The following is a 57,671-nucleotide window of genomic DNA, read 5'->3' as shown; positions in this document are numbered from 1 at the left end:
ACCGAAGGGTTTGAGTTTTTTGAGGTATTGGATTGCCCAGGTGGCGAAATGGTAGACGCGCTAGTTTCAGGTACTAGTGTCAGTGATGATGTGAAGGTTCGAGTCCTTTCCTGGGCACCGTTTGAACTCCTAAGTTTTCGGACTTAGGAGTTTTTTATTTCCGATCGTTCGCCGGATTCGGGCGCAGGCCGATGGCGTTTTGCCCGTTTTTGAGACTCGGGTGAAGTTTATTTCCGAAAAGTGATTCCGAAACCGGGAAAAGATATATTTTTGTAGGTCATAGCGGGATTGCGGAGCGTCGTGCGTGTCGTCGTCCCATAAATTTATTCGAACGAATATGGGTTTACTGTGTATTTTCTTGCAGGCCGTCGCAAACCTTCCGGCAGAGCCGGCCGCCGCGGTTCATAGCGAGAGTTATTTCAGCCTGTTGATGAAGGGGGGGCTGATTCTGATCCCGATTTTCCTGCTGGCGGGTTTGGCGATTTTCATTATTTCCGATAAATGGTACATGCTACGCAAGCTCGGAAAGCACGACAGCCGGGCGTTCGGCTACCTGCTGAAACTGATCTATGCCGGCGATTCCGATAAAGCCGGCCAATTTGCCGCGAGCCGGACTTTCCCGTCGTTCAAGGTGGTCGCAGCGGGATTGAAAAACGACAACCGGACTTTGCAGGACGTCGAAGAGTCGATGCAGATTCAGGCGCGTTTGCAGATTTCCAAAATGGAAAAAGGGATGAATTACCTCGCCATTACCGCGTCGGTCGCGCCGATGCTGGGTTTTTTGGGAACGATTTTCGGGGTGATCCGGATCTTCTACGACATTTCGAAGTCCGGCGTGCTGGATATTTCCACGATTTCGAACGGTCTGTACGAAAAAATGATCTGCTCCGGTACCGGGCTGCTGGTCGGGATCATTGCCTATTCGGGGTATTCGCTGCTCAATAACCGGATCGACAAGATCGTGTTGCAGATGGACGTTGTCGCCAACGAAGCGCTGAAGGCGATCCGCGCCGACCGGGATCACGCCGTTAAACCGTAACCGATGAAAATCGAACGCAGAAAAACAAGGCTCGCCGAGGTGTACACGGCATCGTTGAACGACATCATGTTCTTCCTGCTGCTGTTTTTCCTGATTATCTCCACGATGGTCACGCCGGTGGCGCTGAAGGTGATGCTGCCGCATTCGAGCACGGCCGAGAAGGTGATTACCAAAAAGAATATCATGCTGGCGGTCACGGCCGACCGTCAGTATTTCATCGACGACCGGAAAGTGGAGTTCAAGGAGATCGAGCCGGCGCTGGCCTCGATGGTCAAGAACAAGAAAGAGGGGAATGCGGAGATCGAGTATGTCGTCTTGCTGCAGGCCGACATGTCGCTGAACCTACAGCCGGTCGTAGATCTGATCGATATAGCGAACAGGCTTCAGTTGAAGATGTTGCTGTTTGTTGAGAAAAAATAGCCGGATGATCGATGCCGGAATGAAACTCTCCGGGCGTTCTTGCAACGCCCGGAGGGTTTTTGTGTTCAGCGATCCGTCTCTTACGGAACATGCGATGCGGCGGCCGCGGCGATTCTGTGTCGCATAACTGCCGGCGGTCGTGCCGACCCGCCGGTCGTTACCGGCTGAATCCGACGGCCCGGATATTTTTTCGCGAAGCGGTTTCGCTTTCCGTCTCGATGATGCCGGTCAGCACGTCCGGCGCGTCGTCGCGCCGGTTTGCGCGGAACAGCCGCCGGAAGGTGACCAGGTCGCCGTACAGGACGTGCCAGCGGATCTGCCATCCGGCCGGCATCGCAATGCGGTTCAGTACGGCCGGGGCGTTCGACAGGATACGGGCTTCCTTGTTGTGACTCTGGTGAAACCACTCGACCCGTACTTCGCGGCATCGTTTCGCTACTTCGCGGGCGAATCCGCGGCCGCCGTTGTTGCTTTCGATGCGGGCTGCGACGGTGCCGTTGCGTAGCAGCATGTCGGCTACCAGGATCTCCGTCTCCTCCATGCCGAGCGGCGAATAGACCGCGTCGGTAATGTAGACGATACCGTCGCGCCCCACCTCGTAACAGACCGAGCACAGGTAGTCCTCGCCGGTATCGGCCGTGTCGGTGTAGTTGGCCCGGCGGACGGTATCTTCCGGCAGGCGGTCGTAGGTCTTGAAATTGTCGCCGTATAGCAGTCCTTCGCGTACGGCGGGATGTCCCTGGTACATTGTCTCGAACAGCAGCGGGTCGAGTCTGCGTTTTTGTTCCAGTAACCGTATGCCGTGGCGTTCCGGCCACAGCGCTTCGCCGGGCTTTCGCGGGTCGGAAGGGGTGGGGGGACTTTGTTTGACGGCTTCGAAGTTCAGGTGCAGCCATTGTTCCGCCTGCGTTTTTCCGTTATAAGATTCCGAGGAGGCGGTCAGTTCGAGTACCGGTTCGTGGGCGGCGATCCGTCCGATCAGATCGTCTTCGTGCCAGCGCGTGAAGACGATCAGTTCGCGCGAATCGTTGTGCAACCGGGTTTTGACGACCGCATTGTACCATTCCCACGCATGGTCGCGGATCAGCGGCGAATTGGCTTCGGCCGCGTCTTTATATAGGTCGTCGAGGATGAAAACGTCGACCGGGTTGCCGGTCAGCGCTCCTTCGCGCCCGACGCTGAGCAGACCGCCCGGAGCGCCGATCAGTTCGAATTCGTCGCTCGTGCGGATCACGTTCGGTTGTTTTGCGGAGGACGTCTTGAGCCGTGTCGCGGGGAAAACGTCCCGGTAGGCGGGTTCGCTCATCAAACGTTGTACCCGGCGGTTGAAGCGGGACGCGAGCCGCAGGTTGTACGAGGCCAGCGCGATTCGGGTCTGCGGTGCGATTCCCAGCAGGTAAGCCGGCAGCAGCACCGACGACCCGAGCGATTTGCCGTGTTGCGGCGGCACCGAAACGATCAGCCTGCGGATTTGTCCGTGCGCGAAGCGGTCGAGCGTATTGTAGTAAGTGCGATGGAACGGGGTCAGGCGGATCGCCGGCTGGCAGACCCGCGCGAAATCGCATAGCGAGCGGCGGGCGAGTTCCGCCGCTGCCTGTCGTTTTGAAAGCAGCATAGATCGGTATGGTTAAGACGAAAAGTTACGGGGGCGGTTTCCATTTTACCGGAGTCGGATTCGGTCGTACTCCGGAGTAAATTTCGGACGGGTACGACCGGTTCGTCAGAGTTCCGACAATCCCGAAATTTCACGGAGCGCCTGTTCGGACAGTCCCGACAGGTCGGGACGGTCGTCGTCCGCAGTGTCGTTGTCCGGAGGACTGCCCGTGTCGGCAGCGGATTTTGCGCACCATCGTTGCGGATCGAGGTTCGACAGCGCGAATGTGATCGCCGCCAGGTCGGGGGCGACCTGCTTGCGGGTGATCGTTTCGTTTTTGATTCGTTTGTTGCCGTCTCCGTCGTATTCGTAGGTCGTCTTGACCTCTTTCAGCAGGTAGCCCCGGATTCGTTTTTCGAGGCTTTTCAGGGCTTTGGGGTATAACGTGGAGGATGCCTTCTCCTGCCGGGCCGGGGCGGGAGCCCCTGCGGAAACGGACGAAACGGAAGCTTTTTCGGAATCGGTCATGGTTTTTCGGTTTGTGCCGGGAAGCGCGTCGGGCGCCGATGCGCTTCCCGTACTTGTTTCCGGGTCGGAGCGCCGGGGCGGTCGCGCGACCGGGATGCGTTTCCCGCCGGACCTGTACGCCGGACCTGTCATGTTCATAAGGCAGGATCTCCGATGTTTAGAACCGGCTTTCGAGGAATCGGTTCAGGGTGTTCCAACTGAAATCGCTTTGCTGCTCCCCATCGATCAGGGCGATGTCGTAGTTCCACCACACCGGGAGTACCGAGAGGATGATTCCGGTTTCCGGGGCGCGGCAAATGATCAGCGTACAGGTCAGCGAGGAATAGAATTCGTCGGTGTCGTATTCGACGGTGCCGTTAAAAAAATCTTTTTCCCGAATTTTTTCCAATAGAAGTTCCGCAATTTCTTCGTAAATTTGTTTGGTGATCGTGATCATAATTCTTGCAGTTTTGAATACAAAGATTAAATAAGAACGGTTCGAAATGGATTATACAATTTTTGAATCTAAGATTTGAATTTGGAAGGCTTGTAATAGTCTTTATATCAATTTCTATTTGAATTTCGTGTAAAACTGTTTAACTTTGCAGTACAAATATAAGTTCAATATTTTAATAAAACACATTTTTGCCTGAAAAAATGCAAAAAAATAACGATATCCGTATTTTGTGCGACCGGCTGCGTATGATTCGCTCTGAATTGTCGATGACTCAAGAAGATATGGCCCGTATCATAGGGATCGGTAAAAGCGCGTTGTCGATGATCGAAACCGGAAGGGCGTCGTTGTCGGAACGAAACCGCAATATTTTGATTCAAACATTGAATGTCAATCCGGAATGGCTTGAATCCGGAACGGGAGCCATGTTCAACGAGCAGTTCCCCGAGCGGACTTTCCTGAAGGGGAGCGACCGCCCGGTCGGATCGCAGAGCGTGCCGCTGTACAACGTGGAGGGGACGGCGGGCCTCGTTCCGCTATTTCTGGACAAGGCGTCCCGGCAGCCGGTGGATTACATCCACATTCCGAATCTGCCGAAGTGCGACGGGGCGATTTATGTCGTAGGCGACAGCATGTATCCGTTGCTCAAAAGCGGCGATATCGTGCTGTACAAGCAGTTGAACGACATCAACGACATTTTCTGGGGCGATATGTACCTGCTTTCGATCGACATCGACGGCGAGGAGTACATTACGGTCAAATATATCCAGAAGTCCGACAAGGAGGGGTGCGTCAGACTGGTGAGCCAGAATGTCCATCATGCCGACAAGGACGTCGAAATATCCAGAATCCGTGCGCTGGCTTTCGTGAAAGCCAGCATACGGATGAACTCGATCCGGTAACTAACCTAAATTTATAGCGATATGAACGTAAAGATAGCTCCGCGGTGGAAAGATCTGATCGGAGCGGAGTTTGAGAAACCCTATTTCGAGCAGCTTGCCGCGTTCGTCAAACAGGAATATGCCACGAGGCAGGTTTTTCCCGCCGGGAAAAATATTTTCCGGGCGTTCGATAAGTGCGATCCGGACGATCTGAAGGTCGTGATTATCGGGCAGGACCCTTATCACGGCGTCGGGCAGGCCAACGGCCTGTGTTTCTCTGTAAACGACGGGGTGCAGTTTCCGCCGTCGCTGGTCAATATTTTCCAGGAGGTGAACGCCGATACGGGGACGCCGGTTCCGCAGAGCGGCAACCTCGACCGTTGGGCCGAACAGGGTGTGTTGCTGTTGAACGCCGTGTTGACGGTGCGCGCCCACGAGGCGACTTCGCATGCCGGAAAAGGGTGGGAGCAGTTTACCGATGCCGTCGTACAGGCTATCGCGCGGCAAAAACAGGGGATTGTCTACATGCTGTGGGGGTCTTACGCCCAGCGTAAGGCGTCGATGGTCGATCCGCAGCGGAATTGTATCCTGAAGACCGTGCATCCGTCCCCGCTGTCGGCTTACCGGGGCTTTTTCGGGTGCCGTCATTTCAGTCAGGCGAATCAATACCTGCAAAGTATCGGAAGGACACCGATCCGCTGGTAGCGGGTACGAACGAATTAATTCATAAAGCGGCTTACGGGACCGGAGGCTCCTGCATGGTCGTTAAGGACGGACCGATTTATCTGTACTACACTTATTGCGGCGACGGCATCGTTTACGACATTCGTTTGGCTACGGCCGATGCGAACGATCCGAATTGGCCTGCCGCGCTGACCGAATGAAAAGCGCCCGGATCGTTCCTGTATGAACGTCCGGGCGTTTGATTCGGTGAATCGTCCTATTCCCACTCGATCGTTGCGGGCGGTTTCGAACTGATGTCGTAAACGACGCGATTGATTCCTTTTACGCGGTTGATGATGTCGTTCGAGACTTTAGCGAGAAAATCGTAGGGCAGGTGTACCCAGTCGGCGGTCATGCCGTCCGTCGAGGTGACCGCGCGCAGCGCTACGCAGTTTTCATAAGTGCGTTCGTCGCCCATCACGCCGACCGACTGAACCGGCAGCAGCATCACGCCCGCCTGCCAGACCTGATCGTACAGTCCCGACTCTTTCAGTCCGTCGATAAAGATTTTATCGGCTTCTTGCAGGATACGGACTTTCTCGGCCGTCACTTCGCCGAGGATACGGATGCCGAGTCCCGGCCCCGGGAACGGATGGCGCCCGAGGATATCCGCCGGAACGTTCAACTGGCGTCCCACGCGGCGTACTTCGTCCTTGAACAGCAGTCGCAGCGGTTCGACGATTTTGAGGTTCATCTTTTCGGGCAGCCCCCCTACGTTGTGGTGCGATTTGATCGTCGCCGACGGGCCGTTGACCGAGATCGATTCGATCACGTCGGGATAGATCGTTCCCTGGGCGAGCCACTTCACGTCGGTCAGTTTCTGCGCCTCGGCGTCGAATACTTCGATGAAATCGCGGCCGATAATCTTCCGTTTCTTTTCCGGGTCGGTCACGCCGGCCAGGTCGGCGAGGAATTTATCGCCGGCCCGTACGCCGATTACGTTCAGTCCCATCGACTCGTAGGATTTCAGCACCGATTCGAATTCGTCTTTGCGAAGCAGGCCCATATCGACGAAGATGCAGACCAACTGATCGCCTACCGCTTTGTGCAGCAGTTCGGCCGCCACCGACGAATCGACGCCGCCGGAGAGTCCCAGCAATACCTTGTCGCCTTTGATCTTGTCGCGCAGTTCGCGGACGGTCGATTCGATGAACGAGTCGGGCGTCCACTGTTGGCGGCAGCCGCAGATATCCACGACGAAATGTTTCAGCAGTTGTTTGCCTTCGGTCGAATGGTACACTTCCGGGTGAAACTGGATGCCCCAGGTCTGTTCGCCTTCGATCTGGAAGGCGGCGACCGGAACGGTGTCCGTGCTGGCGATGATGCGGTAGTTTTCCGGAATCTTCACGATCGTATCTCCGTGCGACATCCATACTTGCGTCCTGTCCGAAAGGCCTGCGATCAGCGGGTTGTTCGCAACGACTTTCGATAGTATCGCGCGTCCGTATTCCCTTGTGGCCGATGGTCTTACCTCGCCGCCGAATTGTTGCGACAGGTACTGGGCCCCGTAGCAGACGCCCAGCATCGGAAGGCGTCCCTTGATCGCCGACAGGTCTGCCTGAGGCGCCTGGGCGTCCCGTACCGAATAAGGACTTCCGGAGAGGATCACTCCTCTGACCGATTCGTCCGGCTGAGGGAAGTGGTTGTACGGATGGATTTCGCAATAGACGTTCAGCTCGCGCACGCGGCGTGCGATCAGCTGCGTGTACTGTGAACCGAAATCGAGAATCAAGATTTTTTCCTGCATATTCTGTTAGATGTGTTTTTCGTGCGTTTAGCGGATCTGCGCTCCGGCCTGCCGTTCGAATTCGCGGATCAGATTGCCCATCGTCCGGTCGATCACTTGGTCGGTCAGCGTTTTTTCACGGTCTTCGAGGACGAAACTCAGCGCGTACGATTTTTTGCCTTCCGGCAGCTTGTCGCCCTCGTATACGTCGAACAGCGATACGCTCTTCAATAGTTTTTTCTCGGTCGCGAAAGCAATCCTGCGCAGTTGCGCGAAGTTGACGCTCTTGTCCACGAGCAGTGCCAGGTCGCGTTTCACTTCCGGGTATTTTGGCAGTTCGCTGACCGTGACCGTATGGTTTCGGGTCAGTTTGACCAGCGCGTCGAAATTCAGTTCGAGGTAATAAACGTCCGCTTTAACGTCGAACAGGTTGCGGATCTTCCGCGACACGACGCCCATTTCGAGCAGCGGTTGTCTGCCGTTGAATTTGCAGCGGACCGCTTCGGCATACAGGTCGCTGTCGAGCGGTTCGGTGGTCGCGTCGTTCAGGTCGACACCGAATTTTTTCAGCACTTTTTCAGCCGCGCTCCGTAGCGTGTAAAAAGTGCTCGGCTGCGATTGAACGTTCCACGAAGCCGCGTGGTCTGCGCCGGTTATGGCCATCGAAACCATTGCCCGCTGGCTGTACGGCGCGAGCCCTCCCTCTTCGGCTTTTGCCGGATCGTAAGAGTAGCAGTTGCCGAATTCGTAGATTTTCAGGTCTCCGTTGCGGCGGTTGACGTTCAGTTGGATCGCCTCCATTGCGTTGAACAACAGTGTTTGACGCATTACGCTCAGGTCGTTGCTGAGCGGGTTGAGAATCTGCACGCAATTTTCGGCTTTGTAGGCCGATAAGTTTTCGTAATAGGCCGCTTTAGTCAGCGAATTACTCATAATCTCTAAAAATCCGTTGGCGCTCAGCGTATCGGAGAGCATGTTGATCAGCTTGTCGCGGTTCGGCTTCGGAGCGTAGGAGAGCGTCGAGTTGACGTGCATCGGGATCTCTACGTTGTCGTAGCCGTAAATCCGCAGGATGTCTTCCACGAGGTCGGCCTCGCGCCGCACGTCGACGCGGTAAGGCGGTACGCAGACCTGCCATGCGCCGTCGCGTTCCGATTCGATCGTCACGCCGAGCGCGTCGATGATTTTCCGGACGGTCGTCTCCGGGATCGCTTTGCCGATCAGCCGGACGATCCGGTCGTACGACACCTCGAACCGGAACGGCTCGATCCGCACCGGGTAGATGTCGGTTACGGCCGAAGTAACGACGCCTCCGGCCAGTTCGCGGATCAGCAGCGCGGCGCGCCTGAGCGCGTAAGGCGTCATGTCCGGGTCGATTCCGCGTTCGTAGCGGAACGACGCGTCGGTACTCAGTCCGTGGCGTTTGGCCGTTTTGCGGATCCAGACAGGGTTGAAATAGGCGCTCTCGATAAATACTTCGGTCGTCGAGTCCGATACGCCCGAGTCGAGTCCGCCGAACACGCCGGCGATACACATCGGCCCTTCGGCGTTGCAGATCATCAGGTCTTCGGCCGACAGTTTGCGTTCCACACCGTCCAGCGTAACGAACGGCGTCCCTTCCGGGCAGGTTCTCACGACGATTTTGTCTCCTTTGATTTTCGCCGCGTCGAATGCGTGCAACGGTTGTCCGGTTTCGTGTAAAATGAAGTTCGTGATGTCGACCACGTTGTTTTTCGGGTTAATGCCGATAGCTCGCAGGCGTTGTTGCAACCAGTCCGGCGAAGGCGCGATTTTGATTCCGGTCATCGTTACGCCCATGTAACGCGGCGCGGCTTCGGAATCGGCTACCTCCACGGCGATGGTTTTCGAATCGTTGTCCCGGCCGAACGCGTCGACCGCAGGCAGGATCAGTTCGTGCGGGATGTCGTTGGCCTTCAGGTAGACGGCCAGGTCGCGCGCTACGCCGTAGTGCGACATCGCGTCGGCCCGGTTCGGCGTCAGGCCGATTTCGAGCAGGTAATCGTCTTCCAATTGGAAATATTCTTTCGCCGGAGTTCCCGCTTTCACGTCGGCCGGCAGTACGATGATTCCTTCGTGGCTCGTTCCCACGCCGATCTCGTCTTCGGCGCACAGCATACCGAATGATTCGACGCCGCGGATTTTACTTTTTTTGATCTTGAAGCCGTTCTCTTCGCCGGTCGGATACAGCATGGCGTTGATCGTCGCTACGACCACTTTCTGTCCGGCCGCTACGTTCGGCGCGCCGCATACGATCTGGGTCGGCTGCCCGTCGCCGAGGTCGACCGTCGTTACGTGCAGTTTGTCGGCGTCCGGGTGTTTGTCGCAGGTCAGCACTTCGCCGACGACCAGTCCGGCGAGTCCCCCGCGGATCGATTCCGCTTTTTCGAATCCCTCGACTTCGAGTCCGATCTGGGTCAGTGTCCGGGAGATCTGTTCGGCGTTCAGGTTGGTTTTGATATAGGCTTTCAGCCAGTTCAATGAAATTTTCATCGTTCTATCTTGTTTTCCTTTTAATTTGTCGTCGATTGTTTCGGGCAGTCGGGCTTTCCTCCGGAAATCGGCCGGTGTTCCGGTCGCCTGAAATAGGTGCGAAAGTTACGAAAAGTTTTACAAAGTATCTAATTTCAGCGGGTACGCCCGGCGATAAATGCGGATAATTCGTATCGGACGGCGGCGGCTCATTCCTTATCTTCACAAGCTCCGGCAGCGATACCGGGTTCCGTCGTCACCGAGGTGCTTCCGAACGGAGAATCGCACATCAAAAAATAAAGCGCTATGAATGAGCGCTTTATTAGGTAGTTTATAAAAATATGTTTTTATAGTTTATCGCTGTATACGGCTCCGGGCAGATCCTGCAGATTGTAGCGCGATGCCATCGCCATGCCGTAAGCCCCTGCCGAACGCAGCGTCAGCAGGTCTCCGCGCGAGGTGACCGGCAGTTCGACGTCGCGGCCGAAAATATCCGACGATTCGCAGATCGGGCCGCCGATCGTATATTTTTCGCTCCCGGTCGCGGAAGTCAGGTTTTCGATCTTGTGTTTCGCGCCGTACAGGGCCGGCCGGATCAGGTCGGTCATTCCTGCGTCGACGATCACGATCTTCGTACCGGCCGACGTTTCTTTGTTGTAAAGCGCGCGCGTAATCAATTCGCCGCACTGCGCGACCAGCGAGCGGCCCAGTTCGAAATGCACGGTCTGGCCTTCGTCGATTTTCAGGTTGCGGTGGAAGATGTCGAAATAGGTTTCGAAGTCGGGCATCGGTTCCCGGTCGGGGTCGTCGTAGTCGATGCCGAGTCCGCCGCCCATGTTGAGGTGTTTCAAAACGATGCCCTTTTCGCGGAACCACTCCTTGATGTCGAATACCCGTTTGCTGAACGTTTCGAACACCTGCATATCGCGGATCTGCGAGCCGATGTGGAAGTGCAGCCCGACGATTTCGAGGTTTGCGAGTTTTTCGAGCGAAGCGATCGCCGCGTCGATTTCGTCGTACGAGATGCCGAATTTGTTATCCGCTTTGCCGGTGGTGATGTAGCGGTGCGTTTTCGGATCGACGTCGGGGTTGATCCGAAGCGCGATTCGCGCCTTTTTGCCCATTCGTCCGGCGATTTCGTTGATGACTTGCAATTCGTGCAACGATTCGCAGTTGAACGAGAAGATTTCCTGGCCGAGCGCGTATTCGATCTCCCGGTCGGTTTTGCCGACGCCGGCGAATACGATCTCCGATGCCGCAAACCCGTTTTCGACGGCCATCCGCACCTCGTTGCCGCTGACGCAGTCCATGCCCATGCCGGCGCGGCGCACGGCTTCGACGATGCGCGGGTCGAAGTTCGATTTCAGCGCATAATGTATTTTATAGCCGTAACGCGATGACGCTTCGGTCGCCTTGTTCAGTGTGCGGTTTAGCAGTTCCATGTCGTAAAAATAGAACGGCGTGGGCAGTTCCGCTAACTGTTTGATGTAATTTCGTGCGCTCATAATTATTCGAAAAGTCCGTCGTTAAGGGATTGCAAGGTTTGTTTCTTGTATTCGGTGCTGATCAGCATCGCCAGGCTGCGGTGGCTTGCCCCGTACGAGATCATTTTGATCGGAATCGACTGGACGCTTTTGAAAACGCTGGCGGCCAGTCCCGCGTCGCCGTGTTCCATTCGTCCGACGACGCACACGATCGAATTGTTGCGTTCGATCTCGATCGTGCCGAGCTTTTCGAGTTCGGCGACGATTTCGTCGATGTGCTTGTCGTTGTCGACCGTCAGCGATACGGCCACTTCGGACGTGGTAATCATGTCGATCGGCGTGCGGTACTGTTCGAAAATCTCGAATACCTTACGCAGGAAGCCGTAGGCCATCAGCATACGCGCCGAGTGGATACGGATCACGGTGATTCCGTCTTTGGCGGCCACCGCGTGGAACGATTTCGAATCGTCGTCGCGGTCGGAAATCGTCGTGCCCGGGGCTTTCGGGTCCATCGTATTTTTCAGCAGCACGGCGATCCCTTTGTCTTTGCAGGGCTGTATGGTCGCCGGGTGCAGGATCTTCGCCCCGAAGTAAGCCAGTTCGGCCGCCTCGTCGAAGCTCATGTTTCGGATCGGGTGGGTGTGGTCAACGATGCGCGGATCGTTGTTGTGCATTCCGTCGATGTCGGTCCATATCTGCACTTCGTTCGCGTCGATCGCCGCGCCCATCAGCGCCGCGCTGTAATCGCTGCCGCCGCGTCCGAGGTTGTCGATTTCGCTTCGGTTGTTCGTACAGATGAAACCCTGCGCCACGTAGAAAGTATCCTGGTCGGCCGCTACCGGAGCCAGCGCTTCCCTCAGACGGCAAGTATCTACTTTCCCGTCTTCGTCGGTCACCATGAAGTCGGGCGAGTTTAGGCATACGGCCTTCATGCCGGTTTCGTTCAGGTACAGCGTGAAAATCGCCGAGGTCAGTAGTTCGCCCTGCGCGATGATCGTGCGTTCGGAAGTGTATTCGCGGAATGCGCCGACTTCGCTGCGAATCAGTTCAAAGGCGGCTTTCATCCGTCCGAGGGCCTCGTCTCGGTGCGCGCCGAGCACCCCGTCGATGCAGGTCGTATATTTATCGGTCAACATCGCGAGCTGGCTTTCCACCGTGTCCCGGTCTCCGGCTGCGGCTGCCGCCACGATCTTCACCAGAGCGTCGGTCGTGCCCGACATCGCCGACAGCACCGTGATCCTCGCTCCTTCGTGACGGACTACTTCGGCTACTTTCTTCATATTCGCGGCCGAACCCACCGACGTGCCTCCGAATTTCAACACTTTAATCATAAAAACAATCAATAAGTTGTAAAATCAAACAAGAATTTATTTTTCGCACAAAAATAGAATGAATTGTTTGTTTTTATCGGGTAATTTTATTTTTTTTGCAACAAAGCGGGTCGGAGTGAAAAATTAGACACGGCCCGGGCAGGGAAGCGTCCTGTGCGGCGACGGATCCGGTTGGTATTGTCACATAAAAAATAACGATATGCTCACGATTCCGAATGCGGTCGAAGAGGTGATCAAAAAGAAGCCTTTTCTGGAAGGCGCGCTCGTCGAAGGATTGGTCAATCTTTCGGCGTTGGCCCGGCAACTGAAGCCCGAAATAGAGAAAAAAGTAGGAAAGGAGGTAAACGACAGCGCCGTCATCATGGCGCTGAACAGGCTGGTTCCGCGTCTGGAGTTGATGTCGGCGATGAAGTTCAAAAAGGTGGTCGAAAACATCGGGGACATCATCGTGCGCTCGAACCTGGCCGATTACGCTTTCGTCAACTCCCCGACCCTTTACGAACGGCAGGCCAAGCTGCTCGACCGCGTGCGGGCGATGAAGGACGTGTTTTGCACTTTTTCGCAGGGGATCTACGAGACGACCCTCGTCGTGAGCAGTTCGATCGTCAAGTTGGTGGACGAAATTTTCGCCGAAGAGACCGAGATCGCCAAAACCGAGAACCTTTCGTCGATTACGGTGAAGCTGCCGGCCGAAAACACCATCTGTCCGGGCGTCTATTACTATATTTTCAAGGAGCTGGCGTGGGACAATATCAATATTGCGGAGGTAATCAGTACGACCAACGAGTTTACCGTCGTGATCGGCGACGAGGACATTCACCGGGCATTTACGATCCTGATGGAGGCCAAACGTCAGGTCGGCGTCTGAATGATTCCGTTTTCGGCGAATAAGGCGAATAATATAAAAAGGTCTGGACGGTAAGCGAACGAGCCGATTGTTCCGAAGTTTTCGGGCCGGGAATGCGCCGGTGGCGACGTTTTGCGTTATTTTAGGATGTAAATATGTATCTGCAAGAGGATTGCGGGACTATAAAAAAGTGAACTTTTTCACGAATTTCCGATGATTCTCATTACGAAGTTGTATATTTGTAAAATTAGTTATAGCAGATTAATTTATTCACACGGACAAGGATGGTCAGGGAAGAGCAATTGCTGAAAAGAATTCAGGAACTGGAAACGGAAAACGAGAAGCTTCGCACACAACTGAATCGTCGTACTTCCGGCGCCGTCGACGGCGCCGCCGAACAAACCCGGGCCAAATACGCGGATCGGATATTGGATACCTTGCCCGATATGATGACGGTGTGGACCAATTCGGGGGTTATTACGGAGCTGATTTCGTCCGAAGAGACCAATCATGTGGGCGTTCCGTCCGAACGGTTCATCGGGATGAATATCCGGGAGCTGTTGCCGGAGGAGGCTTATCGAAACGTGCGGGCCAATCTGGATCACGTGCTCGAAACGAAAAGAGGTTCTACCGGGCGGCACGACCTGACCGTGGACGGCGAACTCCGGCATTACGAAAACCGGATCTGGCCGCTCGACCGGGACAAAGTGTTGTGTATGTGCCGGGATATCACCGAGGCGGTGCGTACCCAAAAGGCGATGAACGACGCCAACAAGCGGATGAAGCTGATCGAGCAGGTGGTTTCGCTCGGGTATTGGTTCTATTATTCGGAAACCAACGAATTTTATGCCCCGGATATCCTGCCGGTACTGCTGGAACGGGAGAGCGGAGCCGATTCTGTGAATGCCGACTACTATTTCGAGCATTTCGTCCATCCGGACGACCGTGAAAAAGCGCGCCAGTTGCTGCATTATAATCCGGAGCTGGGAGAAAAAGATTACATCGAGTTTCGGATCGTTACCGACGACAAAGTCAAATACCTGCGTCACCGGGTTCTTCGGGAGTCCGTCGAAAAAGGACATCGCGTCGTCGAAGGGTACGTGCAAGACGTAACGCCGATTATCGAGCGTTACCATGAACTGGAAATCCTGAAATATGCGGTGAATAATGCCAGCGAAGAGATTTTCTGCTGTTCGCTGGACGGCATGTTCCGTTTTGCCAACCGGACGTTCCTGTCGCACCATCGGATTACGGACGACGTCGCGAAATATAGTCTGAACGATCTCAAAGAGGGACAGTATGCTCCGGACGGTTTCGAGGCCCTGGTCGATAGGTTGCGGCGGAACGGCGGGGTGTTGCAGAATACGTGCTCCTACGAATTGCCCGACGGCGAGTCGATCACGATGGAGTCGATGGTTTACCTGTTGGACGATTCGTTTTCGGATCAGAAGGTCGTCTGGTTTTTCTGTCGGGACGTTACCGAGCGAGTCAGACAAGGGAACGAGTTGAAAGAACTGAACCGGCTGATGGAAGCGATTCTCGATAATATCCCGGTATACCTGTTCGTGAAAGACCCGAACGACGAGTTCCGCTATCTGTACTGGAACCAGTCGTTCGTCAAGCATTCGGGAATCCCGGCTTCGCAGGTGATCGGGAAGACCGATTTCGAAATTTTTCCGAATCCGGCCGATGCGGCTCATTTCCAGCGCGACGATCTCGAATTGTTGAAGCGGGGCGAGTTGCCGCCTTTCGAAGAGGAGTATTCCGTCGTAACCGGCCAGAAGCGGATCGTCAATACGGTGAAGATGCTGGTTCCGGTCGAGGAACGCAGGTTACCGTTGCTGATGGGGATTTCGTGGGATATTACCGAACGCAAGGTGATCGAGACCGAGTTGCTCGAAGCCAAAGTGAAGGCCGAACAGTCCGACCAGTTGAAAACCGCTTTCCTGGCCAACATGAGCCACGAAATCCGGACGCCGCTGAATGCCATCGTCGGCTTTGCCAAGATACTGCCCGAAATTACCGACAAGATGGAGCGCGCTTCGATCATCAATATCATCGACACCAATTCCGATCAACTGCTGATGTTGATCAACGACATCCTCGACCTGTCGAAGATCGAGGCGGGAACCATTGAGTTCGTGGACATCCCGGCGAACCTGACCGATCTGTGCCAGAATATTTACTGCACGCTGATCGAGAAGACGGCTCCGGGCGTGCAACTGGTATTCGAGGGCGCTTTCGACAATCTGGTGACGCTTTGCGATCCGGGCCGGTTGTCGCAGGTGATCGTCAACCTGATTACCAACGCGATCAAATTTACCAAAGAAGGGTTTATCCGTTACGGATATCAGCTCAAGGAGGATCGGATCGAGTTTTACGTGGCGGATACCGGTCTGGGAATCCCCGAGGACAAATTGAGCACGATTTTCACCCGCTTCACGAAGTTGAATTCATTCATTGCGGGGACGGGGCTCGGGTTGGCCATCTGCCGGATGATCGTCGAACGTCAGCATGGGAAAATATGGGCCGAATCGAAACTGGGCGAAGGTTCGATATTCCGGTTTAATTTTCCTTACCGGAAGTGCTGATTCTTTTTGGTCCGATGTTTGTCTCGGCTGTAAGCGGCTGGTTTGTAAAATATTGATTTTGGGTTGTGACAGAAAAGGCGGGAGATTTATCCCGCCTTTTCTGTTTGGTACGGCCGGTTACGGCCGGATATTGAACGTGTACTTCTGACCGTTCTGCAACCGGTCGACGGTAATCCATGCCCATCGCGCGTCTCCGGCCGGTTCGGTGCGGACGACCGTGCCGTTCACGGTAACCCGGTCGCACGTGAACGGTCCGGCCCTGAATTTCAGCGTATCCAGGTTTCCTTTGTTTTCGATCGAGAACGACGCGGTTTGCACGTTATTTTTCGGACAGGTCGCCCGGTAGTTGATTTTCGCTTCGCTGCCGGGAACGGTCAGGCCGTTTACTTCGACGTTCCATGTTTTCGGCAGCCGGGGCATGATCTTGACCACGTTGCCTTGCGCCTTCGAGGTGCCGGCCGCCATCAGGATCGTCCGGACGGTTTCGTTCTGCTGCACGAAATTGCCGAGATCGCCCTGCCGGCGGTACATCCCTTGCTCACGGCTGTACGATGCGCCTTCCGGTACGATGAACGGCTTCGGCAGCCGCGGGCTGTAACAGAGTTTCGACAGGTTTGTAAGAAATTTGCCGTAATCATCGCTCCGGTCGAGCAGCATCGAGGTCTGGGTAATGATATTGTGGTCGTAGCCGAGTCCGCGCGGACCGAGGAACGTATCGCCTATGTAGCGGTCGAGGTCGGTGCGGTAGGTGTTTTCGCAGAGTTCGTACCACCCGGCCGGAGCGTCGCGTTGTACGTCATAGCCTGCGTAATCGGCGTATAGCGACATCGACGGGTCGTGGAAAAAACCGAATTTCTCCGGATTCCATTGCCTGCCGTCGGAGAATCCGGCGAGGATCGCCTGTTCCATCCGGTCGGCCAGTCCGGTCCATGCCGCCGCTTCGCGGGTTTTGCCGGCCGCCTGCGCCATTTCGGCGTACATCCGCACGCCGAGGCAGCACGGGATGTTGGCGAACATCGTATAGTCCATCATGGCGGCTTCCGTTTCGCCGTACATCAGCCCGTCCTTGTTGAACGAGACGTCGGGATTTTTCATCGCCCAGTCGATGTAGTGCACCGCTTCGTTGATGTATGTCCAGTTGTCGAGCACCCACTGCGGGTCGGCTCCGCTGTTGAGCCATACGTTGGCGATGCTCATCATCGTCAGTCCGTGCCCGTCCGGCTCGCTGTTGCCGAAGTTCTGGTAGTCGTCGCCGAAAAGTTCTTTCGTGTACTGCGTCGGCCAGTTGGCCACCACGACGAGCACTTTCGAGTATTCCATCGGTTTGTTCGGGATGACGCTCCAGTGTCCCGGAATCCGCTTGCCGAGCATCGTCAGCCCGTTGTCCGGGTAATACATCAGGCATTTGTGCAGGAAATCGACCGATTTCAGCGTTTTCGGGAGCAGATCCATGTAGGAGAGGATTCCCAGCGCCCGGTTCCGCGAATACATCGCTCCGCAGTAGCTGTTCGCCTGCGGAACCCAGGTTCCGAAACCGTCGTACCGCCACGACGGAGCGCCCGGCGAACTCTCGTCGATCATGCCGTCGTCGCGCATTTTGGTCAGGATATCCTCGACATTATAATAATAGACCTGCGTCAGAATATCGGCGAACCGGTCGCCGGTAAACGTGATCCGGACGCGGTCGTAGGTCTCGGGATACTTGAAGGCGGGCACCTTTTTAAAATCGCTTTCGAAAGTGTAAAGGCGTCGGCGCATCCGTTCGATTTCGCGGCTCATCGTGTCCGGGCGGCGGCTGTCGATCGTATGCGTATCGAAAAACGGATCGGCTGCGTCGACCGGTTTGCCGCCGGAGAGCGTTTTCCGTTCGTCCGAACGGAGCAGGTATCCGCCGTCGAACACCGGTTCCCCCGTCTTGCCGGGATTGTCGGCGAGCCGGATTTCGCGGATCGGTTTGTTTTGTATTTTCACCTTGAAGGCGATCTGGTCGTTCCCTTCGAAACCGCCCTGCAGATGAAGCGCTTTTTGCAGGCAGGCCGTCATTCCCGGTTCGGCTTCCTCCGTTTTGAACGGGGCTCCTCCGTCGCGCCAGTTGGCCTTGAACCACATGGTGTATCCGAAGATCAGCGGAATGACGTCGGCGGTTCCGTCCGTGTAGGCGATCACGATCTCTCCAGCCCGGTCGCCGATAAACAGATTTTCCGATTCCACGAGACTGCCCCAGGGCGGGGTGCCGCGGTCTTCCGAGTTGTATCCTCCGACGAAATAGATGTATTCGCCTTGCGGATTCTCCGGCGAGGGTCGGAACGGCATTTCGAACCATCCGTCTCCGCAGAGACGCGTCCGGGCGTTTTCCGCCGTTGCGCCGCCGGGCGCCAGCAGCAACGATAGAGCGATAATCCTGTAAATAGTTTTTTTCATGCGGATTAAGTTTTAGGTTTGTCAAATGTAATAAATAAATAGGACAGATTTCCGAAAAAAAATATCCATTTTGTTCCGTTTTTTTGCGATTTAATTTGTTATTTTGAGAAAAAGAAGTAATTTAGTGCGGATTTAACCGATTAAGTGATTTAAAAGCCGATTCGGGATCGCATATCCCGTTTTTCCGATCGTATGAAAACTTCGCTGAAAGATATTGCCGAAGAGCTTCGCCTGTCGAAAACGACCGTTTCGTGGGTGCTTTCGGGCCGTGGGAATGAGCGTGGAATCAGCCCGGCGACTCAGGAGAGGGTCAAGCAGTGCGCCCGGCGGATGAACTATCAGCCCAATCTACTGGCCCGCAGCCTGAATACCGGGGTATCCAGCACGATCGGCCTGATCCTTCCTTCCATTTCCGACTCGTTTTATTCGCAGGTCGCCCGCGAGGTCGAGATGGAAGCCGAACGGCACGGCTATTCGCTGATGATATGCAGTTCGGAGTCCGAAGGCGAGCGGGAGAACCGGATGATCCGGATGTTCCGCGCCAAGCAGGTCGACGGGATCATTCTGGCCCCGACCAAGATTTCGAAGACGGAGATCCGGCAGTTGGTCGACGACGCGTTCCCGCTGGTCGTTTTCGACCGTTATTTTTCGGAACTGAAAACCCATTATATAATTATCGACAACGAACAGAGCAGCTACCGGTTGGTGAGCCACCTGATCGAGCGGGGAGCCCGCCGGATCGCCATCGTGACGACCAACCCGCATCTGACCACGATGGATCAGCGGCGTGCCGGCTATGCCCGGGCGCTGACGGAAGCCGGTCTTCCTGTCGATCCCGACCTGTACGGCGAGGCGGCGTTCGTCGGTTACGAAGAGAACGTGTTCCGCGCGCTCGACCGGATTTTCGCCAAGGCGCCCGACGTGGACGGTTTTTTCTTTACGACCCATATCCTGGCGCTCGAGGCGTTCCGTTATTTCCACGGCCGCCGGATCGACATCAACGACGGTTACGGGCTGGCCTGTATTCACGAGGTGCCTGCGATGAGCGTGTTGGCTCCTGCGATGAACGTGGCGCGGATGCCGGTCGGGGAGATCGGGCGCAACGCGGTGCGGATGCTGCTGGGCGATATCCGGAACCGGGGCGGTCTGTCTCGGTCTGCCGATCGGGAGTTTGAGTCGCTCGTGCTGCCCTGCGAACTCTGCTTCCGGGATTGACGGGACTTTTTTTGAGGGCAAGAAACTTAAACGATTAAGTAACTTTTATCCGGGTCGGAATGCCCCCGGAATTAAAAATAAAAACTATGACAGGATATCGGATAAATACGGTTTGCGCCGGGGCGGCGCTGACGGTGTTTTTGTTGTCCGGCTGCGCGCAGCGTCGGGCGGAAATCGCGGATATGCGGTGCGAATACATGAGTTCCCCGATCGGAATCGGCGCGAATACCCCGCCGCGGTTTACATGGAATTATACGGGCGACGACGATTTCGTGCAGCAGCGCTGCCGCGTGCGCGTCGCTTCGACGAAAGCGGCGCTGGCCGATTCGTTGGCCGACGGCGACGTATGGTCTTCTCCGGAGATCGTTTCGGTGAACGGTTTCGCGCAGTACGACGCGCCGCAGCCGCTGGAGCCCCGTACCCGTTATTATTGGAATGCAGTGGCCTGGGGCGATGACGGACGGATCGTCGTGTCGCCGGTCGACAGCTTCGAAACGGCGCAGGCCGACCTGTCGGGCTGGACGGCCCGCTGGATTACCGACGGACACGACAAGCGCTTCGCTGCGGCGCCGATGCTGCGCAAATCGTTCGACGTAACCGGAGAGGTACGCGACGCGCGTCTTTACATGAGCGCAGCGGCTTACGGGAAGATGCGGTTGAACGGCAAGCCGGTTACGCCGAACCGCCTTGAGCCGGGTTATACGCATTACGACAAACGGAACCTGTACGGTACCTATGACGTGACCGGGTTGCTCGTTCCGGGCGAAAACGTGCTTTCGGCCGTTCTCGGCAACGGGTTTTATAACGAAGACGCACCGGTCGCTACCTGGGATTTCGAAAACGCGCGCTGGCGCGACCGGGCGCGGATGATCGGCGAGCTGCATATCGTTTATGCGGACGGTTCGCAACAGGTCGTCGCATCGGACGGCACGTGGAAAACGGCTACCGGGCCGTACGTGCAGAACAACATTTACAGCGGCGATACGTATGACGCCCGGTTGGAGATTCCGGGTTGGGACGAACCCGGTTTCGACGATGCGGCGTGGAGCGCGGCCGTCGAGATAGAGGCTCCGTCACCGCTGCTGGTGGCGCAGACCGCCCCGGCGATCCGTGCGACGCGCGAGATCCGTCCGGTTGCGGTAAAATCGTTCGGCGATACGGTGTATGTTTTCGATTTCGGCGAAAACATGGCCGGAGTATGCCGTTTGTCGGTGCAGGGAGAGAAGGGTACGAAGATCACGATGCAGCACGGCGAATTGCAGAAAGCGAACGGCCGCGTCGAAATGGGGAATATCGACATCTATTACAAACCGTTGCCGGGTCTCGCTTTCCAGACCGATACCTATACGCTGAAGGGCGAAGGCGTCGAGACGTTTACGCCGGATTTTACGTATCACGGTTTCCAGTATGTCGAGGTCAAATCCGACCGTCCCGTGAAGTTGAACGAAGAGAGTCTGACGGCCTTGTTCGTGCATACGGCTGTCGAGCCGGTCGGCACTTTTAGTTGCTCGAACGAATTGATGAACAAAATCTGGAAGGCCACCAACCAATCTTACCTGTCGAATCTGCACAGCATCCCGACCGACTGCCCGCAGCGCGAAAAGAACGGTTGGACGGCCGATGCGCACATTTCGATCGACCTGGCGCTGCTGAACTTCGACGGCATTCGTTTCTATGAAAAATGGCTCGACGACTTCGTCGACAACCAGCGCGAGGACGGAAGCATCTCGGGGATTATCCCGAGTTCGGGATGGGGTTACGCCGACTGGATCGGCCCCGTATGGGATGCGGCTATGTTCATTATTCCGAATGCGTTGTACGACTATTACGGCGACAAGCGGGCGATCGAGAAAATGTACCCGGTGTGCGAAAAATACCTGGGTTACTTGCAGGCGCGCGAAGACCAGGACGGTACGGTGACTTACGGAATCGGCGATTGGGTGCCCTACAAGACCCAGACCCCGACGGATTACACGACCACCTGTTTCTATTACCTCGACCAGGCGTTGATGACGCGTTTTGCGGAACTGACCGGTCGCGACGGAGCAGCCTATGCCAAAAAAGCGGAAAATCTTAAGGAATTGATCAATAAGAAATATTTCAACGCCGACAGCGCGACCTATGCCAACGGTTCGCAGGCCGCCCTTGCGACGGCGCTGGCGCTCGGGCTCGTGCCGCAGCAGTACGAACAGCGAGTGGCCGACCGGCTCGCACAGTCGGTCGAAGCGTCGAACGGACACCTCGATTTCGGGATGCTCGGCAGCAAGTTCGCGCTGCGGATGTTGACCAAATACGGATATGCCGACCTCGCGTACCGGATGGCGGCGCAGGAAGACTGCCCGTCGTGGGGCGGGTGGATCAACCGCGGGTTCACGACGCTGGCCGAAACGTGGCAGCTTTCCGAAGAGTTCCGCGACGCGTCGATCAATCACGTGTTCCTGGGCGATGTCAGCGCCTGGATGTATAACGACTTGGCCGGGATCAATTTCGATCCGCAGCAGCCCGGTTTCCGTCACATTCTTTTCCGGCCCCATTTTGTCGAGGGACTCGACTGGGTGAAAGCCGAATACCGTTCGGTCAACGGCCCGATTCGTTCCGAGTGGAAGCGGGACGGCGGAAAAGTGCGGCTGACCGTCGATGTTCCGGTCAATACGACCGGGACGGTAATCGTCGGGGACAAAGAGATTCCGGTTTCCGCCGGCGTGCATGAATTCAAATTTTAAAAAACGATAAACTTAAAGAACGAAACGATGAAAAAGAACCGAATACTCGGATTTTGTCTAAGTCAGTTGTTGTTGCTGGGGACGGTCGCGTCCGCATCGGGCGCGACTGCGCCGGCGGCTCCGGTTTCGCTGGACGGCGAGTGGGAACTCTCTTACTGGCCCCAACCCGAAAAAGCCGTGACCGATCCGGCGGCGCTTTCCGGGATCGAAGTGAAAACCATTCCTGCGAAGGTGCCCGGTAACGTCGAACTCGACCTGCTGGCCGCCGGCCTGATCGACGACCCGATGATCGGAGCCAACGTGAACAAACTGCGCGCCTGGGAGGGGTATCAATGGTGCTATACGCGCCGGTTCGACGCTCCGAAACTGGAGCCCGGACAGCGCGCCGAACTCTGGTTCGGCGGGATCGACTGCCTGGCCGACGTCTGGGTCAACGGCAAACATGCGGGCTCGTCGGCCGATATGCTGATCGAGCGCAGTTTCGACGTGACCGATCTGATCGAACAGGGCGGCAGCAATACGGTACAGGTTATCATCCGTCCGGTTGTGCTCGGCGCGCAGGATCACCTGCTCGGCTCGTTCAGCATGGGTAATTTCGCGACCGAAGAATCGGTCTATATCCGCAAGGCGCCGCACATGTACGGCTGGGACATCATGCCCCGTCTGGTGAGCGCCGGACTGTGGCGCGGCGTCGAACTGCGCACGCTCAATCCCGCGCGTTTCACCGACGTCAATTGGGTGACGACGCACGTCGATACGGCTTCGCGCAACGTGAGTTTGTTCGTCGATTTCCAGACGAGACTGCCTTTCGATCAATACGACAAGGCGAAAGTCCGTTTTACGTTGACGCGTGACGGCAAGGAAGCCTACCGGGGCGAGCAAGTGCTGTTCGCGCATGCCGGACGGATCGTCGTGAACCTCGAAAAGGCCGACCTGTGGTGGCCGCGGGGGTACGGAGAACCGGCCCTGTACGAAGCCAAAGGCGAATTGATCGGCGCCGACGGACAGGTGCTCGATACGGATGTCAAGCGGATCGGCCTGCGTATCGTGCAACTCGATCTTTCAGATATTCATTTGCCCGACGAGCGCGGAAAATTCTGTTTTATCGTCAACGGCGAGAAAATTTTCGTACGCGGCACGAACTGGGTTCCCCTCGACGCGCTGCACAGTCGCGACGCGGCGCAGTACGAGAGCGCGATGAAATTGGTGACCGACGCCAATTGTAACATGGTGCGTTGCTGGGGCGGGAACGTTTACGAGGATACCCGCTTCTTCGACCTGTGCGACGAGAACGGCATTCTGGTTTGGCAGGATTTCGCGATGGGATGCTCGTTCTATCCGCAGCGCGCCGATTTCCTGGATCAGCTTCGCGAGGAGGTCACCTCGGTCGTGTTGAAACTGCGTAACCATCCGTCTCTCGCATTGTGGGCCGGTAACAACGAGGACGATGCGAATCTGTTCTGGAGCCGCTTGCAGCCGTTCCATCTCGATCCGAACCGCGACCAGGTTTCGCGCCATGTGATTCCCGAAGTCCTTTATGAGTTCGATCCGACGCGCCCTTACCTGCCCAGCTCGCCCTATTACAGCGAAGCCGTGTGGGAGAAGGGGAGCCTCGAACAATACCTGCCCGAAAACCACTTGTGGGGACCGCGGGGATATTACAAAGACAAGTTCTACACGACGGCTCCCTGCACGTTCGTCAGCGAGATCGGCTATCACGGCTGTCCGAACCGCAGCAGCATCGAGAAGATGATGACCAAACAGGGCGTCTATCCGTGGACCGAAGGCCGTAAATGGAACGACGAATGGATCACCAAGTCGACCCGCCGCTACGAGGCGTGGGGGCCGACGATGGATCGCAACAATCTGATGCTGAATCAGGTGAACATTCTGTTCGGGTCGGTTCCGGACGATTTGGACGATTTCGTTTTCGCATCGCAGTCGGTACAGGCCGAGGCGATGAAGTATTTCGTCGAGATGTGGCGCAGTCGTAAGTTCGAACGTACGGGCATTATCTGGTGGAATGTGCGCGACGGCTGGCCGATCATTTCGGACGCCGTGGTCGACTATTACGGTTCGAAAAAGTTGGCTTACTATTTCCTGCAGAACGTGCAGAAAAACGTCTGCCTGCTGATCAACGATCCGGTCGACGGGGCCTATCCGCTGGTTGCGGTGAACGATACGCGCCTTCCGGCCGAAGGGACGGTGACGGTTACCGACGTGGCGACCGGCAAGGAAGTGTTCAAGGGCAGCTACAATGTCGGCCCCAACGGGCGGCAGTGCGTTTCGAACCTGCCCGTGATGAAGGGACAGGGAATGTTGCAGATCCGTTACGATGCGAACGGCGAAAGTTGCAGCAACCACTTCCTGTACGGCGAACCGCCCTACAAGCTGAAAGAGTACAAGGGATGGCTCGACAAGACGAAAATGTATACGAACAAAGATAAATAGCGGTCGGTTGACATGAAAACGAATATCATCGGAGTGGATGTCGGGGGAACCAAATGTGCGGTGACCTACGGGCAAAAGGAAGGTTTCGAGCTGCATATCCGGGAGAAGATCCGGTTTGCGACGACCGATGTCGACGAGACGATCGCCAACATCGTCCGCGCAGTGGACGATGTGATGCGAAAGAACGGATTGACGGCCGGCAATACGGCCGCGATAGGAGTCAGTTGCGGCGGTCCGCTCGACAGCCGTACCGGCGTAGTGATGTCGCCGCCGAATTTGCCTGGCTGGGACAACATCCCGATCGTCAAGTTGTTGGGCGATCGTTTCGGTATCCGCACGGGGATTCATAACGATGCGAACGCCTGCGCGTTGGCCGAATGGAAATTCGGGGCCGGCATCGGTGCGCGGAACATGGCTTTTCTGACTTTCGGCACGGGGCTCGGCGCAGGGTTGATCCTCGACGGGAAGCTCTATGCCGGAACGAACGACAACGCCGGCGAGCTGGGGCATATCCGTCTGTCGGATTTCGGCCCGGTCGGCTACGGTAAGTGCGGTTCGTTCGAAGGATTCGCCAGCGGCGGCGGGATCGCGCAGCTCGCGCGGTTCAAAGTGAGCGAGAAGCATCAGATGGGCCAACGGGTAAGCTGGTGCGCGCCCGGACAACTGGATGAGATTACGGCTCGGGACGTGGCTGATGCGGCCGCTGCCGGCGACGAGCTGGCTCTTGAGATCTACCGGATTTCGGCTACGTACCTCGGCCGCGGGCTTGCGATCGTAATCGACCTGATCAATCCGGAGGTGATCGTTATCGGGGGCATTTATACGCGCAACCGGGAGATGATGGAGCCTTTCGTGCTGCGGGAGATCGAGCGCGAGGCGCTGTCGCACGCCCGGCGGGTTTGTTCGATCCGTCCGGCTGCGCTCGGCGAACAGATCGGTGATTATGCGGCGCTTTCGGTAGCCGCGGATTTAATAAAGGAATAATTATGGGAATCATAGAAAACAGTTTGCATCAGGCGGAGACGGCGTTGCACGAGTTCATTTCGGACCCGCAGACACCCGTGCTGATGGAAAAGGCGGTCGCAATTTTTAAACAGGCGCTCGATAAAGGGTGTAAAATCATCAGTTGCGGCAACGGCGGCTCGCTGTGCGATGCCGCGCATTTTGCCGAAGAGCTGACCGGGCGTTTCCGAGGCGACCGCCGTCCGTTGCCGGCCATGGCGATCAACGACGCGGCTTACATGACCTGCGTGGGCAACGATTTCAGTTTCGACCAGATTTTTGCGCGTTGGGTCGAGGCGTTCGGACGCGAAGGCGACGTGCTGCTGGCAATCAGTACCAGCGGCAATTCGGGCAATGTGGTGATGGCGATCGAGAAGGCCAAAGCCTGCGGTATGAAGGTCGTTGCGCTGACCGCCAAAGGGGGGAACAAGCTCTCCGAGTTGGCCGACGTCGCGATCTGCGCTCCGCGCACCCCGCACTCCGACCGCATCCAAGAGATCCATATCAAAGTGATTCACATTCTGATCGAAGCGCTCGAAGACGCGATCTTTTACGCTTCGGATGCGAAGCGATAAACCGGCGACGGGCCGGATAACCTAAAACCAAAAACAAATGAATTCGAAAACTTCGTTGCTGAAAATATTGCCCGTGATGTTCGGATTTTTCATCATGGGTTTCGTCGACATCGTCGGCATTGCGACCAGTTATGTCAAGAGCGACTTCGCGGGCCTGAGCGACTCGGTGGTGAATATGATCTCGTTGTCGTGTTTCCTGTGGTTCCTGGTGCTGTCGATCCCGACGGGGATGCTGATGAACCGCATCGGGCGCAAAAACACCGTGCTGCTGAGTTTCGCCGTCCATGTACTGGCGATGTGTATGCCGCTGATCGCTTACGATTTCGCGTCGGTGTTGATTGCCTTCGGGCTGATCGGAATCGGAAATACGCTGTTGCAGGTGTCGATGAATCCGCTGGTGATGGAAGTCGTTACCAAAGACAAGCTGACCGGAACGCTGACCTTCGGGCAGTTCGTCAAGGCCGTCAGCTCGTTCGTCGGTCCGATCCTGGCCGCCTGGGCCGCGGGGACGTTCTTCGGGTGGAAGATGATCTTCCCGATCTATGCCGGCGCCTCGCTTGTGGCATTGCTGTGGCTGTGGTTGACGCCGATCCGGGACATCCGCGAGAAATCGACTAATATTTCGTTCCGGGCGACTTTCGACCTGCTGCGCGACAGCCGGATCGTAGCTTATTTTATCGGTATCCTGGTGCTGGTCGGCGTGGATGTCGGCATGAACATGACGTTCCCGAAACTGCTGATGGAACGGTGCGGCCTGGAACTGACCGACGCCGGTATGGGCAATAGCGTCTATTTCTTCGCCCGCACGGTCGGAGCTTTTCTCGGCGGTATCTTGCTGATGAAGTATTCCGAAAGCAAGTTCTTTACGTACAGCACCTACATCGCGCTGCTCGGACTCGTTCTGATGCTGCTGAGCGAGAACCTGTGGTTTATCCTCGGATGCGTTGCGGTGTTCGGCGTGGGCTATGCGAACCTGTTCTCGATCATTTTCTCGCTGTCGCTGAAACGGGTTCCCGAAAAAGCCAACGAAGTTTCGGCGTTGCTGATCGTCGGCGTGTCGGGCGGCGCGGTGTTGCCGCCGCTGCTCGGCGTGGTGACCGACCTGTTCGCCACGCAGCTGGCCGCCGTCATCATGCTGGCCGCCGCCTGGCTGTATATGGTCTGGCTGACCGGAAAAATCAAAACAAAAGCATAAATCCTGAAATCAAACGAACCGATGAAACGAACTGCAATCCGTTACAGTTTTTTAATCATGCTCATCCTGCCGTTGTTCGCGCACGGTCAGGCTTCTATGAAAATGTCCGCCGGACAGGTCGATGCCGCCCGCTGGATCGAAACCCGCTTCGCGCGGGGAAAGGTTCCGCCGTTCTCATTCGTTTACGGCGACAAATCGTCTAAAAGTCTGCTCCCCGGCTGGAATTATTCGATGAAACGCCTGCCGGGCGACGATCCGGACGTAGTGAAATACCTTTATACTTATACCGAACGTCCGTCGGGGCTGAAGGTGGAGTGTTTTGTTACCGGCTTTCCTGCGTTCGATGCCGTCGAATGGGTGCTGCACTTTACCAACACGGGCAAAAGCGATTCGCGGGTGCTCGAGCAAGTGAAAGTGGTCGATCTCGATATGCAGGCGCCGGCCGCCGGCGACTTCACGCTGTACTATGCCGACGGAAATCACATTTCGAAAGAGGATTTCCATCCCCGGACGACCGTGCTGAGTACGACCGAGCCGTTTCGGATGGCGCCCGAAGGGGGGCGTTCGTCGCAGGGCGATTTCCTTCCGTTCTTCAACCTGACGGCTCCGTCGGGCAAAGAGGGCGTAGTGGTGGGGATCGGATGGACCGGTATGTGGTACGCCGATCTGACCAAGACCGGCGACCGCGGCGCGACGCTCGTTTCAGGGATGAAAACCATGCGGTTGTACCTGCATCCCGACGAGTCGATCCGCACGCCGAGCATCAGCCTGATGTTTTGGAACGGCGACGACCGGATGGCCGGGCACAACCGTTTCCGTCGTTTCGTCCTCGCCCATCATACCCGTAAGGTGGGCGGGCAGATGCAGAAATATCCGCTGTGCAGCGGATTCAACTACCGCGATCCGGCTCCGTGCACCGAGTATTCGTGCCTGACGGCCGACTGGGCGATCGCGATGGTCAAACGTTATAAACAATTCGAACTCGTTCCGGAAGTATTCTGGCTCGACGCCGGATGGCATACCGGCGCCGCCGATTACAAAAACGGCAAGTCGTGGGCCAATACCACCGGTAACTGGACGGTCGATACGACCCGTTTTCCGGACGGGCTGAAGCCCGTTGCGGACGCCGTGCATGAGACCGGAGCCAAATTTATGGTCTGGTTCGAACCCGAGCGCGTGATCAAAGGGACGCAGTGGGCCGTCGAACACCCCGATTGGATGCTCGACTTGCCGTCGGAACCCGACGGAACCTACCTGCTGTTCGACTTGGGGAATAAAGAGGCCCGCGAGTGGCTGTGCCGTTACATCGGCGACCTGATCGAGCAGAACGGCATCGATTACTACCGCCAGGACTTCAATATGGAACCCGATAAATACTGGGCCGCACACGACGAGGCGGGGCGTACCGGTATGAAGGAGATTCGTCATGTCGAAGGACTTTACGCATTTTGGGATTACCTGCTGGAACGGTTCCCTGGCCTGCTGATCGACAATTGCGCGAGCGGCGGTCGCCGGCTCGACCTGGAGACGACCTCGCGCAGCGCACCGCTGTGGCGCAGCGACTATTACCACTACGACGATCCGGACGGCTACCAGGGACACACTTACGGACTGAATTTTTTCCTGCCGATCCACGGAACCGGGATCTTGCAGACCGACGAATATTCGTTCCGGTCGAGTATCAGCAGCGCGTTGATCTATAACTGGAAGATCACCGAGCCCGGCGTTTCGTTCCTCGATATGCAGGAGCGCGTGAAAGAGTATCAGGAAGTGCGCGACTATTATTACGAGGATTATTATCCGTTGACGGGCTGCGAAGACCTGACCCGCGACAACATCTGGCTGGCTTACCAGTTGAACCGCCCGTCGGACGGGACGGGGATTGTCGTGGCATTCCGCCGCGCCGCCAATCCGGACGGCAGCATTACGGTGAGATTGTCGGGACTGGATGCCGCGAAGCGTTATGACGTGCGCAACCGCGATACCGGCGAGTCGGTCGTCAAGACCGGGGCGGAACTGGCGTCCGGTTTCGAGTTGACGCTCGCCGAGCCGAAAAGTTCGTTGCTGCTGCAATACAAACCCGCCGAATAGTTTCCGCATTCATTAAAAATTAAAAACGATGATACGAAATACAATCCATACATTCCGGTCGAAATGCCGGGCGCTCGTTTGTTCACTGCTTACGCTGGCGGTGTTCCCGCAGTTCGTTTCCGGACAAGCCAAATCCGCCATGACCGATAAGCCGTTCGATGTGACCCGTTGGATCGAGACGCATTTCGCCAAAGGGAAAATTCCTCCGTTCTCCTTCGTTTACGACGGAAAACCGTCCCGCGAGCTGCTGAAAAAGTGGAAATACACGGCCGCCCGCGTCGAATCCGACGAACCGGAGGCGGTCGAATACTTGTATACGTACCTGGATCGTTCGACCGGACTTCAGGTTGAATGCCGGGTGAAAGGTTTTACCGATTTCGATGCGGTCGAATGGGTCTTGAATTTTAAGAACGATTCGCAAGCCAATTCCGCGTCCATTTCTCAGGTCAAAGTGGTCGATCTCGATTTCGAATACCCGCAAAAGGGCAATTTCATCCTGCATTACGCTGACGGAAGCCATGTTTCGAAGCACGATTTCCACCAGCGCACCAAGGTGCTTGCGCCGGGCGATTCGCTGTACATGGCCCCGCAGGGCGGACGTTCGTCGCAGGTGGCTTTTCCGTTCTTCAACATCGAGTCTCCCGCAGGGCAGGGCGTGATGGTGGCCGTCGGTTGGACGGGAACGTGGTTCGCCGATATCGCCGGTAAGACCGACCGCAGCGTGACGTTGGCCTCGGGCATGAAATACCTCGATACGTACCTCTATCCGCAGGAGTCGATCCGCACGCCGAGCATCTGCCTGCTGTTCTGGAAAGGCGACGACCGGATGGTCGGACACAACCGGTTCCGTCGGTTCGTGATGGCGCATCATACGCCGAAGGTGGATGGCAAGCCCGCCCATTTCCCCGAATCGTCGAGTTTCAACTATGGCGACCCGTCTCCATGCAACGAATACACCTGCCTGACAGCCGATTATGCGATCGCGCTGATCCGGCGTTACAAGCAGTTCGACATCGTACCGGAAGTATTTTGGCTCGATGCCGGATGGTATTCGCAGGCGGCCGACTACAAGAATCATAAGAACTGGGCCAATACGGTGGGCAACTGGACGGTCGATCGCGAGAAATTCCCCGACGGACTGAAGCCGGTTTCCGACGAAGCGCACAAGGTCGGGGCCAAGTTTATGGTATGGTTCGAACCCGAGCGGGTTATCAAAGGCTCCCAGTGGGCCGAGGAGCATCCCGAGTGGATGTTGGATGCCGGGACGGATGCCTACCTGTTCGATCTGGGGAACCCGAAGGCGCTCGAATGGTTCTGCGACCAGATCGGCGAACTGATCGAGCAGAACGGCATCGACTATTACCGTCAGGATTTCAACATGGAACCGGATATCTTTTGGCAGAAGAACGATGAACCGGGCCGTACCGGAATCCGTGAGATCCGGCATATAGAAGGTCTGTACGCGTTTTGGGATTACCTGCGGCAGCGTTTCCCGGGCCTGCTGGTCGACAACTGCGCGAGCGGCGGCCGCCGGATCGACCTCGAGGCCACTTCGCGCAGCGCCCCGATGTGGCGTACCGACTACAATTACGGCGAACCGGTCGGCTACCAGTGCCATACTTACGGGCTGGAGATGTACCTGCCGCAGCACGGCACGGGCGTGCAGAAGACCGACAAGTTTACGTTCCGTTCGAGCCTCGGCACTTCGGTCGTTTACAACTGGAAGATCACCAACGGCTCCTCGTCGTTCTACGAAATACAGGACTGCATGAAGGAGTTCCGCGAAGTGCGGCCCTATTTCTACGAAGATTATTATCCGCTGACCGGTTCCGGCGACATCACCGGCGATAATATCTGGATGGCATACCAGCTCTACCGGCCGTCCGATAAGAGCGGGTTCGTCGTGGCGTTCCGCCGGGAAGCCTGCCCCGACAAGACCCACACAGTGAAGTTGTCGGGCCTCGATCCGGATGCGGTTTATTCCGTTACGAATAAGGATACCGGCGAAACGGTGTCCAAGAGCGGCCGCGAACTGGCCGAAGGGTTCGTGCTGACGCTCGACCAGCCGCGCAGTTCGCTGCTGTTGAAATATCAGGCCGAATAGCGGGCCTGCCCGTATGTTATCGTACAAGGCGGGAACTCTTCGGATGTTCCCGCCTTGTCGTACGGTTCGTGTTGAATATCCGGATGTTATTCGTATCTTTAACACGTTTGGGCGAATAGGTAAAAGGAGTCTGAATTGAAATTAATAATATAAAACGGATGAAAAGGATATTTTACGTTGCTTGTGCCGTCCTGCTGTGCGCCTGCGTCGGACGTGCGGATCGCAATCGGGCGGGCGCGACCGATCCGATGAAGGCGGACGGAGGTCTGGTTTACGATGTGAAAAATTTCGGAGCTGTCGGCGACGGCGTGACCGACGATACGCGCGCCATCCAGTCCGCCCTGGATTATGCGGTGGATCACGGGGGCGGTACGGTTTATTTCCCGAACGGCCTGTACCGGCTCGCTACGCTACAGGATACGTGCAAAGTGCGGGCCCACCTGATCGTGAAGCCCCGCCAAAGTCCGGGCCGCCGCGATTACGTGATGATCCGGCTGCAGGGCGAAAGCAGCGTCGTTACCCCGTGCTCGTATGCCAGTCATACGACCGAGGATAAAGCCGAAGTGTGGAAAAACGGCACCGTCCTGGTTTCGGACGCGGTCGGCGAGTTGCAGACCGATCCTGCGCAAGTCCCCGTATCCGTCCTGGCCGCCGGAGCCGGAGACAATCTCTATCTGCTGAACCAGGCGGTCGTAAGGCTGCAGGATCTCGCGTTCCAGGTGAAAGCCGAAGCGGGAAAATACCCGTACCTGTCCGGTGTGAACATGGCCTATGCGGCGACCGTATATACCGATAATATCCTGATTTATTCGTCGATCCGAAATATGGCGCTGACCTCGCCGACCGGGGACGGGCACTATTCGGCCGGATTCATCGCTCCGCGCACCTGGTGCAATCCGGAGCAGGAATTCCGGAATATCTGTGTCAAAAGCGCCTTCCGGTTCGGCTTCGTCTTTTCCGAACATGCGAACGGAAACAACCTGTCGGCGTGGAACTGCGACAACGCTTTCGTCTTTTCGAGAATGGATCATTCCGCCTGGTTCGGTCGGATCCACGCCCAGAATTGCGCGAACATCGTTTCGTCGTTGAACGTGGAGTTCGCCGGACACGGCGTTGGAGACGCTTTTTTGAAAATAGAACAGGTAGGCATCGAGGTGAACAGCGGTCAGAAGCCGGTCGATTTCAACTACCGCTGTTTTGTAGACGATCCGGACAACCATTTGTACGGCACGTTGTATTACCACATCGTCAAATCGAACGTAGGGGCCGATAACTCCTATTTCAAGGCCGACGGCGGCGCGCATCTGAAAGCGATTCCGTCGTTTTGACGGATCGGTTCGTTCCGGCGGTCCGCTATCGGGGGACGATTTCCCGGTAAAGCTGTTGTAGCCTTTTGCGGAGGAGGCCGATCGCGTAGTGTTTCCGCGACAACAGCGTGGGAACGGGAACCCCGGTCGTTTCGGCGATCTCTTTGTAGGGAATCCCGTCGTATTCGGTGAGTTCGAATACCGAACGTTGCTCGGGCGGAAGCTCCGACAGCGCCAGTTCGATTTCTTCCCGGATCAGTTCGTTGCGGAACATGATCTCCGGATCGTTCCCGTCGTCGGCCAGGAAGTCCGACAGCGAGTCGAGGAAATAGTCGTCCTCGTTTTCCTGCCGGGTTTCGGGTAGCGCCTGCTCCCGTTTCTTTCGCCGGCGGTCGATGATGCGGTTTGTAACCGCTTGGTAGAGCCAGGCCGACAGGTATTCGATGGGATTCTCCTGCAGATCCGTTTTCGTCAGTTTGTAGAAAACGTCCTGGAGGATGTCTTCCGTATCTTCCGCCGAGTCCACCCTATGTCGGATATACCCTTCGAGTTCCGGCTTGTACTGATCGTAGACCAGCGGCAGGTCGCTTCGGGAGTCGAGTCTCCGTTTCTTTTTAACGGCTGTCATGGTCGGTTTTTTCCGGTTGATCCGGGCCGCAGCCGAACATCTGCCGGCGGATGTACTCCCTGCGTTCCTCTTTGCCCATCGCCCGGATCCTGTCCCGCATCGCGGCGCGCTCTTTCCACGTGGGGAAAGTAGGCCCTGACCGGCGGAGGGCGTTCATGCCGAAACAGTGCCTTCCCATCCCGCCGAACAACAGTTTGTTCAGCAGCACCAGGCCCGCCGCCTGCCAGAAGGTAACGGCCGTCCAGCCGATGATCTGCGGGACGAGCCAGTTCCACAGCAACATGACCGCGGTAGATGCCGCGCCGAATACGGCGATGAAGATCGACGTTCCGATCAGGCCTCTCAGAAATTTGTTTTTCATGGTATCGTGTTTTTGTCGTTTTGTTCTTCGCGGGCGAACGTTCGCCCGTATTCCCTGACGAACGTGAACGGAAGATATTTTATAAAATAGCGATTAATCGCGACAACGTGTTTTTCGGGATTTTTCGGTCGGTAGTACCGCATAGATGTTCGTAAGGCGTAAAGGGACTCCCTTTACGCCTTATTTGAACCTACCTTCGGTCTGTTTAAGTGAGATAATACGACTACGTGCGAACAGAAATGTTAAAAATACGTCAAAATGGAGCGAATTTCCCGCTCTGTTTTTGTTGAAAGCCGTCGTTAATTTATTCAGCGATTTTCAGATTATTTTGACGAGATCCATGACCTTGAGGTTATTTGTTTTTCACTTCGAACCCGCTTTCCGTTTCATAACTTTCCCCGTCGGCCGTATGTACGATTACTTTCAGGATGCAGTGCCCGTCCGGCACCTCGGCGGTATCCCATAAGTTGTCGTCGCCGTAGGCCACGTAAGGAGCGGATTTTTCCGTGCAAATTTTTTCTCCGTTAATATAAAAATCGACTCCCGTGACAGATTTATTTCCCGTGACCGTCGCGACGTAAGGGACTTTGCCGGACAATACGATGCCCACGGTCGGGGAGACTATTTCGACTTTGATACCTTCGCCCGTCAGGTATTCCTCCGATTGTTCCGGCAGTTTCTGTAATTGGACGTTGCGCGTATTGAGGCCCTTTGTCTTTTCGGTCAGGTTTTCGAAATCGAGTATCCTGAAGACTTTGTTCCCCTGTTTGCGGTCGAAATTCGCAGCTTTGAATATTGGGAATTTTTCGCCGTCGAAATAATCGTGAGAGTAGAGCGATATGCGTCCCGATTCGGTACCCACCAGCAGGTCGGGGCGGCCGTCGCCGTCGAAATCGAACACGCATGGCATACAACAGTGCCAGGCGTCATGGCCGTCGGAACCGGTCCATTCCACAAAGTAACCGCCGCGCGCCATCATATAATCGTATTCGAATACGGGATCTTCGTTCGTGCCGACATTTATGGCGATAGTCATGTTTCCGCCGCCCAGGTAATTGCGCGGCTCGCCTATTATCAGGTCTAAACGACCGTCTCCGTTCCAATCGGCGACGTCCATATTGAAACGTCCCTGACCGCCGGGGTGGGTCAGGCGTCCTATATGGAAAACCGAGCCGTCGGCTTTGCGCAGTTTGCGTTTGTTTTCCAAGACTTCCGGATTATGTGCGGACTGCGAATACATCACCAGGTCGCTCCGGTCGTCCAGTACTATAAAATCCAGTCGCCCGTCTCCGTTCCAGTCGGCGACGCCGGGCCTGTTGCGCCATGGGGTCACGAGCGGCTGGTTCCCGTAATAGAAATTGCGTACATTCTTCGACAGTACCGGTTTTTGTCGCGTCCCGGTATTCTCTATCCACCGGACTTTGCCCAGGCAGTCGGAAATAATGATGTCCAGGTCGCCGTCGCCGTCCACATCCCTCGGAACGCATGAGAGGTATCCCCAATACTGTTCTTCCATACCCTGTACGGTACCGCCGTTCTCCACGGCATTGAAAAAGAATGGCTCCCCGGAATCGTCTTGCAAGAATACGCCGCCTTTATAATTCGGCTGAGTAGGCGTCCCGGTGTTCTCGAACAGCATGATGTTGCCGCCGCATCCTCCCGATATTAGGTCGAGGTCGCCGTCGTCGTCCCAATCCACGGCGTAGGGGGTCGGCGAGTCGTTATGCACGAGTACCCCGCCTTGCTGGAAGAATCTTATCGGCTCTTCGAATTCGAGACTGCCCTGAACGCCCTTGTTGCGGAACAGCCAGTAGAATCCTTGCCATGCCGTGCATACGATATCGACGTATCCGTCGCCGTCCCAATCCAAAGGGAAGGGTTTGAGCGACATGTCACCCGAAATATATGGATCGTCACCGAAATATCCGAAAGGTACTTTGTTCACTTCCGCAACAGGCAGCTCGCCGTCCACACCTTTGTTCGTCAATACGAACAAGTCGCTGTTGGCCGTGCCTACCAGAAGGTCGGGACGGCCGTCGTTATCCATGTCTGCCGCCTTCAGCGCAGACCATGACGAATTGGGAAATTCAACGGGACGGCCGTCGGGAGTATGAACGACCTGCGGCGTACGTTTGCCGTTACGGGTGAGTTCCACAACGATGTCTCCTTTCATATTGTGGTAACGGTTGGTGCGCGGATGCCTGCGGAATCGGACGCGGTCGGACACGCCGTCGCCATCCCAGTCGAGCGTTATATACGAAAGTTCCGGCGACGGAAGTCGGTCGGTGGGCAGGGCACGGCTGCGGGGCAGGAACCTGGGTTCGCTGTTGCTGCCTATGTTGCGTTGCAACCAGGTTCCCCCGTCCGTTCTTATCCCATAAATATCGAAATCGCCGTCTCCGTCCGCATCGACCGCTTCGAATTGCATGCCCGGCCATCCGAGCCATGACATGTTAGGCTCCGAGGCATCGTAGGTCAGCAGTTCGCCGACTCCGAGGTTGAGGTTTCCGGCCTGCGGTCGGGGGCCTTCCGCATGGGAGGCGGCAAAGTATATCTCGTATCCGGCGGCTCCTTCGGGAGCTTTCCACTTGAGGGTGCCGTTGCGCAGGTAATGGTCGCTCAGCGACGACAGCGGATCGCCGAAAGAGACGGGACAGTCGGTTTTCTTTCCATCCGTGTCTACGGCGAAAATACGTACGGAAGCGGGATCTACGGGCCGGTTTTGCCCCGCCGCCAGCAATAGTCTCGCAAAATCGAGATCCGCCCATACGGGCGCTCCGGCGCTGTTGTCGTCGGTGCTGCCGGTTATCCTGTACGGTAACTCGGGCGCCGCCCAATTGCCGTCGGAGCGGAGGCGCTTTTCGACGATGTCGTAGCGGTTCTCTTTCGGGAGTTCCGCGATAAGCGGTTCGTCTACGGATTCCAGTCTCAGACCGTCTATCCAGGCCGTACCCGCAGAACCATAGAATTTTATCGTAAGAGTGCCTTTATCCAGTCCCGGCGGAACCCTGAACGTACGTTCGAGATAGCTGAAAGGTGTATTCCGATTGTATTGGGAGAGTGTATATGTGAATCCTTCTCCCGAAAAAGTAAGCTCTACAATGGCGTCCCGCCGGTAATTTACCTTCTCCGTTTTAACCCATCCCCCCAGGCGCATGAATTCTCCCCGGAGGGAGTCGAATTCGAAAGTAACGGAAGCGTCGGCATAACTTTTCATGCCGTCCCCTGCCACTTTAAGGGAGCCTTTTCCGATCACTCCTTCCAAAGTATCTATGCTCCATGACGTTTCGGGCGTAAATTTCCATCCGGAAAGAGCCTGTCCCTGTGAAAAATCTTCATCCAGCCACACTTTCGTTTCAGGCTGTACGGTACAGGAGGATAGCAGACTAACGGTAGCCAGCAAGTTCAATACAAAGGCGGTGGTTCTAAGCGTCGTCGTCATTATCGTAAGTTAATTGGAAAATTTTGAAGTTTGCAGGCGAATGTGATATCTCAGAAAACACTTTCTCTTTCAGAAAGTACCGCGTACGGTATTCGGAAACAAAAATAGCGTTGATTGTCAACGCTATTAGTACCCCCGACGGGAATCGAACCCATATCACCAGAACCGGAATCTGCCATTCTATCCATTGAACTACAGGGGCGGTCTTCGAATTGCAGCACAAAGATGCAACATTTTCGGATTTAATACAAATCTTGACGCCGATTAAGTGTTAAAATTTGCAGAATCCCGTTCCGGCGGCCGTTTCCGTACCGCCGTTTCTGCCTCCCGGCCGGATTACTTCCACGAACCGGCGAAGTGGTGGATGCAGTACGTGTTGTCCGTTATCGTGATTTTTCCGGTTTTGTAATCTTTCGGGCAGAAGTAGTCTTTCGGGAAGATGTGCAGGGAGTCGTCGTAAATCTGGAACGTGTTGTCCAGTTTTACGCCCCGCTTTTTCAGAATGCGCGAGATTATGACCGTGCTCGGGGTTTTGTTCAACCGGCCGTTCCAGCGGATGAACGGTTTCCTGTTCATGTATTTCCAGTACTCGTCGGTCCATGCGGCTCCTTTCTCGCTGCCGACGATCCCGGTGTGCAGCAGCGTGTCGGATTCGAAACTCATGAAGGCGGGCAGTTCCAGCAGCGGATCGAGGTTTTTGATGATTTCGATATCGGTATCCAGCCAGATGCCGCCGTGCTCCCGCAATAACTGCAGCCGGACCGGGTCGATGACGAACGCATATTTCTTTTTCTGGTAGGCCTGCCGCGTGAACTTGATCGAGTTTACGTCGTAGTTGTCTTCGTTCCAGAGCATCAGCTTGTAGTCGGGCAGGAATTTTTTCCACGATTCGATGCACTTCAGGTTGTCTTCCGGCATCGGACCGCGTCCGAACCAGCAGTAATGGATAATTTTCGGTATCATAATTTGTCAGGTATGGTGCAAAAGTAGTTCTTTAAAATATAAAAGTAATGATTTTTCCGGAATATCGCGGCGCTCCGGCGCGGAATCCGCCGGATTGCCGTCCCGGGGATGTCGTCGCGGGGATAATTCTTCGGAGAAGGTGGGGCGGCGAATTGCATATTTTTGTACCTTTGTCACTCTGTCGAAATTATTAAAAACAATATAGATGGCTTTACAATGCGGAATCGTGGGGCTGCCGAACGTCGGCAAATCGACCCTGTTCAACTGCCTGTCGAATGCGAAAGCGCAATCGGCGAATTTTCCTTTTTGCACGATCGAGCCTAACGTGGGCGTGATTACGGTGCCCGACGAGCGGATCGTGAACCTGGTAAAGATCGACAATCCGAAAAAGACGATCCCTACGACCATCGAGATCGTCGATATCGCGGGGCTGGTCAAAGGGGCTTCGCGGGGCGAGGGTCTCGGCAATAAGTTTCTGGCCAATATCCGCGAGACGGACGCTATCATTCATGTGCTGCGCTGTTTCGACGATGACAACATCACGCACGTAGACGGCAGCGTCGATCCCGTCCGCGACAAGGAGATCATCGACGCCGAGCTGCAACTGAAAGACCTCGAAACGGTCGAGAGCCGCATTGCCAAAGTGCAGAAGCAGGCTGCGACCGGGGATAAGAGCGCCAAACGGCTGTTCGACATCCTGTCGCGTTACAAGTCGGCGCTGGAGCAGGGCAAAAGCGCCCGCACCGTCGAACTGGACAAGGAAGACCGCAAGCTGGTCTACGATTTGCATCTGCTGACCGATAAGCCGGTGCTCTATGTCTGCAACGTGGACGAAAAAAGCGCGGTTGGCGGGAATGCTCATGTAGAGGCGGTACGCGGCGCGATCCGCGAAGAGAATGCCGAACTGCTGATCGTAGCGGCCGCTACCGAGGCCGATATCGCCGAATTGGATACTTACGAGGAGCGACAGATGTTTCTCGAGGAGGTCGGACTGAAAGAATCGGGCGTCAACCGGTTGATCCGGGCGGCGTACAGTCTGTTGAATCTCGAAACCTATTTTACGACCGGCCCGGACGAAACCCGCGCCTGGACGTATGCGAAAGGAACGAAGGCGCCGCAGGCCGCCGGGATCATTCACACCGATTTCGAACGTGGCTTTATCCGCGCCGAGGTGATCAAATACGACGATTACGTGCGTCTCGGTTCTGAAAAAGCGTGCCGCGAGGCGGGTAAGATCGCCATCGAAGGCAAGGAGTACGTCGTACAGGACGGCGATATCATGCATTTCCTGTTCAACGTGTAGGCGGACGGCGTTGTTGCGGAACGAATTTATAAACAGACTGTTATGGAGCCGGTTGTAGACGAATGGATGTACGGGGTGCTGCGGGAACTGGGTTTTTCCGTGGAGACGGCCGATGTATGGGACCGCTGGGTGGTGCTGGGTTTTATCGTGGCGATCGCTTTCGTGTCGGACTTCGTTTGCAGGCAGTTGTTGCTGCGGGTGGTCAAGCGGATCGTCGCGCGCACCAAGGCGACCTGGGACGATATCCTGTTCGAAGACCGGGTGCTGCGGCGGCTGTGTCACATCGTGCCGCCGGTGTTGATCTATTTCCTGTTGCCGCTGGCCTTTCCGCCGGAATCCGGCATGGTGGCGTTCGTGCTGAAACTGCTGCTGATCTACGTGATCGCCGTGGTGTTGCGGTTTGTCAACGCTTTTCTCAAAGCGCTGCACGATGTGGCCGACCAGAAGGAGGAATTGCAGGGGAAACCGCTGAAAGGACTGATGCAGACCGGACAGGTGATCGCCTTTTTCGTTTGCATCATACTCATTATATCGATCCTGATCGACAAGTCGCCGGCGCGGCTGCTGGCCGGGCTGGGCGCTTCGGCAGCGATCCTGATGTTGGTCTTCAAGGACAGCATCATGGGACTCGTGTCCGGTATCCAGTTGACCGCAAACGATATGCTGCATGTGGGCGACTGGATCTCGATGTCGAAATACGGCGTCAATGGCCGGGTGACCGAAGTGACGCTGAATACGGTGAAAGTGCGTAACTGGGACAATACGATCGTCACCGTGCCTCCGTACCTGCTGATCAGCGACTCGTTCCAGAACTGGCGCCCGATGCAGGATTCGGGCGGACGGCGCGTGATGCGGTCGGTCAATATCGACATGAACAGCGTCCGTTTCTGTACGCCGGAGATGCTCGACCGCTTTCGGAAAATCCGGTTGTTGAAGGATTACATCGACGAAACGGAACGCCTGATCGCCGAGAGCAACGAGCAAGCCGGGGTGGAGAACGATCCGGAACCGGTCAACGGCCTGCACCAGACGAATCTGGGCGTGTTTCGCGCTTATCTGGAACGCTACCTGCGCAGCCTTGCCGGAATCAACCAGGAGATGATGCTGATGGTGCGCCAGTTGCAGCCGACCGAGAAGGGGTTGCCCGTCGAACTCTATTTCTTTTCGAAAGTGACCGAGTGGACGGTTTACGAAAAAGTACAGGCCGATGTGTTCGACCATGTGCTGGCGGTTATCCCGGAATTCGGCTTGCGGGTATTTCAGAACCCCGCAGGCAGCGATGTGCGGGATCTGAAAGGAGAAATTTAGCGGCGGGGTTGCCGGGGCGTATTTCTGGGAAAGTGCAGCCGCTTGCCGCGTCGGGCGAAACGCCCGGAGGCAGATCGAACAAAAAGGCCGGATGCGACATTGCATCCGGCCTTTTCGGCGAATGTCCCGCACGGGGCGGAATTATTTTTCGTATCGTTTTTCGACGGTGTTCCAGTCGACCAGTTCCCAGAAATTTTTCAGATAATCGGGCCGCACGTTGCGGTAATCGATGTAGTAGGCGTGTTCCCACACGTCGACGGTCAGCAGCGGATGCAGTCCCTTGCGCAGCGGATTGCCTGCGTTCGATTCCGACACGATCGACAGTTTGCCGTTGTCGTCGGCCGCCAGCCATGTCCATCCCGAGCCGAACAGCCCGGCCGCCGCTTTCGTAAATTGCTCTTTAAAAGCATCAAAAGAACCGAAATCACGATTGATCGCTTCGGCCAGTTTGCCGCTTGGCATCGATTTTGGAGTAGGTGAGAGTGTGAAGAAGAAGAACGTATGGTTCCACACTTGTGCGGCGTTGTTGTAGATCGGGCCGCTTTCGGCTTTGACGATGATCTCCTCGAGCGGCATGTTCTCGTACGGAGTGCCCGGGATCAGGTTGTTCAGGTTGTTGACATAAGCCTGATGATGTTTTCCGTAATGATATTCGATGGTTTCTTTGCTCATCTTCGGAGCAAGCGCATCCGCCGCGTAGGGGAGCTGGGGCAGTACATGTACCATAAGTAATAAAGTATTGATGATTGACATTGTGATTGTATAAATTGATTGTGCCAAAGATAATAACAAATTTAATACCATATAGCAAACACCCGTTTAATAATTATTAATTGACCGAATTATGGAAAAAAGAGATTTGATCGGCAGTCTGACCGAACAGAACCTGCTGAAGGCGTTCGCCGGGGAGTCGCAGGCCGCCAACCGTTACCGCATGTATGCGAAACAGGCCCGCAAGGACGGTTATGAAAAAATCGCCGACTTTTTCGAAGAGACCGTACACAACGAATTGAGGCATTCCAAGATTTATTTCGAGTTCCTGAAAGGAGGCATGGTCGAGATCACGGCATCGTATCCGGCCGGGATCATCGGCACGACGCTGCAAAACCTCGAAGAGGCGCGCCAGGGCGAGTACGACGAGTGGATGGATCTGTATCCCGGTTTCGGCAAGGTGGCCGAGGCCGAAGGATTTCGTGAGATTGCGATGCGCTTCTACCAGATCGCCGAGATCGAGAAAACCCACGAAGAACGTTTCCGCGGCTTGTACGAAACCCTCGAGGCCGACCGGATTTTCCATAAGGAGGAGGAGATCGTATGGCGCTGTCTGGAGTGCGGCCATATCCATGTCGGCAAGGAGGCTCCGAAAAAGTGTCCCGTCTGCCTGCATCCGCAGGCGTTTTTCGAAATTCGCTGCGACAGATATTAACAGTTTCGGTAATAGACGAACCGGGAGTCCCTTCGGAGGCTCCCGGTTTCGTTTGCGGCAACGATTATTTCTGTTCGGGACTTTTGAGCGTAACGAGTATCAGCACGGGATTGCTGTCTTCGGAGTAGCCTTCCATTATTTTCTCCGGGATTATGTTCCGGTTGACCGGAGTGTCGCCGTAATAGAACAGGTGCGATTGAATGTCGACGATCACCCGGTCGTCCCAGGTCGATCCCGGCCGCTGTACCGTCATAATTAATTGAAAGGCAAACGGATTTTTGCTTTTGAGCAGGTCGATCGGGTAGGATTCTTGTCGCTCTTTGTCGTACGGCAGCGTGATCGACGGTTCGTTTTCTTTGTTGGAGTATGGAACAGCGCATGGGTTTTCGTGTCCAGGAACGATCCGTTGAACGTCGCCCGGCACATGCCGCCGCCGCGCTTAGGCCGATTAGCAAGCCCATGCGTTTTAGAAATTTTTTTTTAGCAGGTTTGCGGCTCATATCGTTTTACCGTCGGTTTATAACAAATATTAGGAAAAAACAGCGGAAACAGATACCTGTTTCCGCTGTTTTTTCAGTTGTTTGGTTCGATCCGTGAGAACGGCTTATCGCTGTTTACATGGGAACATTTCCCGACCCATTGTTTCCATCGACCCAATCGGTGATGGAGTGGCTAAAAGAGATATCCTGATCTTTGATCTTCAGTGTAATGGTAGAGGTTTTCCCTGCTTCGAGCGTTACTGCGGGCGAAATTGAAACGGCCGTTGCTGAGACTTGGTCGCCGATCTTTATGTTGACCGTTGAAATGTTCTGTGCCGGGAGAATAAGCGGATTTCCGACCGCAGTGGTAGTAGCCGTGTTTATGGTCAGCGGCGAAGTCACGAAATCTTTTTCGGCGGCCGAACCGTCCGGCTGTACTTCCCCGCCGAGCGAAAGCGTGCCTTCGGTCTGTACCGAAACCGTGACGGAATTGATTTTCAGTTCGGGATTCGGAACACGTTCCGTTTCGATGTGGATAACGAGCTGGGCCATTTTGTGCACGAACGGAAGTTCAACCGCGTTTTGGCTTTTGGTTGACGCTGCGGAAGCGACCAGCAGGTCCGTTCCCGCCGGAACGGTGACGACAGGGGCTTTGCCTGCTTCTGCCGGGGCGATCGTAAGCGTCGAGGGATGGATCGCGTAGAACTGGTACTGCGCATCGGCCGCATTCGAATAGTATTTCATTTCCGAAGCGGTTTTGTACGTTATGGCTCCGCTTCCGTCGGCGCTCAGCGTGATCCCGTCCATGAAGTTAGCGGCCTTCCAGGTAAGCGTTCCGGTGTGTTCTACGGCATACGCTACAAAATCTTCGTTGTTGAACTTGTTGTCGACAACTGCTTTGCTGTCCGCTTCGGGAGTTTGGTTGACGACCGCCTCGATACTTTGGCTGAATCGGACCGGAATCGGATCGTCGGAAAGATTTCCTTTTCCGTTATCGGAATCGTCGGATGATTTCGAGCAGCTCAGCAAAGCCGTTGCAGCCAGTGCCGAAATGAATAACATTTTTTTCATAATATTTTTTTAAGTCGATTAATGAGTGTTGGTTTGCCAGTGTGTTCGAATTGCGCAACAAATGTATGCAATGTTTCGCAATAAAACAGTGTAATAGCGGTAATTTTTTAATAAAATATTGTATTTTTATTTCCGGTATCCGGGATGGATTTTATTTATTATTGTATTTTTGACAATAGTATATTATATAAATGAAGCGTAATCCTCCTATCGGGGATCGCGACCGGTTCCCGGGTAGGTGGGGTTCATGGTATTCGGGGAAATTTTAAAAAATAATTTAGCGGCATTTTTCATACTTATCTGATCTTTTTTTAATACTTTTGCAAATTGTATTTGTATAATCAACGCGGCGGAAGATCCGTCGTTTTCTGGCGTTTAAATTTTTTTGCTGGTAGAAATGACAATTGATGATTTTAATGTGTTGGTAGCCACTGAGGAACACACTCAGTTTGCACAGACTATCTGTGACGAGATGGCCGAATCCGCCAAAGCCCGCGGAACGGGTATCGCCAAACGTACGGCCGAATACGTTTCGAACAAAATGCGTCAGGGGAAAGCGGTGATCGCATTCCATAAAGACGGGACATGGGCCGGTTTCAGCTACATCGAATCGTGGGGACACGGCGACTATGTGGCCAATTCGGGATTGATTATCAACCCGAAGTTCCGAAAGCTGGGGTTGGCCAAGGCGATCAAGACCAAGACGTTTTTCCTCTCGCTGAAGATGTTTCCGGGAGCGAAGCTTTTCGGGTTGACCACCGGCATGGCCGTGATGAAGATCAATTCCGAGTTGGGTTACCGCCCTGTCATTTATTCCGAGCTGACCGACGACGACCAGTTCTGGAAAGGATGCGAGAGTTGCGTGAACTATTCGATCCTGCAGAGCAAGGGACGTAAGAACTGCCTGTGCACGGCGATGCTGTTCGATCCGAAGCACGATACGGTGAAGATTCCGATCGACCAGGAACTGCTCGAACATAAGGACGAAGAAAAAAAATAGCGAAAGCGGGGCCTCCGGCCCCGGGGTATACGAATTTATTGAAATAAAGCGATAAGACAGCGATGAAAAAAGTAGTATTGGCTTTCAGCGGAGGATTGGATACCTCGTACTGTGCGATTTACCTTTCGAAAGAGATGGGATTGGAAGTGCACGCCGCCTTGGCGAACACCGGCGGATTTTCGGCCGAGGAACTTGCCTCGATTGAAAAGCGAGCTTACGATCTCGGCGTAAAGAGCTACGTGGCGCTCGACGTGACGCAGGATTATTACCAGCATGCGATCAAGTACATGATCTTCGGGAATGTGCTGAAAAACGGAACTTATCCGATTTCGGTCAGCTCCGAGCGGATCTCGCAGGCGACGGCCATTGCCAAATACGCCCGCGAAATCGGCGCCGACTACCTTTGCCACGGCAGCACCGGAGCCGGTAACGACCAGGTGCGCTTCGACATGGTGTTCAACATCATCGCTCCGGAGATCGAGGTGATCGCGCTGATCCGCGAGAAGCGTCTGAGCCGCGAGGAGGAGATCGCCTACCTGCGCGGACACGGGGTTAACTTCGATTTCAAGAAGGCCGAATATTCGATCAACCAGGGTATCTGGGGAACGTCGGTCGGCGGCAAGGAGACCCTTACGTCGAGCGAAACGCTGCCCGAAGAGGCTTACCCGTCGCAGTTGAAAGAAACGCAGCCGCGCCGCGTGACGCTGACGTTCGAAAAGGGCGAGTTTGTAGCTCTCGACGGCAAGCGTTTCGACGACCGCATCGCCGCGATCCAGGCGTTGCAGGCGATCGCTTCGCGGTATGCGATCGGCCGCGACATGCACATCGGCGATACGATCATCGGGATCAAAGGCCGCGTCGGTTTCGAAGCCGCCGCCCCGATGGTGATTATCAAGGCGCACCACATGCTCGAAAAGCATACGCTGACCAAATGGCAGTTGTACTGGAAAGACCAGATCTCGGCCTTTTACGGCAACTACCTGCACGAGGGACAGTATTACGATCCGGTGATGCGCGATTTCGAAGCGTTTCTCGAAAGCACGCAGCGCACGGTCAGCGGCGACGTTTACGTCGAACTGCACCCGTACCGTTTCGTATTGGTCGGCATCAAGAGCGATCACGACCTGATGAGCAACAAGTTCGGCGCTTACGGCGAGACGATGAACGATTGGACGAGCGAAGATGTCAAGGGTTTCGGTAAAATCTTCGGCAACCAGAATAAAATTTATTATAAGGTAAACGAAAAACTGAAATAGCGATGAAGTGGGTCTACCTGTTGCTGGCGATCGTTTCGGAGGTTGTTGCGACGAGCGCGCTGAAATCTTCGGAGTCGTTCAGCAGGTTGTGGCCGTCGGTGCTTACGGTTGTGGGGTATGGCGTAGCGTTCTACCTGCTGAGCCTCACGTTGCGGGAGATGCCCGTAGGGATTGCCTATGCGATATGGAGCGGCGTGGGGATCGTGTTGGTCTCGCTGGCGGCCGTCGTACTGTTCGGCCAGAAGCTCGATCTGCCGGCCCTGATCGGGATGGGACTCATCGTTGCGGGGGTAATCGTAATCAACGTTTGCTCGAAAAGCGTAGTACATTAACGTGTAATTTCTGAACCGGATTCTTATGGTAAGAGTAGGTATTATAGGAGGTGCAGGATATACGGGTGGCGAGGCTATCCGTATTCTTTTAAATCACCCGGATGTCGAGCTGGCGTTCGTACACAGCAACAGCAACGGCGGCAACCGTCTGAGCGACGTGCATATCGACCTGTTGGGCGAAACCGATATGCGTTTTACGGACCAGTTGCGTACCGACGTCGATGCGCTGATGCTGTGCGTCGGCCACGGCGATGCCCGCAAATTTTTAGAAGCCACGCCGATTCCCGATTCGGTGCGGATCATCGACCTGAGCCAGGATTTTCGGCTGCAGGCGACTGCTTCGATCGGGAACAGGCAGTTCGTGTACGGCCTGCCGGAACTGAACCGCGAAAAGATCCGCGCGGCGCGCAACATCGCCAATCCGGGGTGTTTTGCGACCTGCCTGCAACTGGGCATACTGCCGTTGGCTGCGGCCGGGCTGCTGACGGGCGACGTGCAGGTAACGGCCGTCACCGGTTCGACCGGCGCCGGGCAGAAACTGGCCCCGACTTCGCATTTCAGCCAGCGGGTCAACAACCTGTCGGTCTATAAGGCGTTTGAACACCAGCACCTGAACGAAATCGGCGAGAGCGTCCGTGCGCTGATGCCGTCGTTCTCTCATGCGATCAATTTCATTCCGTATCGGGGCGATTTCGCGCGCGGGATCATCGCGTCGATTTATGTAGACTGTCCGCTGTCGCTCGAAGAGGTGCAGAAGGTCTACGGCGATTTCTATGCGGATGCCGCGCTGACGTTCGTAAGCGACCGGAACATCTATCTCAAGCAAGTGGTCAATACGGCCAAGTGTGTGTTGTCGCTCGAGAAACACGGCGACAAGTTGTTGGTTATGAGTGCGATCGACAACTTATTGAAAGGAGCCTCCGGCCAGGCCGTGCAGAACCTGAACCTGATGTTCAGTCTGGACGAGCGTGCGGGGTTGCGCTTGAAACCGGTCGCGTTTTAACGAAATTTTACGGACGGTGCAGAGGTTGCGGACTCGCCGGGGCGTTTCGGAAAAATTGTTTTACTCAAAAAATCGGAAAATATGGATTTGTTCAAAGTGTACCCCCTGTGGGATATCGATATCGTACGCGCCGAGGGCTCGTACGTCTGGGACGATAAAGGAACCCGTTATCTGGATATGTACGGCGGACATGCCGTAATTTCGATCGGGCACACGCATCCGCACTATGTGGATACGGTCGTAAACCAGTTGAAGCATATCGGATTCTATTCGAATTCGGTAATTATCGACCAGCAGCGCGAGTTGGCTGATAAGTTGGGCGAACTTTCCGGCAAGCGGGATTACCAGCTTTTCCTGTGCAATTCGGGAGCCGAGGCGAACGAAAACGCCTTGAAACTGGCGTCGTTCCATAACGGAAAAAGCAAGGTGATCGCGATGAAAGGCGCCTTTCACGGCCGTACGTCGCTTGCGGTGGCTGCTACCGACAATCCGAATATCGTCGCTCCGGTCAACCGTACCGACAACGTGATCTTCGTTCCGTTGAACGACGAGGCCGCTCTGGAGGAAGCGTTTAAAAATAACGAAATATCGTCCGTGATCGTCGAGGCGATTCAGGGCGTTGGCGGCATCCGTATCGCGAGCCGCGAGTTCCTGCGCAAAATCCGTTCGTTGTGCGACCGCTACAATGCGGTTTACATCGCCGACGAGGTGCAGTGCGGCTGCGGACGTACCGGGCAGTACTATGCATCGGATTGGGCAGACGTCCATGCCGATATTTATACGATGGCCAAGGGGCTCGGCAACGGGTTTCCGATCGGGGCCATTGCGATTGCGCCGCACATTGCGCCGAAGTTGGGTATGCTCGGTACGACATTCGGCGGCAACCACCTGGGATGCGCCGCTGCGATTGCCGTCGCCGACGTAATGGCCGGGGATCGACTGATCGACAACGCCCGCGAAATCGGCGAATACCTGACGGCCGAGCTGAAAAAGCTGCCCGGCGTGAAAGAGGTTCGCGGGCGAGGCCTGATGATCGGAATCGAACTGTTCGAAGATTCCGCCCCGTTGCGTAAAAAGCTGTTGTTCGACGAGAAGATTTTCGTCGGTTCGTCCGGAAACAAGAACGTGTTCCGCCTGCTGCCGGCGCTGAATGTCAAAAAAGAGCATGTCGATGCATTGCTCGCCGCACTGCGCAAGTTATTAACAGTCTAATGTGCAAAAGATGTTAAAAGTTGTCAAAATAGGCGGAAACGTTGTCGATAACTCCGAGAAGCTGGATCGTTTTTTGCAGGATTTCGCGTCGCTCGAAGGGCCGAAAGTGCTGGTGCACGGCGGCGGCAAGATCGCCACGACGATCGGCAAGGCGCTCGGGATCGAGACGCAGATGATCGGCGGTCGCCGGGTGACGGATGCCGAGACGCTGAAAGTGGTGACGATGGTTTACGCCGGACTTATCAACAAAACGATTGTAGCTAAGTTACGAACAGCCGGTTGCAATGCGGTCGGTTTGTGCGGCGCCGACGGCGGGTTGATCGTATCCCGGCGGCGCAATCCGAAGCCGGTCGATTACGGTTTCGTCGGCGATCCGGAGTTGAAGCGTTTCGGGACGGCGACTGCGAAAACGCTGATCGACGCCGGTTATACGTTGGTCGTCGCGCCGATTACGGTGGACGGCGCCGACGGCAGCCTGCTCAATACGAACGCCGATACGGTGGCCCGTACGATGGCCGTCGGGCTGTCCGGGACGTTCGAGACCGAATTGGTCTATTGTTTCGAGAAACGGGGCGTGCTGATGGATGTCGACGACGACCGCAGCGTGATCCCGGAGATTACGCCGGCGCGGTTTGCGCAGCTTCGTGCGGACGGGATCGTGGCGGACGGTATGCTGCCGAAACTCGAGAATGCGTTCGACGCGATTGAACACGGGGTGCGGAGCGTGGCGATTTGCAGCGCCGACGCTGTCGCCGAAAAAGGATACGGCGGTACGACGTTGAAAGCGGATTGATTCGGCGGAAATGCCGGTAGGCGGATGTCGTCCGATGCACCGTGCAGGGAATACCTGAAACCGCGCGTGCCGGTGGCACGGCATAAACAGAAAATATCGCAAGGATGAAAAAAAGTATTTTATTCGGAATCTGGTTATTCGTGTCGTGCCTTACGGCTTGTACGGACAAGACGGAAAGCGGTGGGTCGGGAGGTTCATCGGGAGGCTCTTCGGGGTACGAAGGACGGCCGCTGCCGGTCGTGTTCCATGTGCTGTACGAGGATGCGACCGACGCGCAGCAGAATCCGGCGCAGTCGGTTTTCGTGCGGCATATCAACCGGTTGAATGCGTTTTATGCGGCTACGCTTTTCGGCGGAGGCGCGAGCGTCGCCGTCAACGTGTCGTTCAAGCTTGCCGCGACCGATCCGCAGGGGAACAAAATGGCGGAGCCGGGGATACACCGGGTATCGTACGCCGGCGCAGGGTCGATGGATCCGGTGGCTTTTATGGATTCGAAACATCCGGAGGGATCGGCCAATGCCGGAATATTCTGGGATCCGAACCAATACGTCAATATATGGGTGTTCGGCTTCAAATCTTCGCAGGAAGAAGCCGATGCGGGCGCTACGGTGACCGGAATCACGCATTTGCCGTTCGCCGCTTCCCGTTATCCGCTGGACGGGTTGGTACTCGATGAAAAGGATGTTTATCAGGACTATCTGCCTACTTACATGCATGGCATGACGCTGAATAATAGCTTCTTCAGTGAGGAAGAGGGCGCTTTCACGCTGTGGCATGAGATGGGGCATTATCTCGGTCTTTTCCATGCTTTTGCCGACGGACAGGGTGATCTGTGCGCCGACGTGGACGATTACGGAGACGACTATTGCAGCGATACGCCGAAGTACAGCCGTCCCGAGTATATGGTGCTGTTTAACGAATTGAATAAGCCCGAAACGACCGAAGAGGAGTGGAAACAGCTGGAATACCGGACTTCCTGCAGCGGCGTCCGTTTCCGTTCGACCAACGTGATGGACTATTATCTGGGCGACCGGACATCCGTGACGGCCGATCAGCGCGACCGGATCGACTTCGTGTTGAATCACAGTCCGCTGATTCCGCGGACTTCGACCAAATCGGTCGCCGACCGGCCGCTCGCCGATCCGGCTCTGGAACCGAAACCGATTCTGATGGAGTAGAAGTTATGAAAACGTTCGCTGGATTCATCGTCGGGATTATGCTGGCCGGGAGCGTCTGCGGCCTGGGGAGGCGGCATCCGCAGCCGGCCCTGCCGGGCGGATTTCCGGCGAAAGGGACTTTCGTGCTGACGGATGCCGACGGACGCGTCCGTTTCGATCTGGAGTTCGGGAAGGACAGTCTGCGCGTGTTCCGGTACCGGATCTCCGATGCGGCCGATAGCCTGCGGTATGTCTCTGCCGAGCAGTCGTCCCGCGGCCGGAAAACGGTTCGGATCGAAGAGGCCGCCGGGCGTCCGTTTCGTCCGGGCGACCGGGTGACGGTCGTGCTGAAGGACGGCCGCCGGAAAACGTGGCGCTATACGCCTTATTTGCCGTAGGGGGCGGGAAAGTCCGGAGTCGGCGGAACGGTGCGCGAAATGAATGGATTACTGATTTGTAAATTGAATAAATGATGGAATTGAAAATTGCTCTTTTGCCCGGGGACGGCATCGGCCCGGAAATCGTGGGCGAAGCGGTAAAGGTTTTGAATAGCGTTGCCGCAAAGTACAAACACACGTTCAACTACCAGAAAGCGCTTGTAGGCGCTTGCGCGATCGACGCGACCGGCGATCCGTATCCGGCCGAAACGCACGCCGTTTGCCAGGGAGCCGATGTGGTGCTGTTCGGGGCGATCGGCGATCCGAAGTACGATAACAATCCGTCGGCCAAGGTGCGTCCGGAACAGGGGCTGCTCCGGATGCGCAAGTCGCTCGGCTTGTATGCCAACCTGCGTCCGTTGGCCGTGTTCGATTCGCTGGCCGATCGTTCCCCGCTGAAAACCGAGATCGTCAAAGGCGCCGATTTTCTGTGCGTGCGCGAACTGACCGGCGGTATGTATTTCGGTCGTCCGCAGGGCCGTAGCGAGGATGGCAACACGGCCTACGATACCTGTGTTTATACCCGCGAAGAGGTGGAACGCATCCTGCACCTGGCGTTCGGCCTGGCCCGCAAGCGCCGCAAACAGCTGACCGTCGTGGACAAAGCCAACGTGATCGCCACGTCGCGCCTGTGGCGTCAGATTGCCAAAGAGATGGCTCCGCAGTATCCGGACGTTACCGTCGAATTCATGTTCGTCGACAACGCCGCGATGCAGATCATCCAGCGCCCGACGCACTTCGACGTGATCGTGACCGAGAACCTGTTCGGCGATATCCTGACCGACGAGTCGAGCGTAATCAGCGGTTCGCTCGGTATGCTTCCGTCCGCTTCGGTCGGAGCGAAAGTGGCCCTGTTCGAACCGATTCACGGCAGCTACCCGCAGGCGGCCGGTAAAAACATTGCCAACCCGATGGCGACGATCTTGTCCGCAGCGATGATGCTGGAACACGTGGGACTCGAAAAAGAAGGCAAAGCGATCCGCGACGCCGTCAACAAGGCGATCGAGGCGGGCGTCGTCACAGAAGACCTCGTCAGCGCCGCAGGCAAGGCCGCTTCGACGACCGAGGTGGGCGATTTCATCGCCGCCGCCGTTTAGGTTGTTGTTCGGTGTTGTCTACATATAACAAGGTGCACTTTTTTTTAAGTGCACCTTGTTGGTTTGTATTCGGAAATTCGGGGAGACGAAGAAAAGATTTCGATTTTAAAATCTACGAATGGTTTATTGGATAAAGGAGTACTTCGCTTTCAGTATTTGCATATAGCGTTTCATCACTTCCGGAAAAGATTTGTCAGGAATAAATAGCTCGCTTATATGTAGATCTGGATGGAGTATAAAACAATAAGGGATCTGTTGTTTATCCACCGGCAGAATTTTTTCGATGTTATATAGCGCTATATTTTTGGTCCGTATGGTTTTCGTTCTCTGTTTAAATGGATATGTTTCACTGTATCCGGCGAATATAATAGTTTGAATTGAAGCCGATTCTGCAAACTCGGCTAATTGGGAAAGACCGAATGCGATGCATTCGGAGCAATCGCGTTGCTGATAGCGGAAAATAAGCGCCGGTTTTTCGCATACGACTTTTTGCAAAGAAACCGTGCGGTCTGCAGTATCTTTTATCGGAATATCCTGAATTTTCATTCCGTCATATTCGAAAGTATAAAACAAGTTGCTTCCTATATATTCCAAAGCGAAATTGTCGGATACTATGGAATGAATGACAGAATCTTTGATGCGGATTTCTTTGTGCGAGATAATTGTACGGCGCATCAAAATGAGATCTGTAATAAGCAATACGATTAAAAGAAGAATTAAAACTCCATTTTTTCTCAACGCGAATACGATTTTCAGGTTAGTAGTTGTTCTTATTGTTTCCGGGCTCTCGGAGCTCATAAAATACCAATACGGGGTTGCTGTTTTCGGTTAAGCCGTCCATCACTTCGGGATGTCGTTCTTTCCAGGCGGGAGAAGAACCGAGGATAATTCTGTAGGCAGGGATGACAGCCATAAAAAGATTTTCGTAACAAGCGCAAGAGCCGTTAAGGAAAATTTTTGTAAAGAAATCTTCGTTGTTACGTGGAGGCAGAGTTAACCGGTAGGTTTTGCCGGTCGTTTTTGAATACAGGTAAGGCGCTATGATTTCACGCGGAGGTGTGGAGATATTGAATAAAGCGAAATCTTTTCCGTCCGCATAATCTCCGTAAAAGAAAGAATTCGTTTTATACATCTTTTCCAGGCTTTCCTGGGTGATGTCGGGCGGTAAATTGCAGGCGCCATTGATGGATGTCATATTCAGGTGATATTTTCCCGTTAACTGCCCGTCGGGAGTCGCCTGGTAGATCGTATCGCAAAAATAAGGATTGATCTGAATGTCGTTTCCGAATTTTTTCAAAGTGGGTTTCGTGGACGAAATGGCGAGATAGCGGTTCCGAATAGCGCTGCTTTCGGGATTAAAATTACGATCCATAAATAAAATTAGATTGTCGGTATGCTTGGAACCGGGCGATACGGCTTCTGCCGGATTCTCTCTGTATGTTGCGCCGACCGCTTTGTCTGCCGAGGCATATTCGAGCGTCAAAAACGTTGTCGGAATCTTTTTGCTTTCTATGAAATTTCCAGCCAGGTCGAAAAAAACTACTTTTTTCCCTAAATCGTCGACGATCGCGATTTTTTGTCGGTCAGGGGTTAGCGTTACGTGGAATAAAGATATGTATTCTTGCGGACCTCTACCTTGGCGGTGAGTGATCGCTTTGTTTTTTCCTGTTTTATCGAAAATGAAAACAGATTTCGAATGAAGTTTATCCACCAGAATTATGTGATCGTCCGTAATAAGTGTTTGCCAGAGCTCCCCGATTGGAAAATTGTCGGTAGAATCTAATCGAACGAACCGATAGTTGGCAATAACGCTGTCTATGTTTATGGTATTTTTATCATCGAAAACGACTTCTCTCATTCCGGAAATGTCGGTCATTGCCTGGCGATCGTTTTTTGATACGCAGCACCAGAAAAAAAATAGGGTGAATAAATACAGGGGAATTTTCATAAATAATTTTATTATTTATTCCGGACCGTCTTAAAAGACGGTCCGGAAATTTGTCACTCGATTAAAGTTGAAGACATGCCGGTTCGGGAGTACAGGAACCACTGCCTGCCGTGCATGTATTACCATGCCCTTTGGTAAACTCTCCGGTAGCGGCGAAATACGGATTGCCCTGCGAATCATAGAGAACTTCATACACAGGGCAATCGGCAGTGTAAGGGACGGATACTCCTTTCGAGCCTTCTGATTCGCTTCGGGCTAAAGCTTCTATACTGCCCATGGTGATCGATTTGATTGATGTGCTTTTGTCGGTAAGATAAATAGAAGCTCCAGCACAAAAGAGAACCAGCATAGAAAAACTTTTAAATACGATCGTTTTCGTAAAAATACAATGTTTTAAGGTTTATTGAAAATATTTTCGAATTTATATTATTTGTAAAATATAAAAAACTCTTGATTAGTTTTTTTTTTTTTTTTTTGTTCTTTTTTTGATTTGTGGAGAGCATGATTTTCTATGAAACAGTAACTTTAGGCTGTTTATGTGATAAATATAGATTCTTTATTGTCCGGAAAATATGCTATTTTTGTGCAAACGGTTGCATTGACGCGAATGTCGAGTTGGCATGCCGTCCGATTATTTTGCTTCGGAATCGATAACCTAAAACCTTGTCTACCCCATGAGAAAAGAGATCATCCTTTGCGGTTTGCTGGCATGTGCCGTAGGTACGGTGCATGCGCGCGGCGGTTCATCCGACTATTGGAACCGACAGTTGCAGATCGGTTCTTTCCGACTGCCCCCTCCTCCGACGGGCTTTGTGCCGGAGTACCTCGATCTGAACGGGGACGGGAAGCCGGATGCGATCCGCAGCGTCACGCGGGACGATATTCCCGTGCTGTGGCTCGACGACGACGGCGATATGCGGGAAGGCGACCTCGAAGGCGATCTCGACAACGACTGCTTGCTGATCGACCGCGACAAGGACGGCGTTTACGACTTGGTCGTCAAGTATGCCGACCTGGACGGCGACGGCCGGGCCGACTTGCAGTTGATCGCCGAGTATCCGAAAGAGGGCGTCGCGCGGGGATGGCCGAACGGGCACTACATGATCGTGCTGGATACCGACCGCGACGGGGTGTTCAACTATATCAACTGGAACACGATGTTGCTCGAATGCTGGGAGAAGTACGGCATCTCGGATTTTTATACCGATTACAGCGGGCAGTCGGCCTTTATCAAGATACATACGTCGACCGATCAGATGAAAGACCTGCGGCTGAACTGGGAGAATCCGTTCCTGTTCTACGATCCCGACCGCGACGGACTGTCGGAGATGGCGATCCGGATTGTCGATACGCCGCAGCCCGATCCGGCGGCTCAGGCCGACGGATTCGAGAAGCAGCAGGTTGCCGGCCGGGCCGATTGGGTATCGATCGCCGTCGATCTGGACAACGACAATGCGCCGGGCAACGATTTCGATTTCGACTGTACGCTCGGCTTTATGGGCGGCGGGTTCGATTATACGGATCAGGTGCACGCGTTGCGGAACATGCGCGGGTTGCCCGAGGCCGACCGCTTTTTCATCGACCCGCGTTTTCGCGAGCTGACCGAACTGATTTATGCCGACCATAAGAACGCCTGGAATCTGATCTATCGCCGGGGAGAGTGGAAGCAGGCCTACCTGGTGTTCGACGAGGACGACGATTGCGCCCGTTGGGAACGGGTCGAGTTCTATTATCCGATGGACCCGTTCAAAATGGGTTCGGGTAAAGGCGGCGTGGACAATCATCCCCAATCCGATTGGGCCGGCGACCGCGGGGAGTGGGATCTGGACAATTCCGGCGGAGGACGGTTGTATGTCGGCCGTTTCGACGGGCGTATCCACCTGTACGGCGCGGAGTGGGGGTGCTGGCGCATCGACCAAACGGCCCGTTATTTCCAGGGATACGACCGGTCGTGGCAGAACAAGGCTCCTAAAAGTTTCGCAACGGTCAAATATACCGATACCGACGATAACGGCTTTCTCGACTGCATCGAATACGATCTGGACGGAGATCGGGTTTTTGAGACGAAGATCGAACTGAAAGCCCTGGGCGTGGACGACAGGTGCGAACTGATCGACGTTTCGGATTTCAAATACGGCGATTTCACCCGTCTATATAAAAAGGTGTCCGGCAAGATGTGGGCGAATGCGGTCGCTGCCCGAAAGGCGGCCGAACGTTTCGGATTGAATACCCTTTGGTATGCCAAACAGCAGCAGCCTTCCTCGCTGCGCGAGCAATACCGCGACGGTTACTGGCTGCAATTCTATATTTATAAGGATCTCGAAAATTTATTTATGCGGGAAAACGATTCGGCGATGCTCGAAAAACTCCAGGCGGCCTATTTTTCGTCCGATTGGGCCCGGCTTTCCCGGTAGCGGATCGGAAATCCGTTGCCGGATTTCCGACTAATGCGGTCGCACCGACGGCCGGTGCCGGATTTTTTACCGTCCGGAACGACGGTTTTCGGACGCTTTCGGTCGACAGATACCGAAAAACGGATGTTTTTTCGGGAAATTTCCGGACGTTTTTTCGACGCGGCTGGCAGAACCGGACGGTGTAAGTGGCGAAATCCTACGGTTCGCGCGGTACGGATTTGCGGTAGCGATTCGAATTCCCGGAAAAAACGGCAGCCGATTTCTGCGGCCGTTTCCGACGAAATGTCGTATTCGGCGGGTTGCGTGCGACGGATCCTCGTATAAAAGCGAACTTTCGTGGCGTCGTTAATGCGTTTGTATATAACGGTTTGTACGTTTGGTCGGGAAAATAGTGAAAAAATGTTTCCGAAATATTTGGAAAGAAACTTTAAAAGTCTCTATATTTGCACCCGCTAAACGAAAGACAAGTCTGGCAAAGCGTTCTGAAAAGGTTTGAAAATTTTCAAAAAAAGATTTGGTAGTTTCGAAACGAACACATATCTTTGCGCCCCGTTAGACGATTGAAACGGAAGTTTAACAACAAGGTTCTTTAAAAATATTTCGAAAGTTTCTCAGCGAAAGTTTGGATATTTGAAAAATACTCTTTACCTTTGTGGCCCCGAAAGTTCGATAAGAATTTTACAGGGCGTTGAAACGACGAAATTTTGTAAGAAAAGAATAAGTTCTTTGAAGTATTTAAGCAGCTAAAGTTTATTCTTACCAGTCTGATAAAGACGGTAATAATTTTCAACATACCTTTGAGTAGAGCTAAGATTTAAATTTTTTACAATGGAGAGTTTGATCCTGGCTCAGGATAAACGCTAGCGGCAG

General features: G+C 54.9%; 47 protein-coding genes and 2 tRNA genes. 30 read left to right on the top strand and 19 right to left on the bottom strand.

Annotated features, from left to right (window positions below):
* The first annotated feature begins 34 nt into the window (after positions 1-34).
* The 3 genes from PGR91_RS10255 to PGR91_RS10245 all read left to right on the top strand — a co-directional run bounded on the left by PGR91_RS10255 (position 35) and on the right by PGR91_RS10245 (position 1,459).
* A tRNA-Leu gene (locus tag PGR91_RS10255) sits at positions 35-117 on the top strand.
* Positions 118-337: 220 nt separating this feature from the next.
* On the top strand, positions 338-1,039 hold the full coding sequence (locus PGR91_RS10250) for a MotA/TolQ/ExbB proton channel family protein (RefSeq protein ID WP_055205317.1): 702 nt from the start codon (positions 338-340) through the stop codon (positions 1,037-1,039).
* A 3-nt stretch (positions 1,040-1,042) separates the two neighbouring features.
* Positions 1,043-1,459, top strand: coding sequence for an ExbD/TolR family protein (locus tag PGR91_RS10245; protein ID WP_055205318.1), 417 nt, complete (start codon positions 1,043-1,045; stop codon positions 1,457-1,459).
* A gap of 157 nt (positions 1,460-1,616) precedes the next feature.
* Here the strand turns inward: PGR91_RS10245 and terL are convergent, their stop codons facing one another.
* From terL to PGR91_RS10230, 3 genes are all read right to left on the bottom strand, one after another.
* Positions 1,617-3,074 carry a phage terminase large subunit gene (gene terL, locus PGR91_RS10240; protein WP_101572341.1) on the bottom strand — a complete coding sequence of 486 codons (1,458 nt, stop codon included), beginning with the start codon at positions 3,072-3,074 and terminating at the stop codon, positions 1,617-1,619.
* Positions 3,075-3,179: 105 nt separating this feature from the next.
* The gene (locus tag PGR91_RS10235) at positions 3,180-3,581 is read right to left on the bottom strand and encodes a hypothetical protein (RefSeq protein WP_147387405.1); all 402 of its coding nucleotides are present in this window, start codon (positions 3,579-3,581) and stop codon (positions 3,180-3,182) included.
* A gap of 157 nt (positions 3,582-3,738) precedes the next feature.
* On the bottom strand, positions 3,739-4,017 hold the full coding sequence (locus PGR91_RS10230; protein WP_055205321.1) for a hypothetical protein: 279 nt from the start codon (positions 4,015-4,017) through the stop codon (positions 3,739-3,741).
* Between the two features lie 227 nt (positions 4,018-4,244).
* On the opposite strand from PGR91_RS10230, the gene PGR91_RS10225 reads away from it, so the two are divergent.
* From PGR91_RS10225 to PGR91_RS10215, 3 genes are read left to right on the top strand one after another with little or no spacing between them, the layout of a single operon-like run.
* Positions 4,245-4,916, top strand: a complete 672-nt coding sequence (locus PGR91_RS10225) for a LexA family transcriptional regulator (RefSeq protein ID WP_055205424.1) — start codon at positions 4,245-4,247, stop codon at positions 4,914-4,916.
* A 21-nt stretch (positions 4,917-4,937) separates the two neighbouring features.
* Positions 4,938-5,600, top strand: coding sequence for a uracil-DNA glycosylase (gene ung / locus PGR91_RS10220; RefSeq protein WP_101572343.1), 663 nt, complete (start codon positions 4,938-4,940; stop codon positions 5,598-5,600).
* Positions 5,601-5,653: 53 nt separating this feature from the next.
* Complete coding sequence (locus PGR91_RS10215; RefSeq protein ID WP_257937060.1) at positions 5,654-5,779, top strand: hypothetical protein; 126 nt, start codon at positions 5,654-5,656, stop codon at positions 5,777-5,779.
* A 56-nt stretch (positions 5,780-5,835) separates the two neighbouring features.
* Here the strand turns inward: PGR91_RS10215 and guaA are convergent, their stop codons facing one another.
* The 4 genes from guaA to PGR91_RS10195 form a co-directional block, all read right to left on the bottom strand.
* The gene (gene guaA, locus PGR91_RS10210; RefSeq protein ID WP_118656799.1) at positions 5,836-7,365 is read right to left on the bottom strand and encodes a glutamine-hydrolyzing GMP synthase; all 1,530 of its coding nucleotides are present in this window, start codon (positions 7,363-7,365) and stop codon (positions 5,836-5,838) included.
* A gap of 27 nt (positions 7,366-7,392) precedes the next feature.
* Positions 7,393-9,855, bottom strand: a complete 2,463-nt coding sequence (gene pheT, locus PGR91_RS10205; protein ID WP_118656801.1) for a phenylalanine--tRNA ligase subunit beta — start codon at positions 9,853-9,855, stop codon at positions 7,393-7,395.
* Positions 9,856-10,181: 326 nt separating this feature from the next.
* Positions 10,182-11,339, bottom strand: coding sequence for a diaminopimelate decarboxylase (gene lysA, locus PGR91_RS10200; protein ID WP_101572349.1), 1,158 nt, complete (start codon positions 11,337-11,339; stop codon positions 10,182-10,184).
* Between the two features lie 2 nt (positions 11,340-11,341).
* Positions 11,342-12,646 carry an aspartate kinase gene (locus tag PGR91_RS10195; protein WP_219618093.1) on the bottom strand — a complete coding sequence of 435 codons (1,305 nt, stop codon included), beginning with the start codon at positions 12,644-12,646 and terminating at the stop codon, positions 11,342-11,344.
* Positions 12,647-12,848: 202 nt separating this feature from the next.
* On the opposite strand from PGR91_RS10195, the gene PGR91_RS10190 reads away from it, so the two are divergent.
* Together PGR91_RS10190 and PGR91_RS10185 are read left to right on the top strand one after the other, a co-directional pair.
* Positions 12,849-13,517, top strand: coding sequence for a hypothetical protein (locus PGR91_RS10190; RefSeq protein ID WP_055205327.1), 669 nt, complete (start codon positions 12,849-12,851; stop codon positions 13,515-13,517).
* A gap of 263 nt (positions 13,518-13,780) precedes the next feature.
* Positions 13,781-16,087, top strand: coding sequence for a PAS domain-containing protein (locus PGR91_RS10185; protein ID WP_118656803.1), 2,307 nt, complete (start codon positions 13,781-13,783; stop codon positions 16,085-16,087).
* A 117-nt stretch (positions 16,088-16,204) separates the two neighbouring features.
* On the opposite strand, the gene PGR91_RS10180 is transcribed toward PGR91_RS10185, so the two are convergent.
* On the bottom strand, positions 16,205-18,508 hold the full coding sequence (locus PGR91_RS10180) for a hypothetical protein (protein ID WP_118656805.1): 2,304 nt from the start codon (positions 18,506-18,508) through the stop codon (positions 16,205-16,207).
* A 192-nt stretch (positions 18,509-18,700) separates the two neighbouring features.
* Between PGR91_RS10180 and PGR91_RS10175 the strand changes: the two genes are divergently transcribed.
* From PGR91_RS10175 to PGR91_RS10135, 9 genes are all read left to right on the top strand, one after another.
* On the top strand, positions 18,701-19,723 hold the full coding sequence (locus PGR91_RS10175) for a LacI family DNA-binding transcriptional regulator (RefSeq protein WP_118656806.1): 1,023 nt from the start codon (positions 18,701-18,703) through the stop codon (positions 19,721-19,723).
* A gap of 86 nt (positions 19,724-19,809) precedes the next feature.
* Positions 19,810-22,446, top strand: coding sequence for a family 78 glycoside hydrolase catalytic domain (locus tag PGR91_RS10170; RefSeq protein WP_101572357.1), 2,637 nt, complete (start codon positions 19,810-19,812; stop codon positions 22,444-22,446).
* 27 nt (positions 22,447-22,473) lie between these two features.
* Positions 22,474-24,897, top strand: a complete 2,424-nt coding sequence (locus PGR91_RS10165; RefSeq protein ID WP_101572359.1) for a glycoside hydrolase family 2 protein — start codon at positions 22,474-22,476, stop codon at positions 24,895-24,897.
* 12 nt (positions 24,898-24,909) lie between these two features.
* Positions 24,910-25,881, top strand: a complete 972-nt coding sequence (locus PGR91_RS10160) for an ROK family protein (RefSeq protein WP_118456806.1) — start codon at positions 24,910-24,912, stop codon at positions 25,879-25,881.
* Between the two features lie 2 nt (positions 25,882-25,883).
* The gene (locus PGR91_RS10155) at positions 25,884-26,474 is read left to right on the top strand and encodes an SIS domain-containing protein (protein ID WP_055205334.1); all 591 of its coding nucleotides are present in this window, start codon (positions 25,884-25,886) and stop codon (positions 26,472-26,474) included.
* Positions 26,475-26,511: 37 nt separating this feature from the next.
* Positions 26,512-27,669 (top strand): MFS transporter, encoded by a 1,158-nt coding sequence (locus PGR91_RS10150; RefSeq protein ID WP_118656808.1) that lies wholly within the window; start codon positions 26,512-26,514, stop codon positions 27,667-27,669.
* Positions 27,670-27,690: 21 nt separating this feature from the next.
* Positions 27,691-29,760 (top strand): alpha-galactosidase, encoded by a 2,070-nt coding sequence (locus tag PGR91_RS10145; protein ID WP_259336735.1) that lies wholly within the window; start codon positions 27,691-27,693, stop codon positions 29,758-29,760.
* Between the two features lie 28 nt (positions 29,761-29,788).
* The gene (locus PGR91_RS10140; protein WP_182424249.1) at positions 29,789-31,864 is read left to right on the top strand and encodes an alpha-galactosidase; all 2,076 of its coding nucleotides are present in this window, start codon (positions 29,789-29,791) and stop codon (positions 31,862-31,864) included.
* Positions 31,865-32,022: 158 nt separating this feature from the next.
* Positions 32,023-33,192 carry a glycosyl hydrolase family 28-related protein gene (locus PGR91_RS10135; protein WP_118656810.1) on the top strand — a complete coding sequence of 390 codons (1,170 nt, stop codon included), beginning with the start codon at positions 32,023-32,025 and terminating at the stop codon, positions 33,190-33,192.
* A gap of 25 nt (positions 33,193-33,217) precedes the next feature.
* On the opposite strand, the gene PGR91_RS10130 is transcribed toward PGR91_RS10135, so the two are convergent.
* From PGR91_RS10130 to PGR91_RS10110, 5 genes are all read right to left on the bottom strand, one after another.
* A complete protein-coding gene (locus PGR91_RS10130) occupies positions 33,218-33,799 on the bottom strand; it encodes an RNA polymerase sigma factor (RefSeq protein ID WP_070103340.1) in 582 nt (193 codons plus the stop codon).
* Positions 33,786-34,160, bottom strand: coding sequence for a hypothetical protein (locus tag PGR91_RS10125; RefSeq protein WP_101572365.1), 375 nt, complete (start codon positions 34,158-34,160; stop codon positions 33,786-33,788). The genes PGR91_RS10130 and PGR91_RS10125 overlap by 14 nt, the downstream gene beginning before the upstream one ends.
* Before the next feature lie 352 nt (positions 34,161-34,512).
* Positions 34,513-37,602 (bottom strand): FG-GAP-like repeat-containing protein, encoded by a 3,090-nt coding sequence (locus tag PGR91_RS10120; protein ID WP_118656812.1) that lies wholly within the window; start codon positions 37,600-37,602, stop codon positions 34,513-34,515.
* Positions 37,603-37,732: 130 nt separating this feature from the next.
* Positions 37,733-37,804 (bottom strand) — tRNA-Arg (locus PGR91_RS10115).
* Between the two features lie 134 nt (positions 37,805-37,938).
* Positions 37,939-38,565 carry a glycosyltransferase family 32 protein gene (locus PGR91_RS10110; protein WP_101572369.1) on the bottom strand — a complete coding sequence of 209 codons (627 nt, stop codon included), beginning with the start codon at positions 38,563-38,565 and terminating at the stop codon, positions 37,939-37,941.
* Positions 38,566-38,770: 205 nt separating this feature from the next.
* Here PGR91_RS10110 and ychF point away from each other — a divergent pair, with 205 nt between their 5' ends.
* Positions 38,771-39,868 (top strand): redox-regulated ATPase YchF, encoded by a 1,098-nt coding sequence (ychF, locus tag PGR91_RS10105; protein WP_055206376.1) that lies wholly within the window; start codon positions 38,771-38,773, stop codon positions 39,866-39,868.
* A gap of 42 nt (positions 39,869-39,910) precedes the next feature.
* Positions 39,911-41,176 carry a mechanosensitive ion channel family protein gene (locus PGR91_RS10100; protein ID WP_228385806.1) on the top strand — a complete coding sequence of 422 codons (1,266 nt, stop codon included), beginning with the start codon at positions 39,911-39,913 and terminating at the stop codon, positions 41,174-41,176.
* A gap of 141 nt (positions 41,177-41,317) precedes the next feature.
* Here the strand turns inward: PGR91_RS10100 and PGR91_RS10095 are convergent, their stop codons facing one another.
* Complete coding sequence (locus PGR91_RS10095) at positions 41,318-41,902, bottom strand: superoxide dismutase (protein ID WP_101572371.1); 585 nt, start codon at positions 41,900-41,902, stop codon at positions 41,318-41,320.
* 118 nt (positions 41,903-42,020) lie between these two features.
* Between PGR91_RS10095 and rbr the strand changes: the two genes are divergently transcribed.
* Positions 42,021-42,602, top strand: coding sequence for a rubrerythrin (gene rbr / locus PGR91_RS10090; RefSeq protein ID WP_118656814.1), 582 nt, complete (start codon positions 42,021-42,023; stop codon positions 42,600-42,602).
* Positions 42,603-42,666: 64 nt separating this feature from the next.
* Here rbr and PGR91_RS10085 read toward each other — a convergent pair whose 3' ends face one another.
* Positions 42,667-43,026 carry a hypothetical protein gene (locus tag PGR91_RS10085; protein ID WP_118656816.1) on the bottom strand — a complete coding sequence of 120 codons (360 nt, stop codon included), beginning with the start codon at positions 43,024-43,026 and terminating at the stop codon, positions 42,667-42,669.
* 190 nt (positions 43,027-43,216) lie between these two features.
* A complete protein-coding gene (locus PGR91_RS10080) occupies positions 43,217-44,152 on the bottom strand; it encodes a fimbrillin family protein (RefSeq protein ID WP_101572375.1) in 936 nt (311 codons plus the stop codon).
* Between the two features lie 397 nt (positions 44,153-44,549).
* Between PGR91_RS10080 and PGR91_RS10075 the strand changes: the two genes are divergently transcribed.
* The 9 genes from PGR91_RS10075 to leuB all read left to right on the top strand — a co-directional run bounded on the left by PGR91_RS10075 (position 44,550) and on the right by leuB (position 52,439).
* Positions 44,550-45,152 carry an N-acetyltransferase gene (locus PGR91_RS10075; protein ID WP_055206388.1) on the top strand — a complete coding sequence of 201 codons (603 nt, stop codon included), beginning with the start codon at positions 44,550-44,552 and terminating at the stop codon, positions 45,150-45,152.
* 62 nt (positions 45,153-45,214) lie between these two features.
* Entirely contained in the window at positions 45,215-46,408 is a 1,194-nt protein-coding gene (locus PGR91_RS10070) for an argininosuccinate synthase (protein ID WP_055206390.1), read from the top strand.
* 2 nt (positions 46,409-46,410) lie between these two features.
* A complete protein-coding gene (locus PGR91_RS10065; RefSeq protein WP_101572377.1) occupies positions 46,411-46,740 on the top strand; it encodes a DMT family transporter in 330 nt (109 codons plus the stop codon).
* A 25-nt stretch (positions 46,741-46,765) separates the two neighbouring features.
* Positions 46,766-47,743: an N-acetyl-gamma-glutamyl-phosphate reductase gene (argC, locus tag PGR91_RS10060; protein ID WP_118656818.1), complete on the top strand. Its 978-nt coding sequence runs from the start codon at positions 46,766-46,768 to the stop codon at positions 47,741-47,743.
* An 81-nt stretch (positions 47,744-47,824) separates the two neighbouring features.
* On the top strand, positions 47,825-48,955 hold the full coding sequence (locus PGR91_RS10055) for an aspartate aminotransferase family protein (RefSeq protein ID WP_101572381.1): 1,131 nt from the start codon (positions 47,825-47,827) through the stop codon (positions 48,953-48,955).
* 10 nt (positions 48,956-48,965) lie between these two features.
* Entirely contained in the window at positions 48,966-49,748 is a 783-nt protein-coding gene (gene argB / locus PGR91_RS10050; RefSeq protein ID WP_118656820.1) for an acetylglutamate kinase, read from the top strand.
* 104 nt (positions 49,749-49,852) lie between these two features.
* Complete coding sequence (locus PGR91_RS10045) at positions 49,853-50,926, top strand: zinc-dependent metalloproteinase lipoprotein (protein ID WP_118656822.1); 1,074 nt, start codon at positions 49,853-49,855, stop codon at positions 50,924-50,926.
* A gap of 5 nt (positions 50,927-50,931) precedes the next feature.
* On the top strand, positions 50,932-51,303 hold the full coding sequence (locus PGR91_RS10040) for a hypothetical protein (RefSeq protein ID WP_118656824.1): 372 nt from the start codon (positions 50,932-50,934) through the stop codon (positions 51,301-51,303).
* A 74-nt stretch (positions 51,304-51,377) separates the two neighbouring features.
* Positions 51,378-52,439 carry a 3-isopropylmalate dehydrogenase gene (gene leuB, locus PGR91_RS10035; protein WP_118656848.1) on the top strand — a complete coding sequence of 354 codons (1,062 nt, stop codon included), beginning with the start codon at positions 51,378-51,380 and terminating at the stop codon, positions 52,437-52,439.
* 123 nt (positions 52,440-52,562) lie between these two features.
* Here the strand turns inward: leuB and PGR91_RS10030 are convergent, their stop codons facing one another.
* From PGR91_RS10030 to PGR91_RS10020, 3 genes are all read right to left on the bottom strand, one after another.
* A complete protein-coding gene (locus PGR91_RS10030; protein ID WP_147387406.1) occupies positions 52,563-53,177 on the bottom strand; it encodes a hypothetical protein in 615 nt (204 codons plus the stop codon).
* Positions 53,178-53,196: 19 nt separating this feature from the next.
* Positions 53,197-54,387, bottom strand: coding sequence for a 6-bladed beta-propeller (locus PGR91_RS10025; protein WP_118656828.1), 1,191 nt, complete (start codon positions 54,385-54,387; stop codon positions 53,197-53,199).
* Positions 54,388-54,448: 61 nt separating this feature from the next.
* Positions 54,449-54,736: a hypothetical protein gene (locus tag PGR91_RS10020; RefSeq protein ID WP_147387058.1), complete on the bottom strand. Its 288-nt coding sequence runs from the start codon at positions 54,734-54,736 to the stop codon at positions 54,449-54,451.
* Positions 54,737-55,061: 325 nt separating this feature from the next.
* Here PGR91_RS10020 and PGR91_RS10015 point away from each other — a divergent pair, with 325 nt between their 5' ends.
* Positions 55,062-56,801: an FG-GAP repeat domain-containing protein gene (locus tag PGR91_RS10015; RefSeq protein WP_118656830.1), complete on the top strand. Its 1,740-nt coding sequence runs from the start codon at positions 55,062-55,064 to the stop codon at positions 56,799-56,801.
* The last annotated feature ends 870 nt before the right edge of the window (positions 56,802-57,671 follow it).

This window comes from Candidatus Alistipes pullistercoris, from assembly GCF_027665465.1.
GTDB classification, from domain to species: Bacteria; Bacteroidota; Bacteroidia; order Bacteroidales; family Rikenellaceae; genus Alistipes_A; species Alistipes_A hominis.
This window is presented reverse-complemented; position numbering and strand designations above follow the sequence as displayed.

Bases quoted from the DNA above. Each gene is read 5' to 3' on its own strand.
- PGR91_RS10250 (WP_055205317.1), top strand. From the start codon at position 338: ATGGGTTTACTGTGTATTTTCTTGCAGGCCGTCGCAAACCTTCCGGCA.
- PGR91_RS10245 (WP_055205318.1), top strand. From the start codon at position 1,043: ATGAAAATCGAACGCAGAAAAACAAGGCTCGCCGAGGTGTACACGGCA.
- terL (WP_101572341.1), bottom strand. From the start codon at position 3,074: ATGCTGCTTTCAAAACGACAGGCAGCGGCGGAACTCGCCCGCCGCTCG.
- PGR91_RS10235 (WP_147387405.1), bottom strand. From the start codon at position 3,581: ATGACCGATTCCGAAAAAGCTTCCGTTTCGTCCGTTTCCGCAGGGGCT.
- PGR91_RS10230 (WP_055205321.1), bottom strand. From the start codon at position 4,017: ATGATCACGATCACCAAACAAATTTACGAAGAAATTGCGGAACTTCTA.
- ung (WP_101572343.1), top strand. From the start codon at position 4,938: ATGAACGTAAAGATAGCTCCGCGGTGGAAAGATCTGATCGGAGCGGAG.
- PGR91_RS10215 (WP_257937060.1), top strand. From the start codon at position 5,654: ATGGTCGTTAAGGACGGACCGATTTATCTGTACTACACTTATTGCGGC.
- guaA (WP_118656799.1), bottom strand. From the start codon at position 7,365: ATGCAGGAAAAAATCTTGATTCTCGATTTCGGTTCACAGTACACGCAG.
- pheT (WP_118656801.1), bottom strand. From the start codon at position 9,855: ATGAAAATTTCATTGAACTGGCTGAAAGCCTATATCAAAACCAACCTG.
- lysA (WP_101572349.1), bottom strand. From the start codon at position 11,339: ATGAGCGCACGAAATTACATCAAACAGTTAGCGGAACTGCCCACGCCG.
- PGR91_RS10190 (WP_055205327.1), top strand. From the start codon at position 12,849: ATGCTCACGATTCCGAATGCGGTCGAAGAGGTGATCAAAAAGAAGCCT.
- PGR91_RS10185 (WP_118656803.1), top strand. From the start codon at position 13,781: ATGGTCAGGGAAGAGCAATTGCTGAAAAGAATTCAGGAACTGGAAACG.
- PGR91_RS10180 (WP_118656805.1), bottom strand. From the start codon at position 18,508: ATGAAAAAAACTATTTACAGGATTATCGCTCTATCGTTGCTGCTGGCG.
- PGR91_RS10175 (WP_118656806.1), top strand. From the start codon at position 18,701: ATGAAAACTTCGCTGAAAGATATTGCCGAAGAGCTTCGCCTGTCGAAA.
- PGR91_RS10170 (WP_101572357.1), top strand. From the start codon at position 19,810: ATGACAGGATATCGGATAAATACGGTTTGCGCCGGGGCGGCGCTGACG.
- PGR91_RS10165 (WP_101572359.1), top strand. From the start codon at position 22,474: ATGAAAAAGAACCGAATACTCGGATTTTGTCTAAGTCAGTTGTTGTTG.
- PGR91_RS10160 (WP_118456806.1), top strand. From the start codon at position 24,910: ATGAAAACGAATATCATCGGAGTGGATGTCGGGGGAACCAAATGTGCG.
- PGR91_RS10155 (WP_055205334.1), top strand. From the start codon at position 25,884: ATGGGAATCATAGAAAACAGTTTGCATCAGGCGGAGACGGCGTTGCAC.
- PGR91_RS10150 (WP_118656808.1), top strand. From the start codon at position 26,512: ATGAATTCGAAAACTTCGTTGCTGAAAATATTGCCCGTGATGTTCGGA.
- PGR91_RS10145 (WP_259336735.1), top strand. From the start codon at position 27,691: ATGAAACGAACTGCAATCCGTTACAGTTTTTTAATCATGCTCATCCTG.
- PGR91_RS10140 (WP_182424249.1), top strand. From the start codon at position 29,789: ATGATACGAAATACAATCCATACATTCCGGTCGAAATGCCGGGCGCTC.
- PGR91_RS10135 (WP_118656810.1), top strand. From the start codon at position 32,023: ATGAAAAGGATATTTTACGTTGCTTGTGCCGTCCTGCTGTGCGCCTGC.
- PGR91_RS10130 (WP_070103340.1), bottom strand. From the start codon at position 33,799: ATGACAGCCGTTAAAAAGAAACGGAGACTCGACTCCCGAAGCGACCTG.
- PGR91_RS10125 (WP_101572365.1), bottom strand. From the start codon at position 34,160: ATGAAAAACAAATTTCTGAGAGGCCTGATCGGAACGTCGATCTTCATC.
- PGR91_RS10120 (WP_118656812.1), bottom strand. From the start codon at position 37,602: ATGACGACGACGCTTAGAACCACCGCCTTTGTATTGAACTTGCTGGCT.
- PGR91_RS10110 (WP_101572369.1), bottom strand. From the start codon at position 38,565: ATGATACCGAAAATTATCCATTACTGCTGGTTCGGACGCGGTCCGATG.
- ychF (WP_055206376.1), top strand. From the start codon at position 38,771: ATGGCTTTACAATGCGGAATCGTGGGGCTGCCGAACGTCGGCAAATCG.
- PGR91_RS10100 (WP_228385806.1), top strand. From the start codon at position 39,911: ATGGAGCCGGTTGTAGACGAATGGATGTACGGGGTGCTGCGGGAACTG.
- PGR91_RS10095 (WP_101572371.1), bottom strand. From the start codon at position 41,902: ATGGTACATGTACTGCCCCAGCTCCCCTACGCGGCGGATGCGCTTGCT.
- rbr (WP_118656814.1), top strand. From the start codon at position 42,021: ATGGAAAAAAGAGATTTGATCGGCAGTCTGACCGAACAGAACCTGCTG.
- PGR91_RS10080 (WP_101572375.1), bottom strand. From the start codon at position 44,152: ATGAAAAAAATGTTATTCATTTCGGCACTGGCTGCAACGGCTTTGCTG.
- PGR91_RS10075 (WP_055206388.1), top strand. From the start codon at position 44,550: ATGACAATTGATGATTTTAATGTGTTGGTAGCCACTGAGGAACACACT.
- PGR91_RS10070 (WP_055206390.1), top strand. From the start codon at position 45,215: ATGAAAAAAGTAGTATTGGCTTTCAGCGGAGGATTGGATACCTCGTAC.
- PGR91_RS10065 (WP_101572377.1), top strand. From the start codon at position 46,411: ATGAAGTGGGTCTACCTGTTGCTGGCGATCGTTTCGGAGGTTGTTGCG.
- argC (WP_118656818.1), top strand. From the start codon at position 46,766: ATGGTAAGAGTAGGTATTATAGGAGGTGCAGGATATACGGGTGGCGAG.
- PGR91_RS10055 (WP_101572381.1), top strand. From the start codon at position 47,825: ATGGATTTGTTCAAAGTGTACCCCCTGTGGGATATCGATATCGTACGC.
- argB (WP_118656820.1), top strand. From the start codon at position 48,966: ATGTTAAAAGTTGTCAAAATAGGCGGAAACGTTGTCGATAACTCCGAG.
- PGR91_RS10045 (WP_118656822.1), top strand. From the start codon at position 49,853: ATGAAAAAAAGTATTTTATTCGGAATCTGGTTATTCGTGTCGTGCCTT.
- PGR91_RS10040 (WP_118656824.1), top strand. From the start codon at position 50,932: ATGAAAACGTTCGCTGGATTCATCGTCGGGATTATGCTGGCCGGGAGC.
- leuB (WP_118656848.1), top strand. From the start codon at position 51,378: ATGGAATTGAAAATTGCTCTTTTGCCCGGGGACGGCATCGGCCCGGAA.
- PGR91_RS10025 (WP_118656828.1), bottom strand. From the start codon at position 54,387: ATGAAAATTCCCCTGTATTTATTCACCCTATTTTTTTTCTGGTGCTGC.
- PGR91_RS10020 (WP_147387058.1), bottom strand. From the start codon at position 54,736: ATGCTGGTTCTCTTTTGTGCTGGAGCTTCTATTTATCTTACCGACAAA.
- PGR91_RS10015 (WP_118656830.1), top strand. From the start codon at position 55,062: ATGAGAAAAGAGATCATCCTTTGCGGTTTGCTGGCATGTGCCGTAGGT.